The sequence below is a fragment of the Streptomyces sp. NPDC055815 genome, from assembly GCF_053616475.1.
The window spans coordinates 1-56,149 of record NZ_JBSHDU010000019.1; the positions used below are offsets into that span (position 1 = coordinate 1).

49 protein-coding genes, 1 tRNA gene and 1 pseudogene (1 of these 51 cut by a window edge) are annotated in these 56,149 nt (G+C 72.0%); 25 read left to right on the forward strand and 26 right to left on the reverse strand.

Features of this window, described 5'->3' with window-relative positions; genetic code table 11:
* From ACWGN5_RS14755 to ACWGN5_RS14765, 3 genes and pseudogenes are all read right to left on the reverse strand, one after another.
* Positions 1-649 (reverse strand): annotated as a pseudogene (locus ACWGN5_RS14755) (serine-threonine protein kinase); the annotation flags it as partial.
* A 126-nt stretch (positions 650-775) separates the two neighbouring features.
* Positions 776-2,113 (reverse strand): erythromycin esterase family protein, encoded by a 1,338-nt coding sequence (locus ACWGN5_RS14760; protein ID WP_453514846.1) that lies wholly within the window; start codon positions 2,111-2,113, stop codon positions 776-778.
* A gap of 75 nt (positions 2,114-2,188) precedes the next feature.
* Positions 2,189-3,436: an exo-beta-N-acetylmuramidase NamZ family protein gene (locus ACWGN5_RS14765; RefSeq protein WP_453514849.1), complete on the reverse strand. Its 1,248-nt coding sequence runs from the start codon at positions 3,434-3,436 to the stop codon at positions 2,189-2,191.
* 153 nt (positions 3,437-3,589) lie between these two features.
* Between ACWGN5_RS14765 and ACWGN5_RS14770 the strand changes: the two genes are divergently transcribed.
* Positions 3,590-4,372, forward strand: a complete 783-nt coding sequence (locus tag ACWGN5_RS14770) for an SDR family oxidoreductase (protein WP_453514851.1) — start codon at positions 3,590-3,592, stop codon at positions 4,370-4,372.
* A 78-nt stretch (positions 4,373-4,450) separates the two neighbouring features.
* Positions 4,451-5,044, forward strand: coding sequence for a TetR/AcrR family transcriptional regulator (locus ACWGN5_RS14775; protein WP_453514853.1), 594 nt, complete (start codon positions 4,451-4,453; stop codon positions 5,042-5,044).
* Positions 5,045-5,048: 4 nt separating this feature from the next.
* Here the strand turns inward: ACWGN5_RS14775 and ACWGN5_RS14780 are convergent, their stop codons facing one another.
* Both ACWGN5_RS14780 and ACWGN5_RS14785 read right to left on the reverse strand, forming a co-directional pair.
* Positions 5,049-6,263 carry an acyl-CoA dehydrogenase family protein gene (locus ACWGN5_RS14780; RefSeq protein WP_453514856.1) on the reverse strand — a complete coding sequence of 405 codons (1,215 nt, stop codon included), beginning with the start codon at positions 6,261-6,263 and terminating at the stop codon, positions 5,049-5,051.
* Between the two features lie 6 nt (positions 6,264-6,269).
* Positions 6,270-7,292: a phosphotransferase family protein gene (locus tag ACWGN5_RS14785; protein WP_453514859.1), complete on the reverse strand. Its 1,023-nt coding sequence runs from the start codon at positions 7,290-7,292 to the stop codon at positions 6,270-6,272.
* A 132-nt stretch (positions 7,293-7,424) separates the two neighbouring features.
* On the opposite strand from ACWGN5_RS14785, the gene ACWGN5_RS14790 reads away from it, so the two are divergent.
* Positions 7,425-8,690: an enolase C-terminal domain-like protein gene (locus tag ACWGN5_RS14790; RefSeq protein WP_453514862.1), complete on the forward strand. Its 1,266-nt coding sequence runs from the start codon at positions 7,425-7,427 to the stop codon at positions 8,688-8,690.
* Positions 8,691-8,987: 297 nt separating this feature from the next.
* Here the strand turns inward: ACWGN5_RS14790 and ACWGN5_RS14795 are convergent, their stop codons facing one another.
* Entirely contained in the window at positions 8,988-9,899 is a 912-nt protein-coding gene (locus ACWGN5_RS14795) for an MBL fold metallo-hydrolase (protein ID WP_453514865.1), read from the reverse strand.
* 79 nt (positions 9,900-9,978) lie between these two features.
* Positions 9,979-10,332 carry a winged helix-turn-helix transcriptional regulator gene (locus ACWGN5_RS14800; RefSeq protein WP_453514867.1) on the reverse strand — a complete coding sequence of 118 codons (354 nt, stop codon included), beginning with the start codon at positions 10,330-10,332 and terminating at the stop codon, positions 9,979-9,981.
* Positions 10,333-10,402: 70 nt separating this feature from the next.
* Between ACWGN5_RS14800 and ACWGN5_RS14805 the strand changes: the two genes are divergently transcribed.
* Together ACWGN5_RS14805 and ACWGN5_RS14810 are read left to right on the forward strand one after the other, a co-directional pair.
* Positions 10,403-11,038 carry an NADPH-dependent F420 reductase gene (locus ACWGN5_RS14805; protein ID WP_453514870.1) on the forward strand — a complete coding sequence of 212 codons (636 nt, stop codon included), beginning with the start codon at positions 10,403-10,405 and terminating at the stop codon, positions 11,036-11,038.
* A gap of 175 nt (positions 11,039-11,213) precedes the next feature.
* On the forward strand, positions 11,214-12,143 hold the full coding sequence (locus ACWGN5_RS14810) for an NADP-dependent oxidoreductase (RefSeq protein WP_453514873.1): 930 nt from the start codon (positions 11,214-11,216) through the stop codon (positions 12,141-12,143).
* Between the two features lie 12 nt (positions 12,144-12,155).
* On the opposite strand, the gene ACWGN5_RS14815 is transcribed toward ACWGN5_RS14810, so the two are convergent.
* From ACWGN5_RS14815 to ACWGN5_RS14835, 5 genes are read right to left on the reverse strand one after another with little or no spacing between them, the layout of a single operon-like run.
* Positions 12,156-12,473: a DUF202 domain-containing protein gene (locus ACWGN5_RS14815; RefSeq protein WP_453514876.1), complete on the reverse strand. Its 318-nt coding sequence runs from the start codon at positions 12,471-12,473 to the stop codon at positions 12,156-12,158.
* Positions 12,470-12,865, reverse strand: coding sequence for a YidH family protein (locus ACWGN5_RS14820; protein ID WP_369143333.1), 396 nt, complete (start codon positions 12,863-12,865; stop codon positions 12,470-12,472). The genes ACWGN5_RS14815 and ACWGN5_RS14820 overlap by 4 nt, the downstream gene beginning before the upstream one ends.
* 59 nt (positions 12,866-12,924) lie before the next feature.
* On the reverse strand, positions 12,925-13,446 hold the full coding sequence (locus tag ACWGN5_RS14825) for an NUDIX domain-containing protein (RefSeq protein WP_453514879.1): 522 nt from the start codon (positions 13,444-13,446) through the stop codon (positions 12,925-12,927).
* A gap of 41 nt (positions 13,447-13,487) precedes the next feature.
* Positions 13,488-14,252 (reverse strand): glucose 1-dehydrogenase, encoded by a 765-nt coding sequence (locus ACWGN5_RS14830; protein WP_453514882.1) that lies wholly within the window; start codon positions 14,250-14,252, stop codon positions 13,488-13,490.
* 12 nt (positions 14,253-14,264) lie between these two features.
* Positions 14,265-14,903 carry a TetR/AcrR family transcriptional regulator gene (locus ACWGN5_RS14835; RefSeq protein WP_453514885.1) on the reverse strand — a complete coding sequence of 213 codons (639 nt, stop codon included), beginning with the start codon at positions 14,901-14,903 and terminating at the stop codon, positions 14,265-14,267.
* Positions 14,904-14,997: 94 nt separating this feature from the next.
* On the opposite strand from ACWGN5_RS14835, the gene ACWGN5_RS14840 reads away from it, so the two are divergent.
* Both ACWGN5_RS14840 and ACWGN5_RS14845 read left to right on the forward strand, forming a co-directional pair.
* The gene (locus ACWGN5_RS14840; RefSeq protein WP_453514888.1) at positions 14,998-16,653 is read left to right on the forward strand and encodes an FAD-binding dehydrogenase; all 1,656 of its coding nucleotides are present in this window, start codon (positions 14,998-15,000) and stop codon (positions 16,651-16,653) included.
* Positions 16,654-16,759: 106 nt separating this feature from the next.
* Positions 16,760-17,644, forward strand: coding sequence for a TIGR03619 family F420-dependent LLM class oxidoreductase (locus ACWGN5_RS14845; protein WP_453514890.1), 885 nt, complete (start codon positions 16,760-16,762; stop codon positions 17,642-17,644).
* 53 nt (positions 17,645-17,697) lie between these two features.
* Here the strand turns inward: ACWGN5_RS14845 and ACWGN5_RS14850 are convergent, their stop codons facing one another.
* A complete protein-coding gene (locus ACWGN5_RS14850) occupies positions 17,698-19,095 on the reverse strand; it encodes a GntP family permease (protein ID WP_453514892.1) in 1,398 nt (465 codons plus the stop codon).
* 59 nt (positions 19,096-19,154) lie between these two features.
* Complete coding sequence (locus ACWGN5_RS14855) at positions 19,155-19,679, reverse strand: gluconokinase (protein WP_369143326.1); 525 nt, start codon at positions 19,677-19,679, stop codon at positions 19,155-19,157.
* 157 nt (positions 19,680-19,836) lie between these two features.
* Between ACWGN5_RS14855 and ACWGN5_RS14860 the strand changes: the two genes are divergently transcribed.
* The 4 genes from ACWGN5_RS14860 (at position 19,837) to ACWGN5_RS14875 (ending at position 24,036) form a co-directional block, all read left to right on the forward strand.
* Positions 19,837-20,538, forward strand: a complete 702-nt coding sequence (locus ACWGN5_RS14860; protein WP_041128413.1) for a FadR/GntR family transcriptional regulator — start codon at positions 19,837-19,839, stop codon at positions 20,536-20,538.
* A gap of 199 nt (positions 20,539-20,737) precedes the next feature.
* Positions 20,738-22,198, forward strand: coding sequence for an amino acid permease (locus ACWGN5_RS14865; protein ID WP_453514895.1), 1,461 nt, complete (start codon positions 20,738-20,740; stop codon positions 22,196-22,198).
* A 123-nt stretch (positions 22,199-22,321) separates the two neighbouring features.
* Positions 22,322-23,407: an S-(hydroxymethyl)mycothiol dehydrogenase gene (locus ACWGN5_RS14870; RefSeq protein WP_453514898.1), complete on the forward strand. Its 1,086-nt coding sequence runs from the start codon at positions 22,322-22,324 to the stop codon at positions 23,405-23,407.
* Positions 23,407-24,036 carry an MBL fold metallo-hydrolase gene (locus ACWGN5_RS14875; protein ID WP_453514899.1) on the forward strand — a complete coding sequence of 210 codons (630 nt, stop codon included), beginning with the start codon at positions 23,407-23,409 and terminating at the stop codon, positions 24,034-24,036. Before ACWGN5_RS14870 ends, ACWGN5_RS14875 begins: the two co-directional genes overlap by 1 nt.
* Here ACWGN5_RS14875 and ACWGN5_RS14880 read toward each other — a convergent pair.
* Entirely contained in the window at positions 24,020-24,946 is a 927-nt protein-coding gene (locus ACWGN5_RS14880; RefSeq protein ID WP_453514902.1) for an RluA family pseudouridine synthase, read from the reverse strand. The genes ACWGN5_RS14875 and ACWGN5_RS14880 overlap by 17 nt on opposite strands.
* Positions 24,947-25,012: 66 nt before the next feature.
* Positions 25,013-25,100: transfer RNA gene (locus ACWGN5_RS14885), tRNA-Leu, on the reverse strand.
* 209 nt (positions 25,101-25,309) lie between these two features.
* Here ACWGN5_RS14885 and ACWGN5_RS14890 point away from each other — a divergent pair.
* The 3 genes from ACWGN5_RS14890 to ACWGN5_RS14900 all read left to right on the forward strand — a co-directional run bounded on the left by ACWGN5_RS14890 (position 25,310) and on the right by ACWGN5_RS14900 (position 27,961).
* On the forward strand, positions 25,310-26,635 hold the full coding sequence (locus tag ACWGN5_RS14890) for a M20/M25/M40 family metallo-hydrolase (RefSeq protein ID WP_453514904.1): 1,326 nt from the start codon (positions 25,310-25,312) through the stop codon (positions 26,633-26,635).
* A 128-nt stretch (positions 26,636-26,763) separates the two neighbouring features.
* Positions 26,764-26,997: a chaplin ChpH gene (gene chpH, locus ACWGN5_RS14895; RefSeq protein ID WP_225803827.1), complete on the forward strand. Its 234-nt coding sequence runs from the start codon at positions 26,764-26,766 to the stop codon at positions 26,995-26,997.
* A 139-nt stretch (positions 26,998-27,136) separates the two neighbouring features.
* Positions 27,137-27,961 carry a chaplin gene (locus ACWGN5_RS14900; protein ID WP_453514907.1) on the forward strand — a complete coding sequence of 275 codons (825 nt, stop codon included), beginning with the start codon at positions 27,137-27,139 and terminating at the stop codon, positions 27,959-27,961.
* 73 nt (positions 27,962-28,034) lie between these two features.
* Here the strand turns inward: ACWGN5_RS14900 and ACWGN5_RS14905 are convergent, their stop codons facing one another.
* Positions 28,035-28,223, reverse strand: coding sequence for a DUF5703 family protein (locus tag ACWGN5_RS14905; RefSeq protein WP_015032473.1), 189 nt, complete (start codon positions 28,221-28,223; stop codon positions 28,035-28,037).
* A 47-nt stretch (positions 28,224-28,270) separates the two neighbouring features.
* Between ACWGN5_RS14905 and ACWGN5_RS14910 the strand changes: the two genes are divergently transcribed.
* A complete protein-coding gene (locus tag ACWGN5_RS14910) occupies positions 28,271-28,933 on the forward strand; it encodes a hypothetical protein (protein ID WP_453514909.1) in 663 nt (220 codons plus the stop codon).
* Between the two features lie 83 nt (positions 28,934-29,016).
* Here the strand turns inward: ACWGN5_RS14910 and ACWGN5_RS14915 are convergent, their stop codons facing one another.
* The gene (locus tag ACWGN5_RS14915; protein ID WP_453514912.1) at positions 29,017-31,389 is read right to left on the reverse strand and encodes a helix-hairpin-helix domain-containing protein; all 2,373 of its coding nucleotides are present in this window, start codon (positions 31,387-31,389) and stop codon (positions 29,017-29,019) included.
* Positions 31,386-32,363: an aldo/keto reductase gene (locus ACWGN5_RS14920; protein ID WP_453514913.1), complete on the reverse strand. Its 978-nt coding sequence runs from the start codon at positions 32,361-32,363 to the stop codon at positions 31,386-31,388. Before ACWGN5_RS14920 ends, ACWGN5_RS14915 begins: the two co-directional genes overlap by 4 nt.
* Positions 32,364-32,491: 128 nt before the next feature.
* On the opposite strand from ACWGN5_RS14920, the gene ACWGN5_RS14925 reads away from it, so the two are divergent.
* Both ACWGN5_RS14925 and ACWGN5_RS14930 read left to right on the forward strand, forming a co-directional pair.
* Positions 32,492-33,541: an LLM class F420-dependent oxidoreductase gene (locus ACWGN5_RS14925; protein ID WP_453514915.1), complete on the forward strand. Its 1,050-nt coding sequence runs from the start codon at positions 32,492-32,494 to the stop codon at positions 33,539-33,541.
* Between the two features lie 210 nt (positions 33,542-33,751).
* The gene (locus ACWGN5_RS14930) at positions 33,752-34,537 is read left to right on the forward strand and encodes a ferritin-like domain-containing protein (RefSeq protein WP_453515028.1); all 786 of its coding nucleotides are present in this window, start codon (positions 33,752-33,754) and stop codon (positions 34,535-34,537) included.
* 16 nt (positions 34,538-34,553) lie between these two features.
* On the opposite strand, the gene ACWGN5_RS14935 is transcribed toward ACWGN5_RS14930, so the two are convergent.
* Entirely contained in the window at positions 34,554-35,546 is a 993-nt protein-coding gene (locus tag ACWGN5_RS14935) for a magnesium and cobalt transport protein CorA (protein WP_453515029.1), read from the reverse strand.
* Positions 35,547-35,571: 25 nt separating this feature from the next.
* Between ACWGN5_RS14935 and ACWGN5_RS14940 the strand changes: the two genes are divergently transcribed.
* From ACWGN5_RS14940 to ACWGN5_RS14960, 5 genes are all read left to right on the forward strand, one after another.
* A complete protein-coding gene (locus ACWGN5_RS14940) occupies positions 35,572-36,261 on the forward strand; it encodes a histidine phosphatase family protein (protein WP_453514918.1) in 690 nt (229 codons plus the stop codon).
* Positions 36,262-36,328: 67 nt separating this feature from the next.
* On the forward strand, positions 36,329-36,919 hold the full coding sequence (locus ACWGN5_RS14945; RefSeq protein ID WP_453514921.1) for a DUF3090 domain-containing protein: 591 nt from the start codon (positions 36,329-36,331) through the stop codon (positions 36,917-36,919).
* Positions 36,883-37,719 carry an SCO1664 family protein gene (locus ACWGN5_RS14950; protein WP_453515032.1) on the forward strand — a complete coding sequence of 279 codons (837 nt, stop codon included), beginning with the start codon at positions 36,883-36,885 and terminating at the stop codon, positions 37,717-37,719. Before ACWGN5_RS14945 ends, ACWGN5_RS14950 begins: the two co-directional genes overlap by 37 nt.
* A gap of 165 nt (positions 37,720-37,884) precedes the next feature.
* On the forward strand, positions 37,885-39,114 hold the full coding sequence (gene mshC, locus ACWGN5_RS14955; protein WP_453514923.1) for a cysteine--1-D-myo-inosityl 2-amino-2-deoxy-alpha-D-glucopyranoside ligase: 1,230 nt from the start codon (positions 37,885-37,887) through the stop codon (positions 39,112-39,114).
* 116 nt (positions 39,115-39,230) lie between these two features.
* Positions 39,231-42,287, forward strand: coding sequence for an NPCBM/NEW2 domain-containing protein (locus ACWGN5_RS14960; protein WP_453514925.1), 3,057 nt, complete (start codon positions 39,231-39,233; stop codon positions 42,285-42,287).
* A gap of 48 nt (positions 42,288-42,335) precedes the next feature.
* Here ACWGN5_RS14960 and ACWGN5_RS14965 read toward each other — a convergent pair whose 3' ends face one another.
* From ACWGN5_RS14965 to ACWGN5_RS14990, 6 genes are all read right to left on the reverse strand, one after another.
* Positions 42,336-43,460 (reverse strand): PAC2 family protein, encoded by a 1,125-nt coding sequence (locus ACWGN5_RS14965; protein WP_453514928.1) that lies wholly within the window; start codon positions 43,458-43,460, stop codon positions 42,336-42,338.
* Positions 43,461-43,602: 142 nt separating this feature from the next.
* Positions 43,603-44,664 (reverse strand): LLM class flavin-dependent oxidoreductase, encoded by a 1,062-nt coding sequence (locus tag ACWGN5_RS14970; RefSeq protein ID WP_453514930.1) that lies wholly within the window; start codon positions 44,662-44,664, stop codon positions 43,603-43,605.
* Positions 44,665-44,765: 101 nt separating this feature from the next.
* Positions 44,766-46,373 (reverse strand): FAD-dependent oxidoreductase, encoded by a 1,608-nt coding sequence (locus ACWGN5_RS14975; protein WP_453514933.1) that lies wholly within the window; start codon positions 46,371-46,373, stop codon positions 44,766-44,768.
* Between the two features lie 6 nt (positions 46,374-46,379).
* Positions 46,380-47,906 carry a glycerol kinase GlpK gene (gene glpK, locus ACWGN5_RS14980; RefSeq protein WP_369143303.1) on the reverse strand — a complete coding sequence of 509 codons (1,527 nt, stop codon included), beginning with the start codon at positions 47,904-47,906 and terminating at the stop codon, positions 46,380-46,382.
* 35 nt (positions 47,907-47,941) lie between these two features.
* On the reverse strand, positions 47,942-48,700 hold the full coding sequence (locus ACWGN5_RS14985; protein ID WP_453514936.1) for an MIP/aquaporin family protein: 759 nt from the start codon (positions 48,698-48,700) through the stop codon (positions 47,942-47,944).
* 302 nt (positions 48,701-49,002) lie between these two features.
* Entirely contained in the window at positions 49,003-49,767 is a 765-nt protein-coding gene (locus tag ACWGN5_RS14990) for an IclR family transcriptional regulator (RefSeq protein ID WP_453514939.1), read from the reverse strand.
* A 244-nt stretch (positions 49,768-50,011) separates the two neighbouring features.
* On the opposite strand from ACWGN5_RS14990, the gene metH reads away from it, so the two are divergent.
* The 3 genes from metH to ACWGN5_RS15005 all read left to right on the forward strand — a co-directional run.
* On the forward strand, positions 50,012-53,524 hold the full coding sequence (gene metH, locus ACWGN5_RS14995; RefSeq protein ID WP_453514940.1) for a methionine synthase: 3,513 nt from the start codon (positions 50,012-50,014) through the stop codon (positions 53,522-53,524).
* A 139-nt stretch (positions 53,525-53,663) separates the two neighbouring features.
* Positions 53,664-54,362 (forward strand): HAD family hydrolase, encoded by a 699-nt coding sequence (locus tag ACWGN5_RS15000; protein WP_453514942.1) that lies wholly within the window; start codon positions 53,664-53,666, stop codon positions 54,360-54,362.
* Between the two features lie 444 nt (positions 54,363-54,806).
* Positions 54,807-56,149 carry the 5' portion of an ABC transporter substrate-binding protein gene (locus ACWGN5_RS15005; protein WP_453514943.1) on the forward strand. The gene runs 247 nt beyond the window's last position, so only the first 1,343 of its 1,590 coding nucleotides appear in the window; it begins with the start codon at positions 54,807-54,809; its stop codon lies off the right edge, out of view.

The following is a 56,149-nucleotide window of genomic DNA, read 5'->3' on the forward strand; positions in this document are numbered from 1 at the left end:
CGCCGAAGCCCGCGCCAGCGCCCGCGCCGGCGTCCAAGCCCGCGCCCGCGCCGGCGTCCAAGCCCGCGCCCGCGCCGGCGTCCAAGCCCGCGCCCGCGCCCGTACCCGCGCCCGCCTCCGGGACCGACCCCTCGGATTCGAGGGCCTCGGTGAACAGGGCGCACACCGCCACCGGGTCCGCCACCAGGAACTCCGGCACCGGCTCCGCGACGGCCACGGACGCCGCTGCCACGGACGCCACGTCCACGTCCGTCAGCTCCCGCAGCAGCGCCCCGAACTCCTCGAACGCCGCCTCCGAATCCGGCGCCGCGTCGAGGAGCTCCGTGAGCCGCCCGATGACCGGCTCCTTCTCCGGGAGGACCGTCACCAGGGCCCGGTAGTCGGGCACCGGCTCGTCCGTGAACATCATCGAGGGCCAGATCAGACCCGCGTACCCCGCCTCCACCCCGGGAGCCAGCAGCCCCGGGAAGGGCGCGAAGAAGTCGGAGCAGAGGCGGGTGGCGCCGGACGGGGAGTTGTTCCACCCGTGCGCGAACACCACCAGGTCGCCCACTCCCTGCCGGGCGAGCGCGACGAGTTCCGAGGCCTGGCCCGGCGGCCCGTCGCCGTCCTTGTCGAAGGTGATCTCCCGGTACGGCTCCACACTCATCCCGGTCACGGCAAGACCCGTCCCTCCACGTCGAGGGGGCCGCAGCGCCAGTGCGCCCCGTGCGCGGGCGGCGGCTCCTCCGCAAGGATGCCCGCGCACGCCCCCGTCCAGACGTGTGAAGGGGTGTCAGCGCAGCCGGGCCGCCGAGACCCGGGGGAAGTGGATCAGCAGGTCGTACGCGGTGGAGAACCGGACGGGCACGATGTCGTCCGGCCACGGGAAGACCGTCCCGATCTGCCGGGTCGGCCGGGGCACGGCGAGCCAGTCGCGCGCCGCCGGAGTCGTACGCCTCAGGTCCAGGTAGAAGGGGGTGGAGGCGACCCGGTCGAGGGTGTGGGAGCTGCTGTCGGCGCCGAGCGGGGCGACCGTGAAGGCCCGGAGCGGCTCGCCGGGGGCGCCGGTGTCGTGCGCGTTGAAGGAGCCCTGCCCGAAGGAGGCGCCCACGCTCACGTAGTCCCGGCCGAGAGCGTCCCGCAGGAAGGCGCCCTGGAGCCGCGGGTACTGGTCCGGCTTCGGCGTCTCGTAGCCGACGTGCCCGTTGTGCGCGGACAGCACGATCCGGTCGCCGGTCCGCCGCTGCCACCACACGGTGTTCTCGGCCATGATCCGGTCGCGGTAGAGCATCGCCGAGGCGAGCCCTTCCGGCGTCATCAGGTCGTGGGCGTACTCGGTGCCGACCTGGGCGATCGCGCGCGCGTGCTGCACCGCCCACAGGTGCGCCTCCCGGGCCCCGGGGCCCTTGCCGGGGGTCTGCCGCTCCAGGAGGGCGAGGGCGCGGTTCACCTCGCCGGCCATCCGCTGCCGCTCGGCGTGCGGCTTCTCCATGTAGCCCTTCATCCAGGCCTCGACCTCGCCGGTGGGCCGCGAGTCCCGGTACAGCTCCTGGAAGCGGGGGAGGAGGGCGGGGTGGACGCGGGCGACGTACGAGGTGACGGTGTCGAAGAGGTTCGGGCCCGCGTAGCCGAGGTCGTTGCCCATGAAGCGGACCTGGTGGCCGGGGTGGCGCTGGTTGTACGCGCGCATCCACCGGAAGAGGTCGAGGTACTCCTCGGTGTTCCAGAGGCGGTACGACTCCTGGAACTCGTCCCGCATGATCGCCCGGATGTCGCCCCGGCCGGTGCGGACCCACTCGTCGACGAGGAGTCCGGTGGACCAGGGCGCCTCCAGGGCGAAGGTGGTGAAGCCCCGGTCCTCCACGAGGTGGGCGAAGACCTGGTGCTTGGCCTCGAAGAACTCCGCCGAGCTGTGGGTGGCCTCGCCCAGGCCGACGACCTTGGCCGAGCCGATCATCCGGTCGAGGGGGCGCAGATCGGTCAGGGGCGTTGCGGAGCGGGCGAGTTCGCGCGCGGGATCGGGGCCCGGCGGGGCCGCGGCGGCGCCCGCGGCCGGAGCCAGGGCGCCCAGGCAGGCGGCGAGCAGGAGCCCGACGAGCGGCAGGCGCCGGCGTCGTAAGGAGAGGTTCATGGGGTCCAGCGTGGTCGGTGGGACGCCCGGGGGGACATCCCGCCGACCCCCCTCTCGTACGGGGGTCAACCCCCGTCACCGGTACAGCAGATACTCCTCGCGCACCGCCCGGAACGCCGCCAGGTCCGTCTCCCACGCGCCGACGACCTCGTCGACGCCCGCGCCGGCGTCGACCAGGGTCCGGACCCGGGTCGAGCCGGTCAGCTTGTCGATCCAGTGGTCCGCCCGCCAGGCGAAGCCGGACCAGGAGGCGCGGGCGGTGACCAGGAGCCCGATCCCGGTCCGTACCGGGTCGAAGGACTCCCGGTCGTGGACGTGCAGCTGCACGCCGCCGACCGTCTTCCCCTGGAACTTGGAGAAGGTCGGGGCGAAGTACGCCTCGCGGAACCGGACCCCGGGCAGGCCGAGGGCGTTCGCCGCCTCCGCCCACCGCCGGTCGACGCCCTCGGCGCCGAGGAGTTCGAAGGGGCGGGTGGTGCCCCGGCCCTCGGAGAGGTTCGTGCCCTCGAAGAGGCAGGTGCCGGAGTAGACGAGCGCGGTCTCCGGCGTCGGCATGTTCGGGCTGGGCGGCACCCACGGCAGCCCGGTCGCGTCGAAGAACTCCGAGCGTCGCCACCCCGTCATCCGTACGGTGTCCAGGGCGACGGGCGAGGCCAGGAACTCGGCGTTGAACAGCGCGGCCAGCTCGGCCACCGTCATGCCGTGCGCCTGCGCGATCGGCTCCCGTCCGACGAAGGTCGCGAACGCCCGGTCCAGGACGGGCCCGAGCGCCGCCCGTCCGGTCGCCGGGTTCGGCCGGTCCAGGACGACGAACCGCTTCCCGGCGAGGGCGGCGGCCGCCATGCAGTCGTACAGCGTCCAGATGTACGTGTAGAAGCGGGCGCCGACGTCCTGGATGTCGAAGACGACCGTGTCCACCCCGGAGGCGGTGAAGACGTCGGCGAGCGGCTGTCCGCTCTTCAGGTACGTGTCGTAGACGGGCAGTCCGGTCGCCGGGTCGTCGTACCGGCCCTCGGAGCCGCCCGCCTGGGCGGTGCCCCGGAAGCCGTGCTCGGGGCCGAAGACGGCGACCAGGTCCACCCGCTCGTCGGCGTGCATCACGTCCACGATGTGCCGCGCGTCCGGGGTGATGCCGGTCGGGTTGGTGACGATCCCGACCCGCTCGCCCGCGAGGAGCGCGTAGCCGTCGGCCGCGAGCCGTTCGAAGCCGGTCCGGACACGGCCGTGACCCCCGTCGGCGGCCGAGGCTGGGGCGGCGCTCGTGGCGGCCGCCGCGCCCAGGGCGCCTCCGGCGGCCAGCAGACTCCGTCGCGACAGGCTCATGCGGGACCTCCTCGCCAGTGACATGGGCTCGCACGCTAGCGGTCCTGACGGCCCCGGGGAACGAGGCGTGCGGAACGGGTCTTCCGCCGCTCCATACCGACCGGTTAGTCTGTGCCGGTCTTCAGTGCGTCGTCACAGCCGAGAGGTGGGTCCATGACCGCGGACACGAACGGACTCCGGGGCACCGGCGTCGTCGTCACCGGAGCGGGCGGCGGCATCGGCGCCGCCCTCGCCCGCCGCTTCGCCGCCGAGGGCGCCCGGGTCGTCGTCAACGACCTCGACCCCGGGCGCACCAAGGCCGTCGCCGAGGAGATCGGCGCCGTCGCCGTCCCCGGCGACGCCTCCGCCGTCGTCGACGAGGCCCGCGAGGCCCTCGGCGGCACCGTCGACGTCTGGTGCGCCAACGCCGGACTCTCCTCGCCCGGCGACGCCTTCGCCGACGAGGACGTCTGGGCCGCCGCCTGGGACGTCAACGTGATGGCCCACGTCCGCGCGGCCCGCGCCCTCCTCCCGGAGTGGCTGGAGCGCGGCAGCGGCCGCTTCGTCTCCACCGTCTCCGCCGCCGGACTGCTCACCATGATCGGCGCCGCGCCGTACAGCGTCTCCAAGCACGGCGCGTACGCCTTCGCCGAATGGCTCTCCCTCACCTACCGCCACCGCGGCCTGAAGGTCCACGCCATCTGCCCGCAGGGCGTGCGTACGGACATGCTCACCGCCGCCGGAACCGCCGGCGAGCTCGTCCTCGCCCCGACCGCCATCGAGCCCGAGGACGTCGCCGACGCCCTGCTCGACGCCATCGCCGCCGACCGCTTCCTCGTCCTGCCCCACCCCGAGGTCGCCGGCTACTACCGCAATCGCGCCACCGACCCCGAACGGTGGCTCACCACGATGAACCACGTCCAGCGGACCTGGGAGACGGGCACCCGTCAGCCGTAGGCCCGGACTGATGGGAAGATCTACTGACGGGAACGCGTTCCCGTGACCGAAAACGATCACCAGGGAAGGCGGCGGAGCATGGCCAGGACGACGGACGGGAACGGCACCCCCGTCCCCCAGAGACTCCTCGCCGCCGCCACCCGGCTCTTCGCGGAGCAGGGCTACGACCGCACCTCCGTCCAGGAGATCGTCGAGGCCGCAGGGGTCACCAAGGGCGCGCTCTACCACTACTTCGGCTCCAAGGAGGACCTCCTCCAGGAGGTCTACTCCCGCGTCCTGCGCCTCCAGCAGGAACGGCTCGACGCCTTCGCGGACGCCGACGAGCCCGTCGAGGACCGGCTGCGCGCCGCCGCCGCCGACGTCGTCGTCACCACCATCGAGAACCTCGACGACGCCGCCATCTTCTTCCGCTCGATGCACCACCTGAGCCCCGAGAAGAACAAGCAGGTCCGGTCCGAGCGGCGGCACTACCACGAGCGGTTCCGGGCCCTCATCGAGGAAGGCCAGCGGGCGGGCGTCTTCTCCTCCGCCACGCCCGCCGACCTCGTCGTCGACTACCACTTCGGCTCCGTGCACCACCTGTCGACCTGGTACCGCCCGGACGGCCCGCTGACCCCGCAGCAGGTGGCCGGCCACCTCGCCGACCTCCTGCTGCGCGCCCTGCGCCCGTAAGTACCTACAGGTACTTCTTCAGCTCCCGCCGCGCCAGTGACCGCTGGTGCACCTCGTCCGGGCCGTCCGCCAGCTTCAGCGTCCGCGCCGCCGCCCACAGTTCGGCCAGCGGGAAGTCCTGCGAGACACCGCCCGCCCCGTGCGCCTGCACGGCCTTGTCGATGATGTCGACGACGGCGCGCGGGGTCGCGATCTTGATGGCCTGGATCTCGGTGTGCGCACCCCGGTTGCCGACGGTGTCCATCAGCCAGGCCGTCTTGAGGACGAGGAGCCGCAGCTGCTCGATGGTCACCCGGGCGTCGGCGATCCAGTTCTGCACGACGCCCTGCTGCGCGAGCGCCTTGCCGAAGGCGGTACGGGAGACGGCGCGCCGGCACATCAGCTCGACCGCCCGCTCCGCCATGCCGATGAGCCGCATGCAGTGGTGGATGCGGCCGGGGCCGAGCCGGGCCTGCGCGATGGCGAAGCCGCCGCCCTCCTCGCCGACGATGTTCGCGGCCGGGACCCGAACCCCGTCGAAGATCACCTCGGCGTGGCCGCCGTGGTAGTGGTCCTCGTACCCGTACACCTGCATCGCGCGCCGGACCTCGACGCCCGGGGTGTCGCGCGGCACGAGGATCATCGACTGCTGGCGGCGGAGGTCCGGCCCGTCGGGGTCGGTCTTGCCCATGACGATGAAGATCCGGCAGTCGGGGTTCATCGCCCCGGAGATGTACCACTTGCGGCCGTCGACGACGTACTCGTCGCCCTCCCGCCGGATCCGGGTCTCGATGTTCGTCGCGTCGGAGGAGGCGACCTCGGGCTCGGTCATCGCGAACGCCGAGCGGATCTCGCCGGCGAGCAGCGGCTCCAGCCACTGCTTCTTCTGCGCCTCGTCGCCGAACTGGGCGAGCAGCTCCATGTTCCCGGTGTCCGGGGCGGCGCAGTTGAGGGCGGTCGGGGCGAGCTGCGGGCTGCGGCCGGTGATCTCGGCGAGCGGCGCGTACTGGAGGTTGGTCAGCCCGGCACCGTACTCGGCGTCGGGAAGGAAGAGGTTCCAGAGGCCCTGCCGCTTGGCCTCGGCCTTGAGCTCCTCCACCACCGGCGGGGTGTCCCAGGGCGAGGCGAGCAGCGCGCGCTGCTCCTCGGCGACGGCCTCGGCCGGGTAGACGTGCTCGTCCATGAAGGCGAGGAGCTTCTCGCGCAGCTCGACGGTACGGGCGTCGTAGGCGAAGTCCATGGTGGATCAGCCCTCCTGAAGGGTGGTCAGGCCGTGGTCGATGAAGACGGGGACGAGCTCGCCGATGCGGTCGAAGCCGGCGCCGACCGTCTGTCCGAGGGTCCAGCGGTAGTGGATGCCCTCCAGGATCACGGCGAGCTTGAACCAGGCGAAGGCCGTGTACCAGGCGAGCCCGGAGGTGTCGCGGCCCGAACGCGCGGCGTACCGCTCGACCAGCTCGGCGACGCCCGGGTGCCCGGGGGCCGTGGCGGTCGTGGAGACGGGGGAGTCCGGCGCGTCGAGCGGCGTGCTGTACATGACGAGGAGGCCGAGGTCGGTGAGCGGATCGCCGAGCGTGGACATCTCCCAGTCGAGGACGGCCCGGATCCGGTCGTCCTCGCCGATGAGGACGTTGTCGAGGCGGTAGTCGCCGTGGATCACGGTCGGCGCGGGCGAGACGGGCAGCGCGCGCCCGAGGGCGGCGTGCAGCTCGTCGATGCCGGGCAGTTCGCGGCCGCGCGAGGCGTCCAGCTGCTTCCCCCAGCGCCGCAGCTGCCGGTCGAGGAAGCCCTCCGGGCGCCCGAAGTCGCCGAGACCGACCGCCTCGGGGTCGACGGCGTGCAGGTCGACGAGCGTGTCGACGAGGCCGAGGACGGCCGCGCGGGTGCGCTCGGGGCCGAGCGGGGCGAGCTGACGCGCCGAGCGGTACGGGGTCCCGTCGACGAACTCCATGACGTAGAACGGCGCGCCGAGCACGGACTCGTCCTCGCAGAGCAGCACGGTCTCCGGGACGGGCACGCCCGTCCCGGCCAGGGCGCTGATGACACGGTGCTCGCGCCGCATGTCGTGGGCGGTGGCGAGGACGTGGCCGAGCGGGGGCCGGCGGACCACCCAGCGGCCGGAGCCGTCGCTCACGACGTACGTCAGGTTCGACCGGCCGCCCTCGATCAACCGGGCTTCGAGGGGGCCGGACACAAGGCCGGGGCGCTCGCGGTCGAGGAATCGGCGCAGCTGCTCGGGGTCGAGTCCTGGCGGCGGGGCGGAGCTCATACGTGCGTACCTCCGGATCGGCTTCGGTCGGCGTTCATGATGACCGACCAGTCGGTATGTCGTCCAGGGGGTGCGGCGAAGCGCCCCGCTCGCCCTCTGGTCTCCGGTCGCATCCCTGAATAGGGTTCACATATGGATGCGAAGCTGATCGTCGACGAAGTCCGGCTGACCCCGATCCTCATCTCCGACCCGCCTCTCCTCAACACCCAGGGCGTCCACCAGCCCTACACCCCCCGGCTCGTGGTGGAAGTGATCACGAGGGGAGGGGTGAGCGGCCTCGGCGAGACCTACGGCGACACGGTCCACCTGAACCTCGCCCGCCCGCTGGCCGAAGCCCTCCAGGGCCGCTCGATCACGGATGTGAACGGCCTCTTCGTCCTGGCGGAGGAGACCGGAGGCGCGGCGCACCCCGACACGGACGAGGGGGTCGACGCGAGCGGCCTGCGCGGCGTCCGTACGGCCGAGAAGCTCCGCCTCTCCGTCGTCTCCGCCTTCGAGACCGCCTGCCTCGACGCGCTCGGCAGGACCCTCGGCCTGCCCGTCCACGCCCTCCTCGGCGGCAAGGTCCGCGACGAGGTCGAGTACAGCGCGTACCTCTTCTACAAATGGGCCGGTACGGACGCGTGGGGCCCGGCCCTCGACCCGGCCGGCATCGTCGCCCAGGCGCGCCGTTTCGACCGCGCGTACGGCTTCCGCTCCTTCAAGCTCAAGGGCGGGGTGTACGAACCCGAGCGGGAGATCGCCGCGATCCGGGCCCTCGCGCAGGAGTTCCCCGGCCGCCCGCTCCGCCTCGACCCCAACGGGGCCTGGTCCGTGGAGACCTCGCTCGCCGTCGCGCGCGAGCTCCAGGACGTCCTGGAGTACCTGGAGGACCCGGCGAGCGGCACGGCGGCGATGGCGGCGGTCGCCGCCGGCACGGACGTCCCGCTCGCCACCAACATGTGCGTGACCACCTTCGAGGAGGTCCCGGCGGCCTTCGCGGCCGATGCGGTACGGATCGTCCTCTGCGACCACCACTACTGGGGCGGACTCCACCGCACCCGCGAACTCGCGGCGGTCTGCCGGACGTACGGCGTCGGGCTCTCCATGCACTCCAACACCCACCTGGGCATCAGCCTCGCCGCGATGACCCAGGTCGCGGCGACCCTGCCGGGGCTCCACCACGCCTGCGACACCCACTACCCGTGGCAGACGGAGGACGTGGTCACGGTCCGCCCGGTCTTCCGCGAGGGCCGCGTCCGCGTCTCCGACGCGCCGGGGCTCGGCGTCGAACTGGACCGGGAGGCGCTGTCGGTTCTGCACCGGCGGTGGCTGGAGGACGACGGGACGCACCGGAACAGGGACGACGCGGCGACGATGCGCAGAACCCACCCCACCTGGACCCCAACCCGCTGGTAGCCCCGGTGGGCCGCGTGTGGGCAATCGTCCCGCTGGGGCGGGACGGGTGGGCACACGGGACGGCGCGCTCAGCGGCGCCTCCGCGTTCCGCGCCTGGACCCGCACCCCAAGCGGCGGCGCACATCCGGTGCGGGTTCAGGCGCGGGAGCCTAGGGCGCGCCGGTAAGGGCGCCGTTCCGTTGTGCCCACCCGTTCCGCCCCTTGCGGAACGCCTGCCCACAACGGGGCGGGGTGGGCACCGCCCCGGCGGAACGCATGCCCACAACGGGCGGAAGCGCGCCCACAACGGGGTGGGTCCTACGCGTGGCACGCCACCGGCACCCCGCCGTTCATCGCCGCCATGTCCCCGAACACCGCCACCGGATCCAGCGGCGACCCCTCCGGCAGTCCCTCCAGCTCCGCGTACGCCCGGTGCAGGTTCGCCACCAGCCGCTCGCTCTCCCGCCACGCGGCGAACTCGCCGAGGTCCGCCGCCCGGGCCGTCTCCAGCGGTGTCGCCCCCTTCGCGTACCCCTCGGCGGCCAGCTCCGCCACCCAGCGCAGGTACCGCTCCGTCGTGTCGTACGCCGAGGGGTCGGTGACCCGCCCGTGCCCCGGCACCACGGTCGGCGCGTCGAGGGACCGCAGCAGGTCGAGCGCGCGCAGCGAACCGGCGAGCGAACCCATCGGCAGGAACGGCGTCCCGCCGTGGAAGACCAGGTCACCGGTGAAGACGACGCCCTGCTCGGGGAGATGGACGATCGAGTCGCCGGTGGTGTGCGCGGCGCCCGGGTGCAGCACCCGGACCTCGATCCCGCCGACGTACAGGGTGAGCCGCTCGCTGTACGTGACGGACGGCGGCAGGATGTCGACGCGCCCGAAGTCGGTCTGCGGCCACAGGAGATGGAGCTGGTGCCCGGCCGCGAGCTGCTCGGCCCGGCAGTTCTCGTGGCCCACGATCCGCGCCTCGGGGCGGAACACCCCGTTGCCGTAGGTGTGGTCGCCGTGGTGGTGGGTGGAGACGATGGTCCGCGGCAGCGGCAGCCCCTCGGCGAGCACCGCCTCGCGCAGCAGCAGGGCCCGGCGCTCGGTGGCGGCGGTGTCGACGAGCAGCGACTCGTCCGCGTCGCCGAGGAACCCGGCGTTGTTCAGGCACCAGCCGCCGTCGGGCTGGACGAAGGCGTGCACGTGCGGAGCGAGCGTGACCACATAGGGATCGGTGGCAGACAAAGGGATTCCCCCGGATGAGAGCCCGACTGGACAGGGGAAGAGTGCCAGCCGCCACCCACCACTGAAAACCCGGAACCTCTCACTCCTCCCCCTCCCAGCCCTGCGCCGCCACGAACGCGTCCCCGTACTCCGCCGACCACCGCCCGAGCGCCTCGATCGGCCCCAGCAGCGAACGCCCCAGCGCGGTCAGCGCGTACTCGACCCGCGGCGGCGTCTCCTCGTACGCCCGCCGTTCCAGCAGCGCGTACCCCTCCAGGCGCCGCAGCGTCTCCGTCAGCACCTTCGCGCTGATCCCGCCGATCGCCGTCCGCAGCTCGCCGGGCCGGCGCGGCCCGTCCGCGAGCGCGTACAGGACGACCCCGTTCCAGGTGTGGGCGAGCAGGTCGAAGCCGAGCCGCGCCCGGCAGTCCGCGAGGACCCGGTCGGTAACCATGCGGTAAGTCGCCCCCTGTCTACGGTCGTTCACGACAGCACGCACAACGGTACGTGAGGGAGGACGCCCCATGCGGGTGGGAGTACTGGGTACGGGAGCGATGGCACGGGCGCTCGGCGGAGGATGGGTCGGGGCGGGCCACGAGGTGCTCGTCGGCGGCCGGGACGGGGAGCGGACGGCCGCGCTCGCCGCGAGCACGGGGGCCCGGCCGGGCACCCTCGCCGAGGCGGCCCGGTTCGGGGAGGCGACCCTGCTCGCCCTGCCGTACGACGCGGTCCTGCCGGCCCTCGAAGCAGCGGGACCCGTCGGCTCGTTCGGCGGGCGGATCCTGATCGACTGCACCAACGCGGTCGGTCCGGGCCCGGTCCTGACCACCGGTGAGGGTCCCGGCGCCGCCCGCACGCTCGCCGCGGCGACGGGCGCCCGGGTGGTGAAGGCCTTCAACCACGTCACACCGGCCGTGTGGAGCCGTACCCCGCCCGTCTTCGCGGACGGACCGGTCGCCGTCCCCCTCTGCGGGGACGACGAGGAAGCCCTCGCGCTCGTCTCCGGCCTGGCCGCCGACCTGGGCTGCGCCCCCTTCGTCGCGGGCCCGCTGGCCCACGCGGACCTCCTGGAGGCGACGACGGCCTTCCTCATCGGCCTCTGGACCTCGGGCCGCGACCCGCGCGCCATGCTCCCCCCGCCGGCGGCACTCGGCGGCTGACGAGAACGGCCGACGCGAGCGGCCGACGGGAGCGGCCGACGGGAGCGGCCGACGGGAGCGGCCGACGGGAGCGGCTGACGAGAACGGCCGACGCGAGCGGCCGACAGGAGCGGGCCGACCCGAGCGACCACCGCCCCGGCTTGCGGCCCGGTCCGTACGCACCGAGGGTCGGGGTATGAAGGCGATCAGCTACAGCCGGTACGGCGGCCCCGAGGTCCTGGAGTACGGCGAGCTGCCCGAGCCGAAGATCGGACCGGACGCGGTCCTGATCGAGGTGCGGGCGGCTTCCGTCAACCCGGTCGACTGGAAGTGCCAGGCCGGATACCTCCAAGGCCTCATGGACACGGTCTTCCCGGTCGTCCCCGGCTGGGACGTCTCCGGTGTCGTCGTCCGGCTCGGCCTCTCCGTCCCCGAGTTCGCCGTGGGGGACGAGGTCATGGGGTACGTCCGCGAGGACTTCCTCTCCCGCGGCACCTTCGCCGAGTACGTCGCCGCGCCCGTCCGCACCCTCGCCCGCAAGCCCCGCACCTTCGACTTCGAGGAGGCCGCGGCCCTCCCGCTCGTCGGCCTCACCGCGTACCAGTCGCTCCACCGGGCCCTGGCGGTACGGCCCGGGGAGACCGTCCTCGTCCACGCGGCGGCCGGCGGGGTCGGCTCGATGGCCGTGCAGATCGCCCGCCACATCGGCTGCCGGGTCATCGGCGCGGCCAGGGAGGAGGGCCTGGAGCGGGTCGCGGAGCTCGGCGCCGAGCCCGTCCGCTTCGACGAGGAGACCTTCACCGACCAGGTCCGTGCCCTCGCCCCGCTGGGCGTGGACGCCGTCCTGGACACCATCGGCGGCCCGTTCCTGGAGCTCTCCGCCCGGCTCCTCGCCCCGCAGGGCCGCCTGACGTCGATCGCCGACGGCGAGGTCCTCGCCCTCGGCGGCAGCTACTTCTGGACCCGCCCCGACGCCGCCGACCTGGAGGCCCTCGCCGACCTGGCCGACGCGGGCGTCCTCACCGTACGGGTGGCCAGGTCGTTCCCCCTGGAACAGGCGGCCGAGGCCCAGCGGGCCAACGCGGCGGGCGGTCTCAACGGCAAGGTCGTGGTGACCGTCCCGTAGGAGCGTCGCGGCTCACCAGATCACCGCCGCCCCGAAGACGGCGAGCGCGATCGTGCACCCCGCCGCGAGCAGCGCGCCCCGGTGGGAGAGCGGGAGCGGCCGGGCCGCGCCGAGGGAACGGATCCGCCGGTGGGCCACGGCCAGGAACGCCACCCACACCAGGGACGACAGCGCGAGCCCGGTCAGCTCCTTCGCCGTGATCTCGTCGCTGACGGTCAGCTTCACGGCGAGGACCGCGACGACCGTGCACGACAGGGTCGTACGCCGCCACGCGAGCCGGGTCCGCTCCGGCTGGAGTCCCGGATCCCGGGTCTCGGCGGCCGCGCTCACCGCCCGGCCCAGCCGAAGACGACGAGCACCACCATCGCGAGCGCCACCGCGGCCACCGCGAGGCTGAGCACCGCGGGGAACCGGGAGGTGGGCAGGTCCTCGCCGCGCCGCATCGCCCGCTCGCAGCGCACCCAGTGGTTCACCGCCCGCAGCGCGCACAGCACGCCGGCGGCGAGCAGCGCGAGCGCGAGCCCGACGCGTACGCCCCAGCGGAGGTCCGGCAGGAACTGGTCGACGGCGAAACCGCCGCCGACGAGGGCGAGCGCGGTCCGGATCCAGGCGAGGAAGGTCCGCTCGTTGGCGAGGGAGAAGCGGTAGTCGGGGGTCTCGCCCTCGTCCCGGATCCGCTGCGGCGCGAACCACAGCCGCAGGCTCTGCACGAATTCGCTCACCCGTGCACCCTAACGGCCGGATGATCGGACCGCCGGGCAGTGGCCCCCGCGCCGGACGGTCAGCCCGCCGTCCGCCCGCTCCTGGCCCGCAGCCTCTCGTACGCGGCGATGCCGTCCGGTACCCAGTCCCAGGTGCCGAGGCGCTCCTCCAGCTCCCCGTCCGTCAGGAAGGTGTGCCAGGCGACCTCCTCCACCTGCGGGTCGACCGGCAGGTCGCAGCGGACCTCGTAGACCGCCGACCACCACTTCCCGTCCCCGTCCCCGGCGTCGAACAGGAACGTCAGGACCGGCTCGGGCCGGGGCAGTCCGGAGACCCCGAGCTCCTCCTCGGCCTCGCGCAGCGCGGCCTCGTCGTAGGACTCGCCCGCACCGACGACACCGCCGACGAACATGTCGTACAGGGAGGGGTACGACAGCTTGGTCGCCGTCCTGCGGTGGACGAAGGTCCGGCCCTCGGCGTCCCGGACCCGGATGAAGACGCAGCGATGGGTCAGGCCCCGCGCGTGCACCTCACCGCGCGGGGCCTGACCGACCACCCGGTCGTTGTCGTCGACGACGTCCACGATCTCTTCAGCGCTCATGCGCCCATGAAATCACCGCCGCACGAGGGACGGGACGGGCCTCACTGCCCCATGACGTACTTGACGGTCGGACCGGTCGTCCAGCCGCCGTCGACGGCGAGCTCCGCGCCCGTCACGTACGAGGCGGCGTCGGAGAGCAGGAAGACGACGGCGCCCGCGATCTCGTCGGCCTCGCCGACCCGGCCCATCGGCGTGTTCGGGTACTTGCCCTCGCCGCGCTCGATGCCGACGGAGGCCGTCATCGGGGTGTAGGTCATGCCGGGGTGGACGGAGTTCACGCGGATCTTCGCCGTGCCGAGCTCCACCGCGCCGATCTTCGTCAGGCCGCGCACGCCCCACTTCGAGGCGCCGTACCCGGCGGTCAGGGCCAGGCCCATCAGGCCCGCGGCCGAGGAGATGTTGACGATCGAGCCGCCACCCGCCTCCTTCATGGCGGGTATCGCGGCCTTCATGCCGATGAAGACGCCGGTCAGGTTGATGTCGAGGACCTTGCGGAAGTGCTCGACGGACTCGGTCTCCAGGAACGCGCCGGTGGAGATCCCGGCGTTGTTCACCAGACCGTGCAGCCCGCCGAACTCCGCCACCGCGAAGGCGACGGCCGCCGCCCACTCCTCCTCGGAGGTCACGTCGTGGTGGAGGAACCGGGCCCGCTCGCCGAGCGCCTCGGCCGTGGCCTTGCCGTCCTCGTCGAGGACGTCGGTGATCACGACGTTCGCGCCGGAGGCCACGGCCAGCCGGGCGGCCTCGGCGCCCAGGCCGCGGGCACCGCCGGTGATGAGCACGGTCTTGCCGGTGAGGTCGTTCATAGGAGGTCCCTTTCAGCGGGTTCGGACGCTCCGGGGCTGTGCGGCCCGGAGAAGCGCGGTGGTGGTCTCGACGAGATCGGCGAGGAACAGGGGCTCGTCCGTGAGCGGCTCGGTGCCGTCGAGGTACTGCCGGGCCCGGTCCGCCATGGCCGCGCCCACCACGGTCAGCGCCAGGTCGAGGCGCTCCAGGAGCAGCGGCTCGGGGAGCCCGTCGGCGGCGAGCCGGTCCGCGATCCGCTCGATCAGGCGCCAGTAGACGGTGCCGGCGAGCGTGGGGTGCGGGGTGCGGGTGCGGACGCCGCTCTCGTGGCTGAGCTGCGCGGAGATCCGCAGGCAGCGGCGGCCCCGGTCGGTGCGCAGCTCGCTCGCCTCGGCGGTCACGAGCGCGGCGATCAGCCGTCTCAGGTCGTCCTCGGTGTCGTCGACGAGGGGCGCGAGCACCTGTTCCGTACGGGTCTGGCGGCCGGCCATGACCGCGTCGAGCAGTCCGGCGCGCGAGCCGAAGTGGTACTGCACCGCCGAGGGGTTGGCCTGTCCGGCCAGCGCCACGACGTCCCGCAGCTGTGCGCCGTCGACGCCCTGTGCGGCGAAGAGCTCCTCCGCCGCGCGGATCAATTTCTCCCGGGTCTCGGGTCCCGACGTCCTCGCCATGACTCCATATTAATGCTCGGCATTAGAAAACGGAAAGGCCGAGGGAGGGCTCGGACGGTTGACTCGATACATCCGTGTATCCAAGATGCGGTCCATGTCCTACGACGCTGATGTGATCGTGATCGGGGCGGGCCTCGCCGGCCTCGTCGCCACCGCCGAGCTGGTCGACGCCGGCCGCACCGTGATCCTCCTCGACCAGGAACCCGAGCAGTCCCTCGGCGGCCAGGCCCACTGGTCCTTCGGCGGGCTCTTCCTCGTCGACTCGCCCGAGCAGCGCAGGATGCGCGTCAAGGACAGCCACGCCCTCGCCCTCCAGGACTGGTTCGGCACCGCGGGCTTCGACCGCACCGAGGACCACTGGCCGAGGAAGTGGGCCGAGGCGTACGTGGACTTCGCCGCCGGCGAGAAGCGCGCCTGGCTCCACGCGCGCGGGGTGCGCTTCTTCCCCGTCGTCGGCTGGGCCGAGCGCGGCGGCTACGACGCCAACGGCCACGGCAACTCCGTACCCCGCTTCCACATCACCTGGGGTACGGGACCCGGCCTCGTCGCCCCCTTCGAGCGCAAGGTCCGCGAGGGCGCCGCCCGCGGTCTCGTCGACCTCCGCTTCCGCCACCGCGTCACCGGACTCGGCCGCACGGCCGGTGCCGTCGACACCGTCTCCGGCGAGATCCTGGCCCCGTCCACCGCCGCCCGCGGCACCGCGTCGGGCCGCGAGGTCACGGGCTCCTTCGAACTGCGGGCCCAGGCCGTGATCGTCACCTCCGGCGGCATCGGCGGCAACCACGACCTCGTCCGCGCGCAGTGGCCCGCCCGGCTCGGCACCCCGCCCGCCAAGCTGCTCTCCGGCGTCCCCGCCCACGTCGACGGACTGATGCTCGGCATCGCCGAGAAGGCGGGCGCCCACCACATCAACCGCGACCGGATGTGGCACTACACCGAGGGCATCGAGAACTGGAACCCCATCTGGGCCCGCCACGGCATCCGCATCCTGCCCGGCCCTTCCAGCCTCTGGCTCGACGCCACCGGCAAGCGGCTCCCCGTCCCGCTCTTCCCCGGCTTCGACACCCTCGGCACCCTCGAACACATCATGCGGACCGGCCACGACCACACCTGGTTCGTCCTCGACAAGCGCATCATCGGCAAGGAGTTCGCGCTCTCCGGCTCCGAACAGAACCCCGACCTCACCGGCAAGTCCGTCCGCGACGTCCTCGGCCGGGCCCGCGCCGACGTACCGGCCCCCGTCCAGGCCTTCATGGACAAGGGCGTCGACTTCGTCGTCGAGAGCGACCTCTCCGCCCTCGTCCGCGGCATGAACCGGATCACCGGCGAGGACCTGATCGACGAGGCCGCGCTGCGCCGCGAGATCACCGCCCGCGACCGCGAGATCGCCAACCCCTTCACCAAGGACCTCCAGGTCACGGCGATCCGCGGCGCCCGCAAGTACCTGGGCGACAAGCTCATCCGTACGGCGTCCCCGCACCGCATCCTCGACCCGAAGGCGGGCCCGCTGATCGCCGTACGCCTCAACATCCTCACCCGCAAGTCCCTCGGCGGCCTGGAGACCGACCTCGACTCCCGCGTCCTGACGGAGGGCGGCGAGCCCCTGGCCGGCGTGTACGCGGCGGGCGAGGCGGCCGGCTTCGGCGGCGGCGGGGTCCACGGCTACCGCTCCCTCGAAGGCACCTTCCTCGGCGGCTGCGTCTTCTCGGGCCGCGCGGCGGGCCGGGCGGCGGCGAAGGCGGTGGACTGAGGGTCTCCGCGGAACCCGCCGAGCTCTCCGTGGGACCCGGTGTGTGGCGGGGGTCACACGCCGGGCTCTTCGTGTCGCGCCCCACCCCGCTGCCCAGGATGAGGTCATGGAGATAGGCATCGCACTGCCCCAGTACGGCACCCACGCCCGCGCGGACCGCATCGCGGCCTTCGCGCGGGACGCCGAGGACGCCGGGTTCGACTCGTTCTGGGTCGGCGACCGCGCCCTGACCCCGGTCGCCCCCAGTGACCTCTATCCGGGGCACACCCCGGAGAACCCGTACCCCCACCAGTACAAGACCTTCCTCGACCCGCTGACCGTGCTCACCGTCGCCGCCGGGGCCACCTCCCGCGCCCGGCTCGGCATGAGCACCCTCAACGGCCCCTGGTACCCGCCGGCCCTGCTGGCCCGCTCGCTCACCTCGCTCGACCAGGTGAGCGGCGGACGTCTCGACGTCGGTCTCGGCATCGGCTGGCTGCGCGACGAGTACACCGCCGTCGGCGCCGACTTCGGCCGGCGCGGCGCCCTCCTCGACGAGCTGCTCGACGTCCTCCACGGCTTCTGGACCCAGGAGGAGTTCGGCCACGAGGGACCGCACTGGTCGATCCCCGTCTCGTACGTGGGCCTGCGTCCCGTCCAGCCGGCCGGACCGCCCGTCCACCTCGGCGGCTTCAGCCCGGCCGCCCTGCGCCGGGTCGGCCGCCGGGCCGCCGGCTGGGTCGGCGCCGTGCTGCCGCCCGGGATGGCCGAGGGCCTGTGGGACGTGGCGCGGCGCGCGGCCGAGGAGGCGGGCCGGGACCCCGGGGCGCTGCGTCGGCAGATCCGGTACAACCCCGCCCCCGGTGCCACGGCCGACGCGATCGCCACGGTCCTCGCGGGCGTCCGGGACACCGGCGCCGACGGCTGCTTCGTCGACCTCCAGCAGTCCGTCGACGCGCCCGGCGAGGCCCTGGAACTCGGGATCAAGGTCCTGGGCCTGCTGCGGGGCTGAACACGACGGAGGGGCCCCGGACATCCGGGGCCCCTCCACGCGTACGAAACGGGCTACAGCACCAGCGACAGCAGCAGCACGAACACGATGCCGACGACCGAGATGATCGTCTCCATCACCGACCAGGTCTTGATCGTCTGGCCGACGTTCATGCCGAAGTACTCCTTCACCAGCCAGAAACCGGCGTCGTTGACGTGGCTGAAGAAGAGCGAGCCGGCACCGATCGCGAGGACGAGGAGCGACACCTCACCGGTCGACATGCCCTCGGCGAGCGGGGCCACCAGGCCGGCCGCCGAGATCGTCGCCACCGTGGCCGAGCCGGTCGCGAGCCGGATCGCGACCGCGATCAGCCAGGCGAGCAGCAGGGCCGGGATCGACCAGCTCTTCGAGAAGTCGAGGATCATCTGGCCGACGCCGATGTCGATCAGGGTCTGCTTGAAGCCGCCGCCCGCGCCGACGATCAGCAGGATGCCGGCGATGGGGGCGAGGGACTTCTCGACGGTCGAGTTCAGCCGCTCCTTGGTGAAGCCGGCCGCGCGGCCCAGGGTGAACATGCCGACTATGACGGCCGCGAGCAGGGCGATCAGCGGCGAGCCGATGACGTCGGTGACCTTCTGCACGCCGTTCTCGGGGTCGTCGATCACGATGTCGACGAGCGCCTTGACCAGCATCAGGACGACGGGCAGCAGGATGGTCGCGACGGTGGCGCCGAAGCCGGGGCGCTTCTCCAGGTCCTCGGAAGGCCGCGTCGGGATCATCTTCTCGGGCGCCTGGATGTCGACCCAGCGGGCGGCGTACTTGGAGAAGAGCGGACCGGCGATGATCACGGTGGGGATGGCGACGACCAGGCCGAGCGCGAGGGTCACGCCCAGGTTGGCGCCGACCGCGTCGATCGCGACGAGCGGGCCGGGGTGCGGCGGGATGAGGCCGTGCATCACGGACAGGCCGGCCAGCGCCGGGATGCCGATCCGCATCAGCGAGTAGTTGCCGCGCTTGGCGACCATGAGCACCACCGGGATCAGCAGCACGATGCCGACCTCGAAGAAGAGCGGCAGGCCGATCACGGAGGCGATCAGGACCATCGCCCACGGCATGGCCTTCTTGCCGGTCTTCGCCAGGATCGTGTCCACGATCTGGTCGGCGCCGCCGGAGTCGGCGAGCAGCTTGCCGAGGATCGCGCCGAGCGCGATGAGCACGCCCACACCGGCCACGGTGTTGCCGAGTCCGGTGCTGAACGACTTGATGGTGTCCGCGAGCGGGGCACCCGCGAACGCGCCGAGCGCCAGCGACCCGATGGTCAGCGCGAGGAACGCGTGCAGCTTGAACTTGGTGATGAGCAGGACGATGACGGCGATGCCGGCGAGCACGGCGATCCCCAGCTGGGCGTTGCCTGCCGAGGTGATCGGTTCGGCGGCGTCCGCTGCCAGGATCTCGACGCTGAGACTGGTCACGGTGGTGTCCTTCGTACGGGCAGGAAGGGGGACGGGGGTGCGGGGTGACGGGGGAGGGGTCAGCCGGCCAGGCCGCGCAGGGCGGCGACGGCGCGGGCGGTGATCTCCTCCGGGGTGCCGGAGACGTCGACGGCGACGCCGGCCTCGTCCTCCTGCAGCGGCTGCAGGGTGGCGAACTGGGAGTCGAGGAGTGCGGTGGGCATGAAATGGCCCTTGCGTGCGGCCATCCGCCCCTCGATCAGCTCCCGGTCACCGGTCAGATGCAGGAAGACGACCCCGGGCGCGGCGGCACGCAGCCGGTCCCGGTAGATCCGCTTGAGCGCGGAGCTGCTCACGACCCCGCCGAGCCCGGCCCGGCCGTGCGCCCACTCCCCGATGGCGTCGAGCCACGGCCCCCGGTCCGTGTCGTCCAGCGGGATGCCGGCCGACATCTTGGCGACGTTGGCCGCCGGGTGGAAGTCGTCGCCCTCGGCGTACGGCAGACCGAGCGCCTCCGCGACCAGCGGACCGATGGTGGTCTTGCCGGTCCCGGCGACGCCCATCACGACGACGACCGGGGGAGCGGAGAGGGGGGTGGTGCTCATGAGGGGTGCCTCGCTGTCTTCTTCGACATCGATTCGGTGAATCCGTCGCGCTCATGAAACCCATTGGGTACGACGTATTCAAGAGTCTGTGACATAAAAGTCGTACTTTTAATTCCCGGGTGTGATCATCCGGGCCCGCGCGCATAGGCTGATCGGCATGACGACACCGGCCCAGGGGCTCCACTCACACGTCCTGGCCACCCTGGGCCTCGCGATCACCGCCGGGGAGTACCCGCCGGGCACCGTGCTGCGCACCGACGAGCTCGCCCAGCGCTTCGACGTCTCCCGGACCGTCGTCCGCGAGGTCGTCCGGGTCCTGGAGTCCATGCACCTCGTCGAGTCCCGCCGCCGCGTCGGCGTGACCGTGCTCCCGACGGCCAGCTGGAACGTGTACGACCCCCAGGTGATCCGCTGGCGGCTGGCCGGCGCCGACCGCCCCCGCCAGCTCCGCTCGCTCACCGTGCTCCGCTCGGCCGTCGAACCGGTCGCCGCCGGCCTGGCCGCCCTGAACGCCACTCCCGAGCAGTGCCGCGAGCTCACCGAGCAGGCCCTCGGCATGGTCGCCACCTCGCGAGGCCGCCGCCTGGAGGAGTACCTCGTCCACGACATCGCCTTCCACCGGGTCGTGCTCAACGCCTCCGGCAACGAGATGTTCGCCCGCCTCGGCGACGTCGTCGCCGAGGTCCTCACCGGCCGCACCCACCACCACGTGATGTTCGAGGACCCCGACCCGGCGGCCGTCACCCTCCACGTCCAGGTCGCCGAGGCCGTACGGGAGCGGGACGCGGCCCGCGCCGAGGAGCTCACCCGCCAGATCGCCGTCGGCGCGCTCCAGGAACTGGACGTCCTCGCGCCATGAGGCCGAAAGACTCCCGTTACTTTCGCGTAAGTTCGCCGTAAAGCTCTGAACTAGCTCAAATAAGGGCGTTCAGTGACATGCGCCACAGTCAGTCGGGCGCCGCAACCGTGAGGATGTGCGCTGGCCGTGCCGGGGAGACCCCCCGTTCAGGTACGGCCGGGTACCGCACCGTCCCCCCCTCACGAAGGCGAACAACTCCATGACTGACCGCGTCACCGCGGCCGAGCCGCTGTCCGCCGCTCCGGCGAACCCGGCCGCCGCCCCCCACGTCGACGCAGGCGACGCCGGATACCGCAAGGACCTCAAGTCCCGGCACATCAACATGATCGCCATCGGCGGCGCCATCGGCACCGGCCTCTTCCTCGGCGCCGGCGGCCGCATGCACAACGCCGGACCCTCGCTCTTCATCGCGTACGCGGTCTGCGGCCTCTTCGCCTTCTTCGTCGTGCGCGCGCTCGGCGAGCTCGTGCTCTACCGCCCGTCCTCCGGCGCCTTCGTCTCGTACGCCCGTGAGTTCATGGGCGAGAAGGGCGCCTACACGGCCGGCTGGCTCTACTTCCTCAACTGGTCGACCACCGCCGTCGCCGACATCACCGCGGCCGCGACCTACGCCCACTTCTGGGCCATGTTCAGCGACATCCCGCAGTGGGTCCTCGCCCTGATCGCCCTCGCGGTCGTCCTCGCCGCCAACCTCATCTCCGTGAAGTACTTCGGCGAGATGGAGTTCTGGTTCGCGATCATCAAGGTCGCCGCGCTGGTCGCCTTCATGCTCGTCGGCATCTTCCTCGTCGTCACCTCGCACGACGTCGGCGGCCACACCCCCGGCCTGCACAACATCACCGAGAACGGCGGCATCTTCCCGAACGGCGTCATGCCGATGCTGCTGCTGATCCAGGGCGTCGTCTTCGCCTACGCCTCCGTCGAGCTGTGCGGCGTCGCCGCCGGCGAGACCGAGAACCCCGAGAAGATCATGCCGAAGGCGATCAACTCGATCATGTGGCGCGTCGGCCTGTTCTACGTCGGCTCGGTCGTCCTGCTCGCGCTGATCCTCCCGTTCACCGCCTACACCGGCGACCAGAGCCCGTTCGTCACCGTCTTCGACAAGCTCGGCATCCCCGGCGCCGCCGGCGTGATGAACCTCGTCGTCCTCACCGCCGCCCTCTCCAGCCTCAACTCGGGCCTCTACTCCACCGGCCGCATCCTGCGCTCGATGTCGCTGTCCGGCTCCGCGCCCAAGTTCACCGGCGTCATGAACAAGGGCGGTGTCCCCTACGGCGGCATCCTGCTCACCGCGGGCTTCGGCATCGCCGGTGTCGTCCTCAACTTCCTGATGCCGGGCGAGGCCTTCGAGCTCGTCCTCAACTTCGCCTCCATCGGCATCATCGGCACCTGGGCCATGATCATGATCTGCTCGCTGCTCTTCGTGCGCCGCGCCGAGCAGGGCAAGCTCGTCCGGCCCGCGTACCGGCTGCCCTGGGCCCCGTACACCCAGATCATCACCCTGGGCTTCCTCGCCTCCGTCCTCGTCCTGATGTGGATGGACGGCGGCGTCGGCCGCACCACCGTGAACTGTCTGCCGCTCATCGCGGCCGCGCTCACCGGCGGCTGGTTCCTGGTCCGCCGCCGGGTCCGCGAGACCGCCGCGGCCCAGCAGGACTGAGACTCCCCCCACGGGAGACGGCGGGACCCCCACAGGCACGGCCTGCGGGGGTCTCGCCTTTTGTCAGGAGATAGTGGTACGCAAGAGCCTTACAAGATCCGTTCGGAGAAAAGGAAGTTCGCGATGCCGCAGCACGTCCAGGGGGTCATCGCCCCCGGCAAGAACGAACCGGTACGGGTCGAGACGATCGTCATCCCCGACCCCGGCCCCGGCGAGGCCGTCGTGAAGATCCAGGCCTGCGGCGTCTGTCACACCGACCTCCACTACAAGCAGGGCGCGATCAACGACGAGTTCCCCTTCCTCCTCGGCCACGAGGCCGCCGGAATCGTCGAGTCCGTCGGCGAGGGCGTCACCGACGTCACCCCCGGCGACTTCGTGATCCTCAACTGGCGCGCCGTCTGCGGCACCTGCCGCGCCTGCACCCGCGGCCGCCCCTGGTACTGCTTCGCCACCCACAACGCGAAGCAGAAGATGACGCTCCTCGACGGCACGGAGCTCTCCCCGGCCCTCGGCATCGGCGCCTTCGCCGAGAAGACCCTCGTCGCCGCCGGCCAGTGCACCAAGGTCGACCCGGCCGTCGCCCCCGAGGTCGCGGGCCTCCTCGGCTGCGGCGTGATGGCCGGCATCGGCGCCGCCATCAACACCGGCAACGTCGGCCGCGGCGACACCGTCGCCGTCATCGGCTGCGGCGGCGTCGGCGACGCGGCCGTCGTCGGCTCCCGCCTCGCCGGAGCCGCGAAGATCATCGCCGTGGACATCGACGACCGGAAACTGGCCAAGGCCCAGGAGATGGGCGCCACCCACACGGTCAACTCCCGTTCCACGGACCCCGTCGAGGCGATCCGCGAGCTCACCGGCGGCTTCGGCGCCGACGTCGTCATCGAGGCCGTCGGCCGCCCGGAGACGTACGAGCAGGCCTTCTACGCCCGAGACCTCGCGGGCACGGTGGTCCTGGTAGGCGTCCCGAGCCCCGAGATGAAGCTGGAACTGCCTCTCCTCGACGTCTTCGGCCGAGGCGGCGCGCTCAAGTCCTCCTGGTACGGGGACTGCCTGCCGTCCCGCGACTTCCCGATGCTCATCGACCTGCACCAGCAGGGCCGTATCGACCTCGCCGCCTTCGTCACCGAGACGATCGGCCTCGGCGACGTCGAGAAGGCCTTCGCGCGGATGCACGAGGGCGACGTCCTGCGCTCGGTGGTGGTCCTCTGATGGCCGCACGCATCGACCACCTGGTCACCTCCGGCACCTTCAGCCTCGACGGCGGCACCTGGGACGTCGACAACAACGTCTGGATCGTCGGCGACGACACCGAGGCCATCGTCATCGACGCCGCCCACGACGCCGCGGCGATCCTTGCGGCGCTCGACGGCCGCGCCCTGCGCGCCATCGTCTGCACCCACGCCCACGACGACCACATCGACGCGGCCCCGGCCCTCGCGGCCGCCACCGGCGCGCGCATCCTGCTCCACCCGGCCGACCAGCCGCTGTGGAAGCTGACCCACCCGGACCACACCCCGGACGGAGACCTCGGCGACGGCCAGGTCCTCACCATCGCGGGCACGGACCTGAAGGTCCTCCACACCCCGGGCCACGCCCCCGGCGCGGTCTCCCTGTACGCCGCCGACCTGGGCACGGTCTTCACCGGCGACACCCTGTTCCAGGGCGGCCCGGGCGCGACGGGCCGGTCCTACTCGGACTTCCCGACGATCGTCGACTCGATCCGCGAGAAGCTCCTCACCCTGCCGCCGGAGACGGTGGTCCGCACGGGCCACGGCGAAACGACGACGATCGGCGCGGAGGCCCCGCACCTGGAGGAATGGATCAACCGGGGCCACTGAGCACGGAGGGACTCTCGAAGGCCCTCGCCACACCGGTGAACGGGTCGGTGAACTCCAGCGTCCGAGCGAGCAGTTGCAGCGGACGCGAGAAGTCCTCCGGCCCGTCCGCACGGACCACGGGATAGACGGGATCGCCGAGAATGGGCACCCCCAACCGGTTCATATGCACCCGCAGCTGATGGGTCCGCCCGGTCACGGGCACGAGCCGATACCACCCCACCCCTCCCGCGTGCCGCACCAGCGAGATCCGACTCTCACTGTTCGGCTCACCCGGCACCTCCCGGGCGGCCATCACCCCACGCTCCTTCTCGATCCGACTGCGCACGGTGACGGGCAGCTCGACGGCCGGATCGTACGGGGCCACCGCCTCGTACTCCTTGCGCACGAGCCGGTCCCGGAACAGCGTCTGGTACGCCCCCCGGTCCTCGGGCCGCACCACGAACAGCACGAGCCCGGCCGTCAGCCGGTCCAGCCGGTGCGCCGGCTGAAGGAAGGGCAGCCCGAGATCACGCCGCAACCGCGCGAGCGCGGTCTCCGTCACATGCCGCCCCCGAGGCATGGTCGCCAGAAAATGCGGCTTGTCGGCCACGACGATCCGCTCGTCCCGATAGAGCACCCCGACCTCGAAGGGCACAGGCGTCTCGACGGGAAAGTCCCGATGGAACCAGAGATACCGCCCGCCGACATACGGCTCGTCGGGCCCGACCGGCCCGTCGACCCCGACGAACCGCCCCTCCCGCACCATCCCCTCGACCCGCCCGACCCCGACGGCACCCCCGTACCGCGCGACCAGAAAATCCCGAACGCTCACCCACCCCACCCCATCCCCCTCAGGCAACCGCACCCGCACGGGATCGATCCCGTACCGCTGGGGGAGGGGCGAAAGGGGGGCCTTGGATCTGCGTCGCACCGGTCCTACCGCCGTGATTCCTGCCGCCGTAACAAGAAGGACCCCACAAAATGTGGGGTCCTTCGCTGGTGTCCGAGGGGGGACTTGAACCCCCACGCCCGATAAAGGGCACTAGCACCTCAAGCTAGCGCGTCTGCCATTCCGCCACCCGGACAAGGTGTCTGTCTTTCGGGGCGCTCGGCCCTTCCGACGAACAGAACAATAGCAAAGATCTGAGGGGGCCGATCACCACCCTCGCTCGGCCCCCGGCATGTGACAGCGGCGTGTCGGGCCCTGCGGCGCCCTTGGGCGGTGAGGGGGCCACGCGGGAGGATGGGGGAGATCACAAGGAATCACGTGGGGCACGTAGTGGGAGGAAGCAGCGTGAGCGAGTCGAACACGACCCGGAGCGTCAGCGGCGAGGACGAGGTGGTGGACCTCTGTCGTGACCTCATCCGCATCGACACCAGCAACTACGGCGACCACTCCGGACCGGGAGAGCGGGCGGCGGCCGAGTACGTCGCCGAGAAGCTCGCGGAGGTCGGACTCGAGCCGAAGATCATCGAGTCGCACAAGGGGCGGGCCTCCACCGTGGCCCGCATCGAGGGCGAGGACCCGTCGAAGCCGGCCCTGCTCATCCACGGGCACACCGACGTGGTTCCGGCCAATGCCGAGGACTGGACGCACCATCCCTTCTCCGGCGAGGTCGCCGACGGCTGCGTGTGGGGCCGCGGCGCCGTCGACATGAAGGACATGGACGCGATGACCCTCGCGGTCGTCCGGGACCGGCTGCGCAGCGGCCGCAAGCCCCCGCGCGACATCGTCCTCGCCTTCCTCGCCGACGAGGAGGCCGGCGGCACCTACGGCGCCCGGCACCTGGTCGACAAGCACCGCGACCTCTTCGACGGGGTCACGGAGGCGATCGGCGAGGTCGGCGGCTTCTCCTTCACCGTGAACGAGAACCTGCGGCTCTACCTGGTCGAGACGGCCCAGAAGGGCATGCACTGGATGCGGCTGACCGTCGAGGGCACGGCCGGCCACGGCTCCATGACCAATGACGACAACGCCATCACGGAGCTCTGCGAGGCGGTGGGCCGCCTCGGCCGCCACCAGTGGCCGGTGCGCGTCACCAAGACCGTGCGGTCCTTCCTGGACGAGCTCTCCGACGCCCTGGGCACCCCGCTCGACCCCGAGGACATGGACGGCACCCTCGCCAAGCTCGGCGGCATCGCCAAGATGGTCGGCGCCACCCTCCGCAACTCCGCCGCCCCCACCATGCTCGGCGCCGGCTACAAGGTGAACGTGATCCCCGGCCAGGCCACGGCGCACGTCGACGGCCGCTTCCTGCCCGGCTACGAGCAGGAGTTCCTGGCCGACCTCGACCGGATCCTCGGGCCCCGCGTGAAGCGCGAGGACGTGCACGGCGACAAGGCCCTGGAGACCAGCTTCGACGGCGCCCTCGTGGACGCCATGCAGCTGGCGCTGCGCGCCGAGGACCCGATCGCCCGCGCCGTCCCGTACATGCTCTCCGGCGGCACCGACGCCAAGTCCTTCGACGACCTCGGCATCCGCTGCTTCGGCTTCGCCCCGCTCCAGCTGCCGCCCGAGCTCGACTTCGCCGGCATGTTCCACGGCGTGGACGAGCGGGTCCCGGTCGACGGCCTCAAGTTCGGCGTCCGCGTTCTGGACCGTTTCCTCGACGCCTGCTGAATTCGCCAGTCTGTTTGTATGTAACCGGAAAGAGTGAATGCCCTCGGGGGCTCGTAGCCCTCACCATTCCCCCTCGTTACAGGTGATGCGGTCCGCGGCTGGGGCCGCATTGCCAACTAGGAGGAATAATGATCAAGAAGGTCGTCGCTGCTGCGGCTGCCACCGGCGGTCTCGTTCTCGCGGGCGCGGGCATGGCCGTTGCCGACGCGGGTGCCCAGGGTGCCGCCATCGGCTCCCCCGGCGTGCTCTCGGGCAACGTCGTCCAGGTTCCGGTTCACATCCCCGTGAACGTGTGCGGCAACACGGTCTCCGTGATCGGCCTGCTGAACCCCGCCTTCGGCAACACCTGCATCAACGCCTGACGTTGTGCCTCGCCCCGTGAGGGTCTGAGCCGGTCCGGCCCCGGAGTGCGCGCCATGCACTCCGGGGCCGGTGGCCATTTCCGCCCCGGGCCGACCGCCCGGTGGCACTCCTTCTAAGCCGAGCAGGCAGGAACAAGCTATGCGACAGGTCACGCGCAAGGGCCTTATCACCGTGGCGGCCGCCGGAGGCGTTTTCGCCGCCGTCGGCGGCGGATATGCGCACGCCGATTCCGGCGCGAACGGTACGGCCACGAATTCCCCGGGCATCGCGTCCGGTAATTCCGTCCAGGTCCCGGTGCACGTACCGGTGAACGCCTGCGGAAACACCGTCAATGTCGTCGGTGTGCTCAATCCGGCCTTCGGCAATACGTGCGCCAACACCTCCCCGTCCGGCAGCGGCTCCTCCGCCGGCGGGCACACGAGCAACTCTCCGGGCGTGGCCTCGGGCAACAACGTCCAGGTCCCGATCGACGTCCCGGTGAACGTCTGCGGCAACAACGTCACGGGCGTCGGCCTGGGCAACGCCGTCACGGGCAACGACTGCGCCAACGGGGGAGGGGACACGGGGTACGGGGAGGAGGGGCCCGGCACTCCGGGTACGCCTGGCACTCCCGGTACGCCTGGCACTCCGGGTACGCCCGGGACCCCGGGCACTCCGGGGACGCCTGGCACTCCCGGTACCCCGGGCACGCCCGGCACCCCTGGGACTCCGGGTACGCCCGGGACTCCCGGTACGCCCGGCACCCCTGGTACTCCCGGGCACCCGGGTACGCCTGGTACTCCCGGCACCTCCGGCGGCGAGGGCGGGCCGAACACTCCCGGTACCCACGTCGTCACCCCGCCCCGCGCCGTCGAGGAGCTCGCCGAGACCGGCTCCGGGCCGCTCGGCGTGATCGTCCCGGCCGGCGCCGGACTGCTGCTCGCCGGCTCGCTGATCTACCGCCGCGCCCGCAGCGCCGCCTGAGCCCCCGCGGTCACGCACCACGCACAGGGGCCCCGCACACCGCGGGGCCCCTTCTCGCTGTCCACTCGTCGCGCTACCAGGTCGCCCTGACCTGGCGGATGATCCGCCGCTTCAACCGCACTCTGCGGCTCCCGTCCCGGTGGAGGCTCAGACGGTCCAACTCCCAGTGTCCGTACTCGGCATGGTCGGTCAGGAGCCGCGTCGCCTCCTTGCGGGAGACACCGCGCGGCACGTACACGTCGACAAATTCGTATTCCGGCATCGCATCTATTGTGCGGGCACGGGCCCGGTACGGATAGCGTCTGTCCCATGTCTGATGCTGCGCAGCCAACCGCTGCCGAGGTACGTGCCGCCGCCGAGGCGGTCAAGACCGCACTGGACCGTCACCTCGCGGCGGTCGAACGCCGCACGGGAGACGACGACACGGCCGTCTACGAAGCCTTCAACGCCCTCGCCGCGGCGGCCGAGGCGTACGACGAACTCCTCTACGACCGCTACGACGAGGTCACCCCCTTCGAGATCCCCGGAGCCGACGGCAACCTGCCGCCGTACGCCGGACCTGACGAACCCCACGCCCTCAGCCTCCTGATCCGCCGCGACTACGCCGTGGCGGAACCGCAACGCCTGCTCGCCCAGGCCCGCCGCGTCGCCGAGCTCGGCGACGACGCGGACACCGCGGCCGCCGCCAAGGCCGGCGTCTCGCCGCTCGCCGCCCTCGGCGTGCTCTTCGGCGAGTACGAACCGGACGAGATCGCCTCCCGGCACAAGGAGTTCGGCCTGGAGGAAGGGGACTCCACGCTCTGGGTCACCGCCGCCGACGAACTCCCCGAACCGGGGGAGTGGCTGGCGGCTCCCTTCGACCACGCCGATCCCGAGCGGATCGTCTGCCGCTTCGACGTCAGCTCCGTCTTCGACGAGGAGGAGGACGAGGACGAGCCCGTGGACGCGGCGGTCCGCGGCGTGGACGCCTGACGTCCGGCCTCCGCCGCCTTCCAGGAAGCGGGAGGGCCGGGACGCCGTGTGCGGTGTCCCGGCCCTTCGTCGCTCCCGCGCCGCTACTTCTCCTCGTCGGCCGCCAGCAGCCCTTCCAGGAGGGGCCGCAGCCGCGTCGTACGCTCCGGGGCCACCCCCTCGGCCACCGCGCGGGCCAGCGCCTGGTCCACGCCGTGCACGACCGACAGATGGCGCTCCGCCCGGCCGAAGGCGGTGTACACCCACGGTCGGCTCAGGCCGCCCGCGGCGTCCCCGGGCAGCACCACGACCACCGCGGGCCAGCGCGCCCCCGCCGCCTGGTGCGCCGTGAGCGCCCAGCCGTGCCGCAGCGCCGACTCCACCCGCTCCTTCGGTACGACGATCTCGTCGTCCCCGCAGCGCAGCCGCAGCCCCTCGGCGTCGGCCGAGAGGACCGTGCCGGTCACCGTGCGCCCCGGTACGGGCGCGTACGCCACCCGGTCCCCCGGGTCGTAGCCCCCGAAGCGGCCGGGGCCGGGGTTCAGCCGCTGCTTGAGCGCGGCGTTCAGCGCGCGCGTACCGGCCGAGCCGCCGTGGCCGACCGTCACGACCTGCGTCTGCTCGGACGGCACCCCGATGGCCCGGGGCACCGAGTCCGCCACCAGCTGGACCGTACGGTGCACGGCCTCGCCCGCGTCCCGCACCGGGACGATCACGACCTCCTTGCCGGGGGCCTCGACCTGGTTCAGCTCGCCGACGCCGATGCCCGACACCAGCTCGCCGAGCGGCCCCGGGTCGGGGACGCGGGAGGCGATCCTCGGGCACACCCGGGCCGCGAGCAGGTCCGCGAAGACCCGGCCCGCGCCCGGCGCGCCGAGCACCTCCGGGTCGCCGCTCAGCACCAGTCGGCAGCCGTCCGGGAGCGACTCCACCAGCATCGCGCCGGTCTCCACGTCCAGCTGCGGCGCGTCGAGCACCACGAGGAGGTCCAGGGCGAAGGCGCCGTCCTCGTCCCGGCCGGGGCCCGCAGCACCGGACAGCAGGGCGGCGACCGTCACCGCGTCCGCCCCGGCGGCCCTGCGCCCGGCGTCCGCGTGGACGGCCACCAGGGTGCGCAGCCCGCGCTCACGGGCCGCCGCGGCGAGCGCCACCGGCTCGGCGCGGGAGGCCTCTCCGCCGGTGTGCAGGACGAGGCCGTGGGCCCCGGCGGCGCGCTCGAGCTCGCCGCCCTCCCAGGCGTCGGGAGTCGCCGTCTTGGCCAGGCGGGCGAGACCGTCCGCGAGGCTCTCCTCCGCGAGCGCGTACCGGTCGAGTCCGAGCAGTACGGGAGTGGCGGGCGCGGGTGTCTCCTCGACCTCCTCGACCTCCTCGTCGCCGTCGGGCTCTTCCGCCGTCTCCTCCTCCTGGAAGACGAGGACCGCGCCCTCGGAGACCGCGGTCTCGACGGCCTGCTCGGGGTCGGGCACCGCGTGCCCGGCGAGTCCGGCGCGCACGGCCTCGATCTCCAGGGCCGTGTGCCCCTGGAGGGCGGCCCGCTCCAGGAGCCACACGGTCAGGGCGACCGCACGGCGCGGGTCGCCGGGGCCGCACGCGGGGCCGAGCAGCGCCCGCGCGAAACCGTCGGCCTGCTCGGGGCGGACCCCGGCCACCGCGAGCAGCTGCCACGGGTCCTCGCGCAGCGCCCCGGCCGCGCCCTCGCCGAGCGCGGCGGCGACCTGGCCGGCCAGCGTCTCGGGGGCGCCGCCCTCGGCGAGGACCTCGCGGACGGCGGCCGTGGTGCCGGGCGCCGGAGCCGCCGGCCGCTCCGGTGCGGGGGGCCGCACGGTCATCGCCGGGGGCGCCTCGGCGGCGGGGCGGCGGGGTGCGGGCTCGGGTGCCGGCTCGTAGAACGTGCTGCCCGTGGCGGAGCCGCCCTCCACGGCCCGGACGGCCGCGAGGAGGTCGGCGGCGGTGCCGCTCAGCTTGGCGCCGCTCGCCACCGGGCCGCTCTTCTCGGCCTTCCGCGCCTCGATCCTCGCCCGCAGCTCCCGCTGCGCGGCCAGCTCGGCCTGCGCCTCGCTCAACCCGGCCGCGTCGGCGCCGTCCCCGGACTGCGGGGTCTCGGCGGGCGCGTCGGCGGCGTCCGGCTCTTCGGTCGCCCCGGCCGGGTCGGACGACGCCGGCTCTTCGGTCGCCCCGGCCGGATCGGACGACGCCGGCTCGTCCGTCGCCTCGTCGCCCGTCCCGGCGGCGTCGGCCGTCTCCGCGCCGGTGACACCCTCGCCGGAGTCCGACTTCTCGGCCGTGTCCGGCTCCTCGGCCGCTCCCGACTCCTCGGCCGCTCCCGGCCCCTCGGTCCGGTCCTCCGTGGCGGCCCGTTCCTCCGTGGCGGCCCGTTCCTCGGGGGCGTCGGGGGCCACGGCCTCCGTGGGGTGGTCCCCCGGGGTCTCGGCGGGGGGCACGGCCTCGGGCGCGGTCTCCCCGGAAGGCTCGGTCACAAGGTGCTCCAGTCGTGATCCGGATAGCGGTGCACGGGCGCCGACACATCGTCCAGCGCCCGACAGATCTCGTCAGGAAGACTAAGGGCCTCCACTGACAACGCGGCCGTGAGCTGCCGCGCCGTGCGCGCGCCGACGATCGGCGCGGTCACCCCGGGCCGGTCGCGGACCCAGGCGAGGGCCACGTGGAGCGGGGTCGTCGCGAGCCCGTCCGCCGCCGTCGCCACCGCGTCCACGATCCGGCTCGCCGCCTCGTCCAGGTACGGCTCCACGAACGGCGCCATCGTCTCGGAGGCGCCCCGCGAGTCCGTCGGCGTGCCGCTGCGGTACTTCCCCGTCAGGACCCCGCGCCCCAGCGGGGACGAGGGCAGCAGGCCTATGCCGAGGTCCAGCGCGGCCGGCAGCACCTCCCGCTCGACGCCCCGCTGGAGCAGCGAGTACTCCAGTTGCGCGCCGGCGAGCCGGGTCCGGTCGCCGGCGAGCTGCCAGGTGCCCGCCTTGGCGAGCTGCCAGCCGCAGAAGTTGGCCACGCCCGCGTACCGCGCCCGGCCGCTGCGTACGGCGATGTCGAGGGCCTGCAGCGACTCCTCCAGGGGCGTGTACGGGTCGAAGGCGTGCAGCTGCCACAGGTCCACGTGGTCCGTGCCGAGCCGGGCGAGGGAGGCGTCGAGCGCGGCCAGCAGGTGCCCGCGCGAGCCGTCCGTGCGCCGGTCGGGGTCCGGGACGCTGCCCGCCTTGGTCGACAGGACCAGGTCCTGCCGGGGGACCAGGCGCTCCATCAGGCGGCCGAGCAGATACTCCGCCTCGCCCCCGCCGTACACGTCGGCGGTGTCCACGAGCGTGCCGCCCGCGTCCCAGAACGCCTTCAACTGCTCGGCGGCGTCGTGCTCGTCGGTGTCCCGGCCCCAGGTGAGGGTGCCGAGTCCGATGCGCGACACACGCAGGCCGGTACGTCCGAGATGCCTCTGCTCCATGGGCGCGAGAGTACTGGCCAGGGCACCACGCGGAGAGAGCCTGTGGACAACCGCGTCCTGACGGATGGCCCACGCGCGCGCTAGAGTCCGGCCAAAGAGACGTTACCGATGGGTAAGGGGTGCGTGGAATGCGGCTCGGCATCAACCTCGGCTACTGGGGCGCCGGCATGGACGGCGACAATCTCGCTGTCGCCCAGGAGGCGGACCGGCTCGGCTACGACGTCTGCTGGGCCGCCGAGGCCTACGGCTCCGACGCCCCCACCGTCCTCGCGTGGGTCGCGGCCAAGACCGAGCGGATCGACGTCGGTTCCGCGATCATGCAGATCCCGGCGCGTCAGCCCGCGATGACGGCGATGACGGCGGCCACCCTCGACTCGCTCACCGGCGGCCGCTTCCGCCTCGGCCTCGGCGTGTCCGGACCGCAGGTCTCCGAGGGCTGGTACGGAGTGAAGTTCGACAAGCCGCTCGCCCGGACCCGCGAGTACGTCGAGATCGTCCGCAAGGCGATGACCCGGGAGCGGCTCAGCTACGACGGTGAGCACTGGACGCTGCCGCTGCCCGGCGGCCCCGGCAAGCCGATCAAGCTCACCGTCCACCCGCAGCGCGAGCACATCCCGCTCTACATCGCCGCGATCGGGCCGAAGAACCTGGAGCAGACCGGCGAGATCGCCGACGGCGCCCTGCTGATCTTCCCGTCCGCGGAGCACCTGGAGGAGACCGCGCTCCGGCACCTCCGGGCGGGCCGTGAGAAGGCCGGTCTGACCATGGACGGCTTCGACGTCTGTCCGACCCTGCCGCTCGCCCTCGGCGACGACGTGACCGCGCTGGCCGACGTGTTCCGCCCGTACACCGCGCTGTATGTCGGCGGCATGGGCAGCCGGAAGCAGAACTTCTACAACCAGCTCGCCCAGCGCATGGGGTACGAGAAGGAGGCCGCCGAGATCCAGGACAAGTACCTGGCCGGCGACAAGGCCGGAGCGGCGGCCGCGGTGCCCCACTCGCTGATCGACCAGACCACGCTGCTCGGCTCCGTCGAGCGGATCGCCGAGCGGATGACGGCCTACGCGGAGGCCGGGGTCACCACCCTGACCCTCGCCCCGGCAGGCTTCACCCTGGACGAGCGCCTTGCGGCCCTGCGGGCAGGCGTCGAGGCGATGGAGCAGGCGGGCCTGGCCTAGGAAAATCTGCGGCCGTGGTGGGGGCTCGGGGGTCTTCCCCGCCACGGCCGTCATGCGGATAAACGCTCCACGGGGCCACCGGTTACGCCCTCGGGACTCACTCTTTCGGCCGAGCCGCCGTGCCCTCCTGTTGCCCGCCGTCCGGGAGCCGACTTGACTCGTTCTTCCCGGACGTACCGGAGTGCGGACGTCCGCACGGAGGTGGCGGCGATGCTCACGGCCAAGGCCCTGTTCCAGGAAATCATCGACAACGACGAGTCCTTCCGGCTCTTCTGTTCCATCGCCGCGAGCGGCGAGTCCCAGGGCGGCTGGGAGAACGCCCGGATCGCGGCCCTCGTCGCGCCCGGCATGCGCGCCCTCGCGCCCAAGATCACCCGGCACGGCGCCGACGAGGACAAGCACGGCCGGATCTTCCACGCGTTGATGAAGAAGCGCGGCCTCGAACCCGTCCCCGTGCCCCCCGACACCGACTACACGATGCTGCTCGAACAGCGCGGCATCGGCCTCGCGCACGAGAAGCTCCGCGCCGACCGGCCGCTCACCGAGGAGGACGTGGTCGTCTACCTCGCGCACAGCAGGGTCACCGAGGAGCGCGCCGCCGACCAGATGCAGCTGCTCGTGAAGTACTTCGGTGACCATCCGGAGCTCGGCAAGGCCATCCGGATGATCTGCAACGACGAGGACAACCACCTCGCCTACTGCCACGAGGAACTGCTGCGGCTCGCCCGCCAGGGCCACGGCCGGCTGATCCAGCGCACGCTGCGCGCGTCCGCCCTCGCCGAGATCCGGGTCTACCGCGACGTCAGCCTCGCCGTGATGCGGCACATGGGCCGCATCCTCGGCTGGCCGAAGCCCAAGGCGGCCGTCCTCGCCGCCGGGATCCACGCCGTGTACGCGTACGAGCGCGCCGCCGGCTGGCACAGGATGGTCGACCTGCGGATGCCCGAGCGGCTGAACGCCCTGGGCGGCCCCGCGACCCCCGCCCCCGCCTTCTGAGCGGGGCCGGCGGGGGCTACAACCAGCCGCGCCGCTTGAAGACCCGGTACAGGGCGAGCACGATGCCCGTCATCACCAGGATCACGACCGGGTACGAGGCCTCCCAGCGCAGCTCCGGCATGTGGTCGAAGTTCATCCCGTAGATCCCCGCGACCATCGTGGGGACCGCGGCCATGGCGGCCCACGCCGAGATCTTCCGCATGTCGTCGTTCTGCCGGACGCCCATCTGCGCGAGATGGGCCGACAGCACGTCGGACAGCAGCCGGTCGAGGCCCTCCACCTGCTCGTTGGAGCGCAGCAGATGGTCGTTGACGTCACGGAAGAAGGGCTGCGAGCGCTCGTTGACGAAGGGCACCGAGCCGGCCGTCAGCCGGGCCATGGGTCCGGCCAGCGGACCGCTCGCCCGGCGGAACTCCAGGACCTGCCGCTTGGCCGTGTAGATCCGCTCCGCGGTGTTGGCCGGATTGCCGGCCCTGGGCGCGAAGACGTCCGCCTCCAGCTCCTCCAGGTCGACCTGGAGCTCGGCCGCCACGTCGAGGTAGTGGTCCACGATCGCGTCGCTCACCGCGTACAGCACCGCCGTCGGCCCGTGCTTCAGGACCTCCCGCTCGGCCTCCAGGCGCCGCCGGACCTGCGCGAGGGGAGCGCCCTCGCCGTGCCGGACCGTCACGACGAACGAGTCGCCCATGAACACCATCAGCTCGCCGGAGGACACCCGGTCGCTCTCCGGCTCGTACACGATCGGCTTGAGCACCACGAAGAGCGAGTCGTCGTAGACCTCCAGCTTGGGCCGCTGATGGGCCTTCAACGCGTCCTCGACGGCCAGCGGGTGCAGCGCGAACTCGGAGGCGACATGGGCGAACTCCGCCTCCGAGGGCTCGTGGAGCCCCACCCACAGGAACGCGTCGCCCGTCGCCCGCGCCTCCTCCAGGGCGTCCGAGAGGTCGGCGGGTCCGTCCGTACGGCGCCCGTCCCGGTAGATGGCAGAGTCCACGATCACGCCGCGCATTCTCGCACCGCCTAGGCTGGCCCGCATGGCCACGCTGATCCTCGTCCGGCACGGACGCTCCACCGCCAACACCTCCGGGGTCCTCGCCGGGCGCACGCCCGGGATCGCGCTCGACGAGCGCGGGGCCGCCCAGGCCGCCGCCCTGCCGGGGCGCCTCGCGGACGTGCCGCTCGCCGCGGCCGTCACCAGCCCCCTCCAGCGCTGCCGGGAGACCCTGCGGCCGCTCCTGGACGCCCGCCCCGGTCTCCCGCTGCACGTCGAGGACCGGATCAACGAGTGCGACTACGGCGACTGGTCGGGCCGCAAGCTGGCCGAGCTCAACGACGAGCCCCTGATGGAGGTCGTCCAGGCGCACGCCTCCGCCGCCGCATTCCCCGGCGGCGAGTCCATGCGGGCCATGCAGAACCGTGCCGTCGAGGCCGTACGCGACTGGAACGCGCGCATCGACGCCGAGCACGGCGAGGACGCCACGTACCTCATGTGCTCCCACGGGGACATCGTGAAGGCGATCGTCGCCGACGCCCTCGGCCTCCACCTGGACCTCTTCCAGCGCATCCACGTCGACCCCTGCTCGGTCACCGCGATCCGCTACACGCGCGTGCGTCCCTTCCTCCTCCGCCTCGGCGACACCGGGGACTTCGCCGGATTCGCCCCCCGGGAGCACCCCGACAGCGGTGGGACGGCGGAGGTCGGTGGTGGTGCGGGCGCACCGTGATCCCCACGCGCAGTAGGGTGGACGCGCCGCTGTAGTACGACTGTCGAGACTCAAGGGAGCCGGGAACGTGTCCCGTCAGGTGTTCCTCTACGACCCACCGGAGCGTTTCGTGGCCGGCACGGTCGGGCTGCCTGGCCGCCGTACGTTCTTCCTCCAGGCGTCCGCCGCCGGCCGGGTCACCAGTGTCGCCCTGGAGAAGACCCAGGTCGCGGCCCTCGCCGAGCGCATGGACGAACTCCTCGACGAGGTCGTCCGCCGCACCGGGGGCAACGCGCCCGTGCCCGCCGTCGCCCCCGCCGAGATCGCGGACACCGCTCCCCTCGACGTGCCCGTCGAGGAGGAGTTCAGGGTCGGCACCATGGCCCTCGCCTGGGACGGCGAGGAGCAGCGCATGATCGTCGAGGCGCAGGCGCTGGTCGAACTCGACGCGGACTCCGAGGAGGACCTCGCCGAGGCCGAGGAGCGGCTGCTCCAGGACGAGGAGAACGGCCCGCCGATGCTCCGGGTCCGGCTCAGCGGGGCCCAGGCCCGGGCCTTCGCCAAGCGCGCCCTCGACGTCGTCAACGCCGGCCGGCCGCCCTGCCCGCTGTGCAGCCTGCCGCTCGACCCCGAGGGGCACGTCTGCCCGCGCCAGAACGGATACCGCCGCGGAGCATGAGCAGCCCCGAGAGCCCGCGCGACACCGAGCTGCTCGCGCGCGGTGAGCTGACCGTGCGCGGCCGGGTCCGCGAGGCGTCCAACGCCGTGCTGTACTGCTCCGTCGCCCACGAGGGCCGGGAAGCGGCCTGCGTCTACAAGCCGGTCGCGGGGGAGCAGCCCCTGTGGGACTTCCCCGACGGCACCCTCGCCCAGCGCGAGGTCGCCGCGTACGAGATCTCCGAGGCCACCGGCTGGGGCCTCGTCCCGCCGACGGTGCTCCGCGACGGGCCGTACGGGGAGGGCATGGTCCAGCTGTGGATCGAGGCCGACCCCGGGGCGCGGCTCCTGGCCCTCACCGAGGACGAGGAGGCGGGCGAGGGCTGGAAGGCCGTGGGGCCCGCGCAGATCGACGAGGAGCGCACCGCGCTCCTCGTCCACGCCGACACCCCGGAGCTGCGCCGGCTGGCCGTCCTGGACGCCGTCATCAACAACGGCGACCGCAAGGGCGGGCATCTGCTGCCGGCGCCTGGCGGTCGGCTGTACGGCATCGACCACGGGGTGACCTTCCACGTCGAGGACAAGCTGCGCACCCTGCTGTGGGGCTGGGCGGGCGAGGAGCTGCCCGCCGAGGCCGCCGGGGTGCTCGACTCGCTGGACCGGTCCCTGGCCCCCGGAGCGCCGCTCGCCACCCGACTGGCGGAACTCCTCACGGGAGCCGAGGTCGCGGCCGTACGCGCCCGCGTGGAGGCGCTGCGCGCCACGGGGCGGCACCCGGAGCCCTCGGGGCAGTGGCCGGCGATCCCCTGGCCGCCCGTCTGAGGTCACGGGCCACCGGCAGGACCGAATGTTTTCGGCCACATGGTCCGGAGGGCTCTGGACCCCTGGGGGGTATGCACGCACGCCTCCGACCCGCAAGAGCGCCTAATCGGTCAAGATCCCGGATCCGGTTCGTATCCGGAACACCTGTCCGGTTACGCTCGGGTCATGCATGCCTGGCCCGCTTCTGAGGTCCCCGCCCTTCCCGGCAAGGGCCGCGACCTCCGGATCCACGACACCGCGACCGGTGGACGAGTGACCCTCGCCCCCGGCCCCGTCGCCCGTATCTACGTCTGCGGCATCACGCCGTACGACGCGACCCACATGGGTCACGCGGCGACCTACAACGCGTTCGACCTCGTTCAGCGCGTGTGGCTCGACACCAAGCGGCAGGTGCACTACGTCCAGAACGTGACGGACGTGGACGATCCGCTCCTGGAGCGCGCGCTCCGCGACGGCATCGACTGGGTCGGCCTCGCCGAGCGGGAGACCGCCCTCTTCCGCGAGGACATGACCGCCCTGCGGATGCTGCCCCCGCAGCACTACATCGGCGCGGTCGAGGCCATACCGGGCATCATCCCGCTGGTCGAGCGCCTCCGGGACTCCGGCGCCGCCTACGAGCTCGACGGGGACATCTACTTCTCCGTCGAGGCCGACCCGCACTTCGGCCAGGTGTCGAACTACGACACGGAGCTGATGCGCCACCTCTCCGCGGAGCGCGGCGGCGACCCGGACCGTCCGGGCAAGAAGAACCCGCTCGACCCGATGCTCTGGATGGCCGCCCGCGAGGGCGAGCCGAGCTGGGACGGCGGCAGCCTCGGCCCCGGCCGCCCCGGCTGGCACATCGAGTGCGTCGCCATCGCCCTCGACCACCTCGGCATGGGCTTCGACGTGCAGGGCGGCGGCTCCGACCTGATCTTCCCGCACCACGAGATGGGCGCCTCCCACGCCCAGACCCTCACGGGCGAGTTCCCCATGGCCAAGGCGTACGTCCACGCCGGCATGGTCGCCCTGCACGGCGAGAAGATGTCGAAGTCCAAGGGCAACCTGGTCTTCGTCTCCAAGCTCCGCCGCGACGGCGTCGACCCGGCCGCCATCCGGCTCGCGCTGCTCTCGCACCGCTACCGCGACGACTGGGAGTGGACCGACCAGGTCCTGGAGACGGCCGTGGAGCGGCTCGGCCGCTGGCGCGCCGCCGTCTCGCGCCCCGACGGCCCGTCCGCCGACGCGCTCGTCGAGGAGCTCCGCGAGGCGCTCTCCGACGACCTCGACACGCCCACCGCGCTCGCCGCGGTGGACCGCTGGGCCGAGCTCCAGACGACCGAGGGCGGCACGGACGAGTCCGCCCCCGGCCTCGTCTCGCGCGCCGTCGACGCCCTGCTCGGTGTCGCCCTGTAACGAGCGGGACCGTACAACTCCCTTTCAGGCAACCGCCCTTGGACTTCTCATGGAAGTCCGAGGGCGGTTCCGTTTTGTCCTGGCGGGAATGCTCGCTCCTGCGCTAAACAACCTGTATGCAATCATCATCACGCATGAAAGTTGCACTCGCCGGAGTCGTCCTCGGGCTCTTCGCGGCCTTCGCGGGACCCGGCTCCACCGCGTCGGCCACACCCACCGACACCACCGTCGGCGAGGTCACCGGCTTCGCCGCCGACGGGGCCGTCTACCGGCTGACCGCCGGCCACACCGAGGCCCGCGTCTCCTTCGTCACCGACGACACCTTCCGCATCGAACTCGCCCCCGACGGCAGGTTCACCGACCCCACCGGCACCGACATCACGCTGCCCCAGGGCCCGCCGCCGGCCACCCGCTGGCGCGACCTCGGCGACCGCTACGAACTCGCCACCGCCAAGGTGACCCTGCGCGCCACCAAGTCACCCCTGCGCTTCTCGGCCGTGCGCGCCGACGGCACCCCGCTCTGGACCGAGACCCAGGGCCTCACCTGGAACCAGGACCGCACCGTCCAGACCCTCGCCCGCGGCGCCGACGAGCAGTTCTACGGCGCCGGCATGCAGAACGGCCGCGGCAACACCTCCCACCGCGACAAGACCGTCGAGGTCGGCGTCGACTACAACTGGAACGACGGCGGCCACCCCAACTCCGTCCCCTTCTACCTCTCCTCCGCCGGATACGGCGTCTACCGCAACACCTACGCGCCCAACACCTACGCCTTCACCGACCCGGTCACGACCAGCGCGAAGGAACAGCGCTTCGACGCCTACTACTTCGCCGGCAGCGGCGGCGACGCCCTCAAGGACGTCATAGGCCAGTACACCCGGCTCACCGGCAAGCCCTTCCTGCCGCCCGTGTACGGCCTGGAGATCGGCGACTCCGACTGCTACCTGCACAACGCCAACCGCGGCGAGCGCCACACCCTCGACGCCCTGAAGGTCGCCGACGGCTACGTCGCGAACGACATGCCCAACGGCTGGATGCTCGTCAACGACGGCTACGGCTGCGGCTACGAGAACCTCGCCGAGACCACCGCCGGCCTCGCGCAGCGCGACATGAAGCTCGGCCTGTGGACCGAGGACGGCATCGACAAGCTCGCCGACCAGGTCAAGGCCGGCCAGCGGGTCGCCAAGCTCGACGTCGCCTGGGTCGGCTCCGGCTACAAGTTCGCCCTCGACGGCTGCAAGGACGCCCACGCCGGGATCGAGGCCAACAGCGACGCCCGCGGCTTCACCTGGGCCCCCGAGAGCTGGTCCGGCGCCCAGCGCTGCGGAGTCCAGTGGTCCGGCGACCAGTCCGGCAGCTGGGAGTACATCCGCTGGCAGATCCCCACGTACGCGGGCGCGTCCATGTCCGGGCTCGCCTACACCACGGGTGACGTCGACGGCATCTTCGGCGGCAGCGCCAAGACGTACACCCGCGACCTCCAGTGGAAGATGTTCCTGCCCGTCACCATGACCATGGACGGCTGGGCCGCCAACGACAAGCAGCCCTTCCGGTACGGCGAGCCGTACACGAGCATCAACCGTGCCTCGCTCAAGCTGCACGAGGCCCTGCTTCCGTACCTCTACAGCCACGCCTACCGGGCCACCCGGACCGGCGTGGGCGTCGCCCGGCCGCTCGCCCTCGAATACCCGGACGACCCGAAGGCCGCGACCGACGCCGCGAAGTACGAGTTCCTCAGCGGCGAGGACTTCCTGGTCGCGCCCGTCTACCGGGACGCGGTGGAGCGTGACGGTATCTATCTGCCCGAGGGAACCTGGATCGACTACTGGAGCGGCCGCACCTACCAGGGCCCCGTCACCGTCGACGACTACAGCGCCCCGCTCGACACCCTGCCCCTCTTCGTCCGGGCCGGGGCGGCCGTCCCCATGTGGCCCGGCTCCATCCGCTCGTACCAGGACCGCGCCCCCGGTGACCCGATCGCCTGGGACGTCTACCCGAAGGGCAACACCTCCTTCGAGCTGTACGAGGACGACGGCGTCACCCGCGAGCACCGCACCGGGAAGTACGCCACCCAGCGCGCCGAGGTCGGCGCCCCGCAGGCCGGCCCCGGCGACGTCACCATCCGCCTGGGCGCCAGCACCGGCTCGTACACCGGCAAGCCCGCCGCCCGGCCGTACGCCTTCACCGTCCACACCGGCGACGCCCCCGGCACGGTGAAGCTCGACGGACGCGCGCTGCCCGCCCTCACCTCCCGCGCCGCCTTCGACGCGGCCGGCCAGGGCTGGTGGTACGACCGCGACGAGCGCGGGGGAGTGGTCCGGATCAAGACCGCGGCCCAGTCCACCGACCGCGGCTTCGAACTGCGCCTGACCGAGACCAGCGCCGTCGGCGGGGCCGTCCCCGGCGCCTCCGCCGTCCTCGCCGCCCCCACCGGGCAGGAGCTCGGCACCGGCACTCCCGGCACGGTCGCCGTGGACGTCACCGCGGGCACCCGGGACGCCACCGACGTACGGGTCTCCCTCGCCGTCCCCGCCGGCTGGCAGGTCACCCCGGCCGCCCCGATCGCCCGCATCCCGGCCGGCACCACCCGCCGGGTCCAGGTCGCCGTCACCCCGGCGGCGGACGCCAAGCTCGGCGAGGCCACCCTCACGGCGACCGCCCGCCACCGGGCCGCGGGCACCGACCGCACCGCCGTCCAGCGGTTCGCGATCGGGGTGATGCCCCCGGCGCCGACCGCCGATGCCTGGGCGAGCGACCTGGCCTGGCTGCGCACCACCAACGGCTGGGGACCGCCCGAGCGCGACCGCTCCAACGGCGAGTCCGGCGCCGCCGACGGCCACCCGCTCACCCTGGCAGGAAAGACCTACGAGAAGGGCATCGGCGCCCACGCCGACTCCGACATCGAGGTCTACCTCGGCGGCCGCTGCACCACCTTCACCGCCGACGTCGGCATCGACGACGAGATCGACGGCTACGGGGACGTGGCCTTCTCCGTCGAGGCCGACGGCCGGGTCCTGTGGACCTCGCCCCGGCTGACCGGCGCCTCCGCGACCCTGCCCGTGAACGTCGACGTGACCGGCGCCCGGCACGTCCGGCTGAAGATCACGGACACCAACGGGTCGAAGAGCGGCGACCACGGAGACTGGGCGGCTGCCCGCTTCGGCTGCGCCTGACACACGAACGGGAGGGGCGCCCTCGGGCACCCCTCCCGTTCTGCCGTCCTACGTCCCGGCCTCGCCGTCGGGCCCTTCGGGACCGTCGCCGGATCCCCCGGCCGGCCCCTCGTCGGCATCCGACCCGGCATCCGACCCGGCATCGGTTCCGGCATCCGACCTGGCATCGGTTCCGGCATCATCCGGCCCGGCATCCGGCCCGGCATCCGTCCCCGGGACCGACTCCGGGCCCGGCTGCTCCGGCTTCGGCGGGCGGGTCCGGCCGCTGCCGGAATCCCTCAGGAACTCGCCGCCCTCCGTCGCCACGCCCGGACCGGAACCCGGGCCCGTGCCCGGCTCGCGCCGCCGCAGATACCGCTCGAACTCCCGGGCGATCGCCTCGCCCGAGGCCTCCGGCAGCTCCGCCGTGTCCCGCGCCTCCTCAAGGGTCTGCACGTACTCGGCGACCTCGCTGTCCTCGGCCGCCAGCTGGTCCACGCCCAGCTGCCAGGCCCGCGCGTCCTCCGGTAGCTCGCCCAGCGGGATGCGCAGCCCGATCAGGTCCTCCAGACGGTTGAGCAGCGCCAGCGTCGCCTTCGGGTTCGGCGGCTGCGAGACATAGTGCGGCACCGCCGCCCACAGGCTCACCGCCGGCACGCCCGCGTGCGTGCACGCCTCCTGGAGGATGCCCACGATGCCCGTCGGGCCCTCGTACCGGGTCTCCTCCAGGTCCATCGTCCGCGCCAGGTCCGGATCGGAGGTCACCCCGCTGACCGGGACCGGCCGGGTGTGCGGGGTGTCCCCGAGCAGCGCGCCCAGGATCACCACCATCTCCACGCCCAGCTCGTGCGCGAAGGCGAGCAGCTCGTTGCAGAACGAGCGCCAGCGCATCGAGGGCTCGATCCCGCGCACCAGCACCAGGTCGCGGGGCTTCTCGCCGCCGACCCGGACCACCGAGAGCCGGGTCGTCGGCCAGGTGATCTTTCTGACCCCGTTGTCCAGGAAGACCGTGGGGCGGTTGACCTGGAAGTCGTAGTAGTCCTCGGCGTCGAGCGCCGCGAACACCTCGCCCTTCCATTCCCGGTCGAGATGGGCGACCGCGGTGGAGGCGGCGTCGCCGGCGTCGTTCCAGCCCTCGAACGCGGCCACCATGACCGGGTCGATCAGCTCGGGTACCCCCTCGAGCTCGATCACCCAGCGCCTCCTTATTCGAAGTTCCTGTCGTACGGCCCCACCTTACGGCTTTCCGGTGGTCCGCCCGCAGCCCCCGGACGTCCCCGAAAACCCGTGCGGCCTTGATCGACTACCCAGGAACTCGCCTCCGCACACGGCGGAGTCACTCCTCCCACAGCGTGCTGGGCGCCTCTCTCCGCACCACCGGCGCGATCTCCTCGGCGAACCGCTGGAGGGTCTCCTGCTGCTCGGCCGTCGACTGGCCGAAGGTGTCGACCGAGATGGACTGCAGGTCGTGCCCGTAGGACGCGTGGTAGCCGAGGATCTTGTCGATGATCTGCTGCGGGGAGCCGATCAGCTGGGGGCCGTCCGCGATCGCGTCCTCGATCGTGCGGAACGGCGTGTTGTAGCCGGCCCTGCCCTCCAGGTGCGGCCTGAAGCTCTGCCGCACCTTCGCCTCGTACAGCTCCTTGTAGCGGCCGACCGCCTGCTCGGGGGTGTCGGCGATGAGCAGCCCGCCGGAACCGGCCGCCACGCGCGCGTGGGCCGGGTCGTGCCCGTACTCCTCGAACTTCTCGCGGTAGTGGGCGATGAGCTTCGCGTACGCCTCGCGGGGCTGGATCGCGTTGGCGGTGAAGAGCGGATCGCCGTGCTTCGCGGCGAGCTCGGGGGAGTTGAGGCTGGTGGCCGAGCCGTGCCAGATCCGGGGCGGACCGGCGTACGGCCGCGGCACCGTGGTCACGTTCTTCAGCGGCGGCCGGAACTCGCCCTCCCAGTCGACGCCCTCCTCCGTCCAGAGCCGGCGGAGCAGCTCGTACTTCTCCTTCTGGAGGTCCCACTGCCGCTCCTCGTCCAGGCCGAAGAGGTCGAAGTGGCCGGCCTCCGCGCCCTTGCCGACGACGAGTTCGAGCCGGCCCCGGGAGAGCTGGTCGAGCGTCGCGTAGTCCTCGGCGACCCGGACCGGGTCGAGGATCGCGACCACGGTGACGCCGGTGAGCAGCCGGATCCGGCTGGTGCGGGCGGCGAGCGCGGCGAGCAGCACGGTCGGGGCCGAGGAGAGGAACGCGCCCGCGTGCCGTTCGCCGACCGCGTACGCGTCGAAGCCGAGCCGTTCGGCGGTCTCGCCGAGCGTGACGACCTGCTCCAACCGGTCGGCGGCGGACAGCAGTTCGCCGGTGAGCGGGTGCGGGGAGTGGTGGACGATCGTGAGCACCTGAAACTTCATGTCTCAACTGTGCGCGCCGAGTGTTGCGGGAGTGTGGCGGGCGCATGGCACGCCTCAGGGGCGGCCCCCTCGAAGAGGAACCGCCCCTGGAAGCACGGGACTTACTGCTTGCGCAGCATCGACTCGACGTCGGCGCGGATCTCGTCCGTCGCGAGACCGCGGATGGTCAGCGTCGTACGGCGGCGCAGCACGTCGTCCGCCGTCTCGGCCCACTCGTGGTCGCGGGCGTAGGCGACCTGCGCCCAGATCTCCGGGGCGTCCGGGTGTATCCGGCGGGCGAGCTCGGGGTTCTCGTTCGCCATCCGGGCGATGTCGAAGGAGAGCGAGCCGTAGTGCGTGGCCAGGTGCTTGGCGGTGTCGGCGGCCATCCGGGGGCCGGGCGCCGGACCGTCGACGAGCAGCCGGTGGGCGACGGCGTTCGGGTTGGCGATACCGGGCAGCGGGAGGCGCTTCGGCAGCGCGGACACGGGCTCGTAGTCCTCGCCGAGCGGGTGGCCGGGGAGCTGCTCCAGCTTCTTCATGACCGTGCGGCCGATGTGGCGGAAGGTCGTCCACTTGCCGCCGGCCACCGACAGCATGCCGCCGCGGCCCTCGGTGACGACGGTCTCGCGCTTGGCCTTGGAGGTGTCGCCGGGGCCGCCCGGGAGCACCCGGAGGCCGGCGAAGGCGTACGTGATCAGGTCGCGGGAGAGCTGCTGGTCGCGGATGGAGAAGGCGGCCTCGTCCAGGATCTGGGCGGTGTCCTTCTCGGTGACCTCGACCTGGCCGGGGTCGCCCTCGTACTCCTCGTCGGTGGTGCCGAGGAGCAGCATGTCCTCCCAGGGGAGGGCGAAGGTGATGCGGTACTTGTCGATCGGGGTGGCCAGGGCCGCCTTCCACGGCGAGGTCCGCTTGAGGACCAGGTGCGCGCCCTTGGAGAGGCGGATGGAGGGGGCCGCGTTGGGGTCCTCCATCTTGCGCAGGTGGTCGACCCACGGGCCGGTCGCGTTGAGCACGAGGCGGGCGTTCACGCCGAACTCGTCGCCGGTGGTGCGGTCCTTCAGCTCCGCGCCGGTGACCCGGCCGCGGGTGAAGCGCAGCCCGGTGACCTCGGCGTGGTTGAGGACGGTGGCGCCGGCGTCGACGGCGGCGCGGACCGTCATCAGCGCCATGCGGGCGTCGTTCATCTGGTCGTCGCCGTAGACGGCGACGGCCTTGAGGTTGTCGGTGCGCAGCTCCGGCACGTCCTGCGCGGCCTTGGCGGGGGAGAGCAGGTGCCCGACGCCGTCGCCGAAGGCCGAGAGGGCGGAGTACGCGAAGACTCCGGCTCCCAGCTTGGCGGCGCCGTGCGGGCCGCCCTTGTAGACGGGCAGGTAGAAGGTGAGCGGGTTGGCGAGGTGCGGTGCCACCTGGCGGGAGACCGCACGCCGCTCGAAGTGGTTCTCCGCGACCAGCTTCACCGCGCCGGTCTGCAGGTAGCGCAGGCCGCCGTGGAGGAGCTTGGAGGAGGCGGAGGAGGTGGCGCCGGCGAAGTCGCCGGCGTCCACCAGGGCCACCCGCAGGCCCGACTGCGCGGCGTGCCAGGCGGTGGAGATGCCCAGGATGCCGCCGCCGATCACCAGGAGGTCGTACGTCGCCTTGGAAAGCTGTTCCCGGGTCTCGGCGCGGCTCGGCAGGGAACCGGCAGCCGGGTGCGTCCCGAGGGCAGGGACGCTCTGCAGGGTGGTCATCTCGTATTACTCCTCGTCCTCGATCCAGCCCATGGTCCGCTCAACGGCCTTGAGCCAGCTCTTGTACTCGCTGTCACGCTTGTCGGCGTCCATGCGAGGGGTCCATTCCGCCGCCCGGCGCCAGTTGGCGCGCAGCGCGTCGGTGTCCGGCCAGAAGCCGACGGCCAGACCGGCGGCGTAGGCGGCGCCGAGGCAGGTGGTCTCGGCGACCATGGGGCGCACGACGGGCGCGTCCAGGAAGTCCGAGAGGGTCTGCATCAGCAGGTTGTTGGAGGTCATGCCGCCGTCGACCTTGAGCGCGGTCAGCTCGACGCCGGAGTCCTTCGTCATGGCGTCGGTGATCTCGCGGGTCTGCCAGGCGGTGGCCTCCAGGACGGCGCGGGCGATGTGCGCCTTGGTGACGTACCGGGTGAGGCCGGCGATGACACCGCGCGCGTCGGAGCGCCAGTACGGGGCGAACAGGCCGGAGAAGGCCGGCACGAAGTAGGCGCCGCCGTTGTCCTCGACCGAGGACGCGAGGGTCTCGATCTCGGCGGCGGACTTGATCAGGCCCATCTGGTCGCGCATCCACTGCACCAGCGAGCCGGTGACGGCGATGGAGCCCTCCAGGGCGTAGACCGGCTTGGCGTCGCCGATCTGGTAGCCGACCGTGGTCAGCAGGCCGCTGTAGGAGTTGATGATCTTGTCACCGGTGTTCATCAGCATGAAGGTGCCGGTGCCGTACGTGGACTTGGCCTCGCCCTCGGCGAAACACGTCTGGCCGAAGAGGGCGGCCTGCTGGTCGCCGAGCGCGGAGGCGACCGGGACGCCGTCGAGGATGCCGCCCTTGACCGTGCCGTACACCTCGGCGGAGGAGCGGATCTCCGGCAGCACGGTGGCCGGGATCTCCATGGACTGCAGGATCTTCTCGTCCCAGGCCATGGTGTGGAGGTTCATCAGCATGGTGCGGGAGGCGTTGGTGACGTCGGTGACGTGGTGGCCGCCGTCGACGCCGCCCGTGAGGTTCCAGATGACCCAGGAGTCCATGGTGCCGAAGAGGATGTCGCCGCGCTCGGCGCGCTCGCGCAGGCCCTCGACGTTGTCGAGCAGCCAGCGGACCTTCGGGCCGGAGAAGTAGCTCGCGAGCGGCAGGCCGGTCTCGCGGCGGAAGCGGTCCTGGCCGACGTTGCGGCCGAGCTCCTTGCAGAGGGCGTCGGTGCGGGTGTCCTGCCAGACGAGGGCGTTGTGGACGGGCTCACCGGTGTTCTTGTCCCAGAGCAGCGTGGTCTCGCGCTGGTTGGTGATGCCGATGGCCTTGACGTCGGCGGCGGTGATGTTCGCCTTCTCCAGCGCGCCGGCGACGACCTCCTGGACGTTGGTCCAGATCTCGGCGGCGTCGTGCTCGACCCAGCCCGGCTTCGGGAAGATCTGCTCGTGCTCCTTCTGGTCGACGGAGACGATCCGGCCGTCCTTGTCGAAGACGATGCAGCGCGAGGAGGTGGTGCCCTGGTCGATGGCCGCGATGAAGGGGCCGGAGGTGTGTGCGTCGGTCACGGTGTGCTCCAAGGGAAGTCTGGAAGAAGGACGGCTCAGGCGAACGCGATGTTGTAGATACCCGCGGCGATGGCGCCACCGATCAGCGGACCGGCGACCGGGATCCAGGCGTAGCTCCAGTCGGAGCCGCCCTTGTTCGGCAGCGGGAGCAGGGCGTGCACGATGCGCGGGCCGAGGTCACGGGCCGGGTTGATGGCGTAACCGGTCGGGCCGCCGAGCGAGAGGCCGATGGAGACCACGACGAACGCGGTGATCAGGGCGCCGATGACGCCGAGGCCCTTGCCGCTGTCGTTGAGGCCCTGGGTGAGCACGGCCAGGACCAGCACGACGGTGCCGATGATCTCGGTGGCCAGGTTCTGCCAGGTGTTACGGATCTCGGGGCCCGTGGAGAAGACGCCCAGCACCGGGCCGGGGCCCTCGATCGGCTTCTCGCCGATGGTCTCCGGGTCCGTGAGGTGGGCCTGGAACTGGCCGTAGTAGGCCACCCAGACCAGCGCCGCGCCGATCATCGCGCCGAGCAGCTGGCCGGCGATGTAGACCGGGACGTTGCTCCAGTCCCCGTCCTTGATCGCGATTCCGACCGTGACGGCGGGGTTCAGATGGGCGCCCGAGAGGGAAGCCGTCATGTAGACGGCCGTCATGACGGCGAAGCCCCACCCGAAGGTGATCGCGAGCCAGCCCGCGTTGCGGGCCTTGGAGCTCTTGAGCGTGACGGCGGCGCACACACCGCCGCCGAGCAGAATGAGTACGGCGGTACCGATGGTCTCGCCGAGGAAGATGTCGGAGCTGGACACCCGCGACTCCTTTGTCCTTCGTCCAGGGGAAGGCGAACCACGGGTTCACTCCGATGGTCCGCGCCCTCGTGTGAGGGCGTTGCCGGCCCTTGGCACTGCCACACCTTAGCGCGTATTGCCGTTAGGTGTTCGACAATGCCGACCGATGAACGGAAGTTTTGCCCCCGGGTTAACAGCACGTCAAGGGTCTGGGAAGTGAAAAACCCGCCGATGACGCGATCGTTACCGGCGGGTTCGACTCAGTTGTACGGGCTGCCGCACGCAGCCGTACGGAGGGTGGTCGGCCACGCCTCCGCGGGAGGTCAGAAGCGCCCGGCCCCCAGGTCACGGGAGACCGCGCGGGCGCAGTCCCGCACCGCGGCCACCAGCTCCGGACGCAGCTCCCCGCCCGGGCAGACCCGCTCCACGGCGCCCGTGACCGCCACCGCGCCCACCGGCATCCGCCGCCGGTCGTGGATCGGCGCCGCCACCGACGCCACGCCCTCCCAGGTCTCCTCCACGTCCGCCGCCCAGCCGCGGGCCCGCGTCATGTCGAGCAGCGACTCGAAGTCGCCGAGCTCCGTGGTCGTCCGGGGCGTGAACGCCTCCCGCTCGACCTCCAGCACCTCGCTGTGCGCCACCGGGTCGTACGCCGAGAGGATCTTGCCGAGCGCCGTGGAGTGCAGCGGCTGCATGGCCCCCACCTCCAGGACCTGACGGCTGTCGTCCGGCCGGAAGACGTGGTGCACGATCAGCACGCCCCGCTGGTGCAGCACCCCCAGGTGCACGCTCTCGCCGCTGGACCGGGCCAGGTCGTCCGTCCAGACCAGGGCGCGCGCCCGCAGCTCGTGCACGTCCAGATAGCTGTTGCCGAGCCGCAGCAGCTCGGCGCCCAGCTGGTAGCGGCCCGAGGCCGCGTCCTGCTCCACGAAGCCCTCCGCCTGGAGGGTGCGCAGGATGCCGTGGGCCGTCCCCTTGGCCAGCCCGAGCGAGGACGCGATGTCGGACAGGCCGAGCCGGCGCTCGCCGCCCGCGAGCAGTCGCAGCATGGCCGCCGCTCGTTCAAGCGACTGGATGTTCTTCGCCATCGCCCGGCCCCTCACCCTTCTCACACTGTTCGACAATGCTGAACACTATCGGTCGATGCCGACCTTGCGTCACACCACACAGTGTCGGCCAAGGAGGGGCAGGACCGGGAGTCCCCGCACAAAGGATGCCGTCCGGCCCGTGGGACGCCGTGTCCACCCCGGCCCGCACGCGGTTACGCTGGCCCCGTGCACCCTCCCCCGAGGGTGCAAAGCCGACAGCCGTCGCATTCCAGGGAGCTCATCCATGGCCTCGTTGCCGACCCCTTCCGCTGACAGCCGGAACCGCGCCGCCGCCCTCCGCGAGGCACTCGCCAGTCGAGTCGTCGTCGCCGACGGAGCGATGGGCACCATGCTGCAGGCCCAGGACCCCACCCTCGAGGACTTCCAGAACCTCGAAGGATGCAACGAGATCCTCAACGTCACCCGGCCCGACATCGTCCGTTCGGTGCACGAGGCGTACTTCGAGGTCGGCGTCGACTGCGTCGAGACCAACACGTTCGGCTCCAACCACTCGGCCGCCGGCGAGTACGAGATCGCCGACCGGATCTTCGAGCTCTCCGAGGCCGGCGCCCGGATCGCCCGCGAGGTCGCCGACGAGTTCGGCGCGAAGGACGGCCGCCAGCGCTGGGTCCTCGGCTCCATCGGCCCCGGCACCAAGCTGCCCTCGCTCGGCCACATCGCGTACGACGTGCTGCGCGACGGCTACCAGCAGAACGCCGAGGGCCTCCTCGCCGGCGGCGCCGACGCCCTGATCGTCGAGACGACCCAGGACCTCCTCCAGACCAAGTCCAGCCTCATCGGCGCGCGCCGCGCCATGGACGCCCTGGGCGTGGACGTCCCCCTGATCTGCTCCCTGGCCTTCGAGACCACCGGCGTCATGCTGCTCGGCTCCGAGATCGGCGCCGCGCTGACCGCCCTGGAGCCCCTCGGCATCGACCTGATCGGCCTGAACTGCTCCACCGGCCCGGCCGAGATGAGCGAGCACCTGCGCTACCTCGCCCGCCACTCCCGTACGCCGCTCATGTGCATGCCGAACGCCGGCCTGCCCGTGCTCACCAAGGACGGCGCGTACTTCCCGCTCACCGCCTCCGAGATGGCCGACGCGCAGGAGAACTTCGTCCGCGACTACGGCCTGTCCCTGGTCGGCGGCTGCTGCGGCTCCACGCCCGAGCACCTGCGCCAGGTCGTCGAGCGCGTCCAGGGCCTCACGCCGCCCGAGCGCTCCCCGCGCCCCGAGCCGGGCGCCGCCTCGCTCTACCAGACCGTGCCGTTCCGCCAGGACACCTCGTACCTGGCGATCGGCGAGCGGACCAACGCCAACGGCTCGAAGAAGTTCCGCGAGGCCATGCTCGAAGGCCGCTGGGACGACTGCGTCGAGATGGCCCGCGACCAGATCCGCGAGGGCGCGCACATGCTCGACCTCTGCGTCGACTACGTGGGCCGCGACGGCGTCGCCGACATGGAGGAGCTCGCCGGCCGCTTCGCCACCGCCTCCACCCTCCCGATCGTCCTCGACTCCACCGAGGTGGACGTCCTGCGGGCCGGTCTGGAGAAGCTCGGCGGCCGGGCCGTCATCAACTCGGTCAACTACGAGGACGGCGACGGACCCGAGTCCCGCTTCGCTAAGGTCACCCGACTGGCGCAGGAGCACGGCGCCGCCCTCATCGCGCTCACCATCGACGAGGAGGGCCAGGCCCGTACGGTCGAGCACAAGGTCGCCGTCGCCGAGCGCCTCATCGAGGACCTCACCGGCAACTGGGGCATCCACGAGTCGGACATCCTCATCGACGCCCTGACCTTCACCATCTGTACGGGCCAGGAGGAGTCGCGGAAGGACGGCATCGCCACCATCGAGGCGATCCGCGAGCTGAAGCGGCGCCACCCGGACGTCCAGACCACGCTGGGCCTCTCGAACATCTCCTTCGGCCTCAACCCGGCCGCCCGCATCCTCCTCAACTCGGTCTTCCTCGACGAGTGCGTCAAGGCGGGCCTCGACTCGGCGATCGTCCACGCCTCGAAGATCCTGCCCATCGCCCGCTTCGACGAGGAGCAGGTCACCACCGCCCTCGACCTGATCTACGACCGGCGTGCCGAGGGCTACGACCCGCTGCAGAAGCTGATGGCCCTCTTCGAGGGCGCGACCGCGAAGTCCCTCAAGGCGGGGAAGGCCGAGGAGCTGCTCGCGCTGCCCCTGGAGGAGCGCCTCAAGCGCCGCATCGTCGACGGCGAGAAGAACGGCCTGGAGGCCGACCTCGACGAGGCCCTGGAGACCCGCCCGGCCCTCGACATCGTCAACGACACCCTCCTCGACGGCATGAAGACCGTCGGCGAGCTGTTCGGCTCCGGCCAGATGCAGCTGCCGTTCGTGCTCCAGTCCGCCGAGGTCATGAAGACGGCCGTCGCCTTCCTCGAACCGCACATGGAGAAGTCGGACGCCGACGGCAAGGGCACGATCGTGCTGGCCACCGTCCGCGGCGACGTCCACGACATCGGCAAGAACCTCGTCGACATCATCCTCTCCAACAACGGCTACAACGTCGTCAACATCGGCATCAAGCAGCCCGTCTCCGCGATCCTGGAGGCAGCCGAGGAGCACAACGCCGACGTCATCGGCATGTCCGGCCTCCTCGTGAAGTCCACCGTGATCATGAAGGAGAACCTGGAGGAGCTGAACCAGCGCGAGCTGGCCGCCAAGTACCCGGTGATCCTCGGCGGCGCCGCCCTCACCCGCGCCTACGTCGAGCAGGACCTCCACGAGATCTACCAGGGCGAGGTCCGCTACGCCCGCGACGCCTTCGAGGGCCTGCGCCTCATGGACGCCCTCATCGGCGTCAAGCGCGGCGTCCCCGGAGCCGTACTCCCCGAGCTGAAGCAGCGCCGGGTCGCCAAGACCGCCACCGCCGCCCTCCAGGTGGAGGAGCCGGAGCCCGGCGGCCGCTCCGACGTGGCCACCGACAACCCGGTGCCGACCCCGCCCTTCTGGGGCACCCGCGTCGTCAAGGGCATCCCGCTGAAGGACTACGCGTCCTGGCTCGACGAGGGCGCCCTCTTCAAGGGCCAGTGGGGCCTCAAGCAGAACCGGGCCGGCGACGGACCGGCTTACGAGGAGCTCGTGGAGACCGAGGGCCGGCCGCGGCTGCGCGGCTGGCTGGAGCGCCTCCACACCGAGAACCTCCTGGAGGCGGCCGTCGTCCACGGCTACTTCCCCTGCGTCTCCAAGGGCGACGACCTGATCATCCTGGACGAGGAGGGCAACGAGCGGACCCGGTTCTCCTTCCCGCGCCAGCGCCGCGGCCGCCGCCTCTGCCTCGCGGACTTCTTCCGCCCGGAGGAGTCCGGCGAGACCGATGTCGTCGGCCTCCAGGTCGTCACCGTCGGCTCGAAGATCGGCGAGGCCACGGCCAAGCTCTTCGAGTCCGACTCCTACCGCGACTACCTGGAGCTGCACGGCCTCTCCGTCCAGCTCGCCGAGGCCCTCGCCGAGTACTGGCACGCCCGCGTCCGCGCCGAGCTCGGCTTCGCCGGGGAGGACCCGGCGGACGTCGAGGACATGTTCGCGCTGAAGTACCGCGGCGCCCGCTTCTCGCTGGGCTACGGCGCCTGCCCCGACCTGGAGGACCGCGCGAAGATCGCGGACCTGCTCCAGCCGGAGCGGATCGGCGTCCACCTCTCCGAGGAGTTCCAGCTCCACCCCGAGCAGTCCACCGACGCCATCGTCATCCACCACCCCGAGGCGAAGTACTTCAACGCACGGTGACCGCCGCGTGACCGCACGCGGTAAATCCACGCGTTCGCGGTGATCGCGACGTACACTTGTCGGTCCAGTGCAGGCCGGTCTTCCTCCCCGTACCGGGGAGGGGGGCCGGCCTTCTCGTCCCTCCATGGAGGTGTGCCGGATGACCAGTACGGTCCCCGCGTCCCTGTTCCGTACGAACGGCAGCTCCGCCCTGCAGGCGGTCTTCCTCGACATGGACGGGACCCTCGTCGACACGGAGGGGTTCTGGTGGGACGCCGAGGTCGAGGTCTTCGCGGACCTCGGACACCGCCTCGACGAGGCCTGGCGGGACGTCGTCGTCGGCGGCCCGATGACCCGCAGCGCGGGCTACCTCATCGAGTCCACCGGCGCCGACATCACCCTCGAGGAGCTGACCGTCCTGCTCAACGAGAAGTTCGAGCAGCGCATCGACCGCGGCGTCCCCCTCATGCCGGGCGCCGAGCGGCTGCTCGCCGAGCTGGCGCAGCACTCCATCCCCACCGCCCTGGTCTCCGCCTCGCACCGGCGGATCATCGACCGGGTCCTCGCCTCGCTCGGCCGCGACCGCTTCACCCTGACGGTCGCCGGCGACGAGGTCGTCCGCACCAAGCCGCACCCCGAGCCCTATCTGACGGCCGCCCAGGGCGTCGGCGCCGACCCCGCGCTCTGCGCCGTCATCGAGGACACCGCGACCGGTGTGGCGGCCGCCGAGGCGGCCGGCTGCCGGGTCGTCGCGGTGCCTTCCGTCGCTCCGATCGCGCCGTCCCCCGGCCGGGTCGTCGTGCGCTCTCTCGAAGAGGTCGACGTGCCCTTCCTGCGGACCTTGATCACGGGAATTTGAGCTTTACCTGAGGAAAGCGATCCGGCGAAAGCCGGCGGGCCATTCATCGAAAAGCACCTACGTGACGTTGGTCACTCAGAGTGCCGGACGGTGGGTGGCCCGTTCTCGTTCCGTGTCTCAAAAGCGGATGTTTGGGCGCCCCCTGTGTCCCGATTGGGTCATCGGCGTCCCCAACGTCCGGCGCATGAATATCGAGAGCGACGCATTCATGATCACTCTTCGATTACGCCCCCGCACGGCCCCGGTCAAGTGATACCGGCGCCGCGCACTAATCTTTCGCGAGTACTTCGCCGCATATCCGCGTGCACCGGCGCATACCCAAGCCGCCGTGAACACAGGACCGATCGCAACACCCGGCCCGATCGCTCCCGCCCCGACCGGGCGGCAGGCGGCGGAGTTCCACTGACCGCTGTACCCAGTGCCGGATGAGGAGATCTGTCCCTGATGAACCGCAAGACCCTGGTGCTGCCGGCCGTGGCCGGACTGCTCGCCCCCCTGCTCGCCGCCTGCGGCGGCGGGGAGGACGCCAGAGCGATAGCCGTCGGCACCACGGACCAGTTCATCGTCACCGAGGACGCCCCCGCCCCGCTCGACCCGGCCTACGCCTACGACACCGGCGCCTGGAACATCCTGCGCCAGACCGTCCAGACCCTGCTGCACGTGCCCCGCGGCGGCGGCGAGCCCGTCCCCGAGGCCGCCAAGAGCTGCGCCTTCACGGACAAGGCCAGCGAGAGCTACCGCTGCACGCTCCGCGAGGGCCTCACCTTCGCCGACGGCACCCCCATCACGGCCGAGGACGTCAAGTACTCGATCGAGCGCGTCCTGAAGATCAAGTCGGACAACGGCACGGCCGCCCTCCTCGCGAACATCGACACCGTCGAGACCCAGGGCACCGACGGGATCGTCTTCCACCTCAAGACTCCCGACGCCACCTTCCCGTACAAGCTGTCCACCCCCGTCGCCGGCATCCTCAGCAAGGACAAGTACGCCGCCGACAAGCTCCGCGACGGCTTCGACGTCGACGGCTCGGGCCCGTACACCATGAAGGTCGAGCGCGAGGGCGACAAGGCCACCCGCTTCGTCTTCACCAAGAACCCCGCCTACAAGGGCGACATCACCCTGCGCAACGACAAGGTCGAGCTGCGCCCCTACGCCGACGCCGCCGCCATGGGCGCCGCCCTGGAGAGCGACGGCATCGACATGATGGCCCGCTCCCTGTCGCAGAAGCAGATCAAGGACCTCACCGAGACGCCCAAGGACGGCATCCGCGTCACCGAGGTCCCCGGCCTCGAGATCCGCTACCTCGGCTTCAACACCAAGGCCCCCTCCGTCCAGGAGAAGGCCGTCCGCCAGGCCATGGCCGCCGTCGTCGACCGCGGCGCCCTCGTCAACCTCGTCTACGGGCCCACCGCCGAGCCGCTGTACTCGCTGATCCCCTCCAGCATCACCGGCCACGCCACCCCCTTCTTCGACGAGTACGGCGAGCCCGACCCGGCCCGCGCCGCGAAGATCCTCAAGGACGCGGGCGTCAAGACGCCGGTCAAGGTCACCCTGAACTACACCACCGACCACTACGGCGCCGAGACCGCCCAGGAGTTCGAGGCGCTCAAGAAGCAGCTCATCGCCAGCGAGCTCTTCGACGCCAGCGTCCAGGGCGCCGAGTGGTCCACGTTCCGCACCGCCCAGAAGCGCGGCGACTACGCCGTCTACGGCCTCGGCTGGTTCCCGGACTACCCGGACCCGGACAACTACATCGCGCCGTTCCTCGACAGCGACAACTTCCTCAA

What these genes read in the sequence shown, in the direction of transcription:
- ACWGN5_RS14760 (WP_453514846.1), bottom strand. Translation starts at nt 2,113, where the DNA reads ATGAACCTCTCCTTACGACGCCGGCGCCTGCCGCTCGTCGGGCTCCTG.
- ACWGN5_RS14765 (WP_453514849.1), bottom strand. Translation starts at nt 3,436, where the DNA reads ATGAGCCTGTCGCGACGGAGTCTGCTGGCCGCCGGAGGCGCCCTGGGC.
- ACWGN5_RS14770 (WP_453514851.1), top strand. Translation starts at nt 3,590, where the DNA reads ATGACCGCGGACACGAACGGACTCCGGGGCACCGGCGTCGTCGTCACC.
- ACWGN5_RS14775 (WP_453514853.1), top strand. Translation starts at nt 4,451, where the DNA reads ATGGCCAGGACGACGGACGGGAACGGCACCCCCGTCCCCCAGAGACTC.
- ACWGN5_RS14780 (WP_453514856.1), bottom strand. Translation starts at nt 6,263, where the DNA reads ATGGACTTCGCCTACGACGCCCGTACCGTCGAGCTGCGCGAGAAGCTC.
- ACWGN5_RS14785 (WP_453514859.1), bottom strand. Translation starts at nt 7,292, where the DNA reads ATGAGCTCCGCCCCGCCGCCAGGACTCGACCCCGAGCAGCTGCGCCGA.
- ACWGN5_RS14790 (WP_453514862.1), top strand. Translation starts at nt 7,425, where the DNA reads ATGGATGCGAAGCTGATCGTCGACGAAGTCCGGCTGACCCCGATCCTC.
- ACWGN5_RS14800 (WP_453514867.1), bottom strand. Translation starts at nt 10,332, where the DNA reads ATGGTTACCGACCGGGTCCTCGCGGACTGCCGGGCGCGGCTCGGCTTC.
- ACWGN5_RS14805 (WP_453514870.1), top strand. Translation starts at nt 10,403, where the DNA reads ATGCGGGTGGGAGTACTGGGTACGGGAGCGATGGCACGGGCGCTCGGC.
- ACWGN5_RS14810 (WP_453514873.1), top strand. Translation starts at nt 11,214, where the DNA reads ATGAAGGCGATCAGCTACAGCCGGTACGGCGGCCCCGAGGTCCTGGAG.
- ACWGN5_RS14825 (WP_453514879.1), bottom strand. Translation starts at nt 13,446, where the DNA reads ATGAGCGCTGAAGAGATCGTGGACGTCGTCGACGACAACGACCGGGTG.
- ACWGN5_RS14830 (WP_453514882.1), bottom strand. Translation starts at nt 14,252, where the DNA reads ATGAACGACCTCACCGGCAAGACCGTGCTCATCACCGGCGGTGCCCGC.
- ACWGN5_RS14835 (WP_453514885.1), bottom strand. Translation starts at nt 14,903, where the DNA reads ATGGCGAGGACGTCGGGACCCGAGACCCGGGAGAAATTGATCCGCGCG.
- ACWGN5_RS14840 (WP_453514888.1), top strand. Translation starts at nt 14,998, where the DNA reads ATGTCCTACGACGCTGATGTGATCGTGATCGGGGCGGGCCTCGCCGGC.
- ACWGN5_RS14845 (WP_453514890.1), top strand. Translation starts at nt 16,760, where the DNA reads ATGGAGATAGGCATCGCACTGCCCCAGTACGGCACCCACGCCCGCGCG.
- ACWGN5_RS14855 (WP_369143326.1), bottom strand. Translation starts at nt 19,679, where the DNA reads ATGAGCACCACCCCCCTCTCCGCTCCCCCGGTCGTCGTCGTGATGGGC.
- ACWGN5_RS14860 (WP_041128413.1), top strand. Translation starts at nt 19,837, where the DNA reads ATGACGACACCGGCCCAGGGGCTCCACTCACACGTCCTGGCCACCCTG.
- ACWGN5_RS14865 (WP_453514895.1), top strand. Translation starts at nt 20,738, where the DNA reads ATGACTGACCGCGTCACCGCGGCCGAGCCGCTGTCCGCCGCTCCGGCG.
- ACWGN5_RS14870 (WP_453514898.1), top strand. Translation starts at nt 22,322, where the DNA reads ATGCCGCAGCACGTCCAGGGGGTCATCGCCCCCGGCAAGAACGAACCG.
- ACWGN5_RS14875 (WP_453514899.1), top strand. Translation starts at nt 23,407, where the DNA reads ATGGCCGCACGCATCGACCACCTGGTCACCTCCGGCACCTTCAGCCTC.
- chpH (WP_225803827.1), top strand. Translation starts at nt 26,764, where the DNA reads ATGATCAAGAAGGTCGTCGCTGCTGCGGCTGCCACCGGCGGTCTCGTT.
- ACWGN5_RS14900 (WP_453514907.1), top strand. Translation starts at nt 27,137, where the DNA reads ATGCGACAGGTCACGCGCAAGGGCCTTATCACCGTGGCGGCCGCCGGA.
- ACWGN5_RS14905 (WP_015032473.1), bottom strand. Translation starts at nt 28,223, where the DNA reads ATGCCGGAATACGAATTTGTCGACGTGTACGTGCCGCGCGGTGTCTCC.
- ACWGN5_RS14910 (WP_453514909.1), top strand. Translation starts at nt 28,271, where the DNA reads ATGTCTGATGCTGCGCAGCCAACCGCTGCCGAGGTACGTGCCGCCGCC.
- ACWGN5_RS14920 (WP_453514913.1), bottom strand. Translation starts at nt 32,363, where the DNA reads ATGGAGCAGAGGCATCTCGGACGTACCGGCCTGCGTGTGTCGCGCATC.
- ACWGN5_RS14925 (WP_453514915.1), top strand. Translation starts at nt 32,492, where the DNA reads ATGCGGCTCGGCATCAACCTCGGCTACTGGGGCGCCGGCATGGACGGC.
- ACWGN5_RS14930 (WP_453515028.1), top strand. Translation starts at nt 33,752, where the DNA reads ATGCTCACGGCCAAGGCCCTGTTCCAGGAAATCATCGACAACGACGAG.
- ACWGN5_RS14935 (WP_453515029.1), bottom strand. Translation starts at nt 35,546, where the DNA reads ATGCGCGGCGTGATCGTGGACTCTGCCATCTACCGGGACGGGCGCCGT.
- ACWGN5_RS14940 (WP_453514918.1), top strand. Translation starts at nt 35,572, where the DNA reads ATGGCCACGCTGATCCTCGTCCGGCACGGACGCTCCACCGCCAACACC.
- mshC (WP_453514923.1), top strand. Translation starts at nt 37,885, where the DNA reads ATGCATGCCTGGCCCGCTTCTGAGGTCCCCGCCCTTCCCGGCAAGGGC.
- ACWGN5_RS14960 (WP_453514925.1), top strand. Translation starts at nt 39,231, where the DNA reads ATGCAATCATCATCACGCATGAAAGTTGCACTCGCCGGAGTCGTCCTC.
- ACWGN5_RS14970 (WP_453514930.1), bottom strand. Translation starts at nt 44,664, where the DNA reads ATGAAGTTTCAGGTGCTCACGATCGTCCACCACTCCCCGCACCCGCTC.
- ACWGN5_RS14975 (WP_453514933.1), bottom strand. Translation starts at nt 46,373, where the DNA reads ATGACCACCCTGCAGAGCGTCCCTGCCCTCGGGACGCACCCGGCTGCC.
- ACWGN5_RS14990 (WP_453514939.1), bottom strand. Translation starts at nt 49,767, where the DNA reads ATGGCGAAGAACATCCAGTCGCTTGAACGAGCGGCGGCCATGCTGCGA.
- metH (WP_453514940.1), top strand. Translation starts at nt 50,012, where the DNA reads ATGGCCTCGTTGCCGACCCCTTCCGCTGACAGCCGGAACCGCGCCGCC.
- ACWGN5_RS15000 (WP_453514942.1), top strand. Translation starts at nt 53,664, where the DNA reads ATGACCAGTACGGTCCCCGCGTCCCTGTTCCGTACGAACGGCAGCTCC.